The 55,265-nt window shown below is 71.7% G+C and carries 53 protein-coding genes, 1 tRNA gene and 1 riboswitch (1 of these 55 running past the window's edge); of the genes, 22 read left to right on the forward strand and 32 right to left on the reverse strand.

All coding sequences use genetic code 11. The annotated features are described in order from the left end of the window. Positions 1-1,093, forward strand: a 1,093-nt coding sequence (locus tag GQR16_RS16115; RefSeq protein ID WP_425482625.1) for a TM2 domain-containing protein, incomplete at its 5' end; no start/stop codon positions are given. After that, positions 1,093-1,464: a PH domain-containing protein gene (locus GQR16_RS16120; RefSeq protein ID WP_157416189.1), complete on the forward strand. Its 372-nt coding sequence runs from the start codon at positions 1,093-1,095 to the stop codon at positions 1,462-1,464. The genes GQR16_RS16115 and GQR16_RS16120, both read left to right, overlap by 1 nt. A gap of 132 nt (positions 1,465-1,596) precedes the next feature. Here the strand turns inward: GQR16_RS16120 and GQR16_RS16125 are convergent, their stop codons facing one another. The 3 genes from GQR16_RS16125 to GQR16_RS16135 form a co-directional block, all read right to left on the reverse strand. Next, on the reverse strand, positions 1,597-2,028 hold the full coding sequence (locus tag GQR16_RS16125) for a DUF1761 domain-containing protein (RefSeq protein WP_157416190.1): 432 nt from the start codon (positions 2,026-2,028) through the stop codon (positions 1,597-1,599). A gap of 153 nt (positions 2,029-2,181) precedes the next feature. Beyond that, positions 2,182-3,144, reverse strand: coding sequence for an alpha/beta hydrolase family protein (locus tag GQR16_RS16130; protein WP_157416191.1), 963 nt, complete (start codon positions 3,142-3,144; stop codon positions 2,182-2,184). A 122-nt stretch (positions 3,145-3,266) separates the two neighbouring features. After that, a complete protein-coding gene (locus GQR16_RS16135; protein ID WP_157416192.1) occupies positions 3,267-4,613 on the reverse strand; it encodes a hypothetical protein in 1,347 nt (448 codons plus the stop codon). Positions 4,614-4,817: 204 nt separating this feature from the next. On the opposite strand from GQR16_RS16135, the gene GQR16_RS16140 reads away from it, so the two are divergent. Further along, positions 4,818-5,195 (forward strand): hypothetical protein, encoded by a 378-nt coding sequence (locus GQR16_RS16140; RefSeq protein WP_157416193.1) that lies wholly within the window; start codon positions 4,818-4,820, stop codon positions 5,193-5,195. A gap of 153 nt (positions 5,196-5,348) precedes the next feature. After that, the gene (locus GQR16_RS16145) at positions 5,349-6,155 is read left to right on the forward strand and encodes a nuclease-related domain-containing protein (protein WP_157416194.1); all 807 of its coding nucleotides are present in this window, start codon (positions 5,349-5,351) and stop codon (positions 6,153-6,155) included. Between the two features lie 14 nt (positions 6,156-6,169). On the opposite strand, the gene GQR16_RS16150 is transcribed toward GQR16_RS16145, so the two are convergent. From GQR16_RS16150 to pnuC, 5 genes are all read right to left on the reverse strand, one after another. Further along, positions 6,170-7,495, reverse strand: a complete 1,326-nt coding sequence (locus tag GQR16_RS16150; RefSeq protein ID WP_157416195.1) for an RNA polymerase sigma factor — start codon at positions 7,493-7,495, stop codon at positions 6,170-6,172. Beyond that, the gene (locus GQR16_RS16155; protein WP_157416196.1) at positions 7,492-7,881 is read right to left on the reverse strand and encodes a YciI family protein; all 390 of its coding nucleotides are present in this window, start codon (positions 7,879-7,881) and stop codon (positions 7,492-7,494) included. Before GQR16_RS16155 ends, GQR16_RS16150 begins: the two co-directional genes overlap by 4 nt. Before the next feature lie 360 nt (positions 7,882-8,241). Further along, on the reverse strand, positions 8,242-9,222 hold the full coding sequence (locus GQR16_RS16160; RefSeq protein WP_157416197.1) for an ADP-ribosylglycohydrolase family protein: 981 nt from the start codon (positions 9,220-9,222) through the stop codon (positions 8,242-8,244). Continuing rightward, positions 9,219-10,430, reverse strand: coding sequence for an AAA family ATPase (locus GQR16_RS16165; protein WP_157416198.1), 1,212 nt, complete (start codon positions 10,428-10,430; stop codon positions 9,219-9,221). Before GQR16_RS16165 ends, GQR16_RS16160 begins: the two co-directional genes overlap by 4 nt. Continuing rightward, a complete protein-coding gene (gene pnuC, locus GQR16_RS16170) occupies positions 10,427-11,149 on the reverse strand; it encodes a nicotinamide riboside transporter PnuC (RefSeq protein WP_157416199.1) in 723 nt (240 codons plus the stop codon). Before pnuC ends, GQR16_RS16165 begins: the two co-directional genes overlap by 4 nt. Before the next feature lie 110 nt (positions 11,150-11,259). On the opposite strand from pnuC, the gene GQR16_RS16175 reads away from it, so the two are divergent. Further along, positions 11,260-11,898: an NUDIX hydrolase gene (locus GQR16_RS16175; protein ID WP_157416200.1), complete on the forward strand. Its 639-nt coding sequence runs from the start codon at positions 11,260-11,262 to the stop codon at positions 11,896-11,898. A gap of 55 nt (positions 11,899-11,953) precedes the next feature. Here the strand turns inward: GQR16_RS16175 and GQR16_RS16180 are convergent, their stop codons facing one another. The 3 genes from GQR16_RS16180 to GQR16_RS16190 all read right to left on the reverse strand — a co-directional run bounded on the left by GQR16_RS16180 (position 11,954) and on the right by GQR16_RS16190 (position 14,716). Further along, on the reverse strand, positions 11,954-12,433 hold the full coding sequence (locus GQR16_RS16180) for a VOC family protein (protein ID WP_157416201.1): 480 nt from the start codon (positions 12,431-12,433) through the stop codon (positions 11,954-11,956). 248 nt (positions 12,434-12,681) lie between these two features. Continuing rightward, complete coding sequence (locus GQR16_RS16185) at positions 12,682-13,848, reverse strand: RtcB family protein (RefSeq protein ID WP_157416202.1); 1,167 nt, start codon at positions 13,846-13,848, stop codon at positions 12,682-12,684. Between the two features lie 403 nt (positions 13,849-14,251). Further along, positions 14,252-14,716, reverse strand: a complete 465-nt coding sequence (locus GQR16_RS16190; protein WP_157416203.1) for a pyridoxamine 5'-phosphate oxidase family protein — start codon at positions 14,714-14,716, stop codon at positions 14,252-14,254. A gap of 102 nt (positions 14,717-14,818) precedes the next feature. On the opposite strand from GQR16_RS16190, the gene GQR16_RS16195 reads away from it, so the two are divergent. Together GQR16_RS16195 and GQR16_RS16200 are read left to right on the forward strand one after the other, a co-directional pair. Next, on the forward strand, positions 14,819-15,763 hold the full coding sequence (locus GQR16_RS16195) for a DUF1254 domain-containing protein (RefSeq protein WP_157416204.1): 945 nt from the start codon (positions 14,819-14,821) through the stop codon (positions 15,761-15,763). 51 nt (positions 15,764-15,814) lie between these two features. Further along, positions 15,815-17,440 (forward strand): glycosyltransferase family 39 protein, encoded by a 1,626-nt coding sequence (locus tag GQR16_RS16200; protein ID WP_157416205.1) that lies wholly within the window; start codon positions 15,815-15,817, stop codon positions 17,438-17,440. A gap of 188 nt (positions 17,441-17,628) precedes the next feature. On the opposite strand, the gene GQR16_RS16205 is transcribed toward GQR16_RS16200, so the two are convergent. After that, positions 17,629-18,804, reverse strand: a complete 1,176-nt coding sequence (locus GQR16_RS16205) for a DUF2207 domain-containing protein (protein ID WP_157416206.1) — start codon at positions 18,802-18,804, stop codon at positions 17,629-17,631. A 161-nt stretch (positions 18,805-18,965) separates the two neighbouring features. Between GQR16_RS16205 and ppk2 the strand changes: the two genes are divergently transcribed. Together ppk2 and GQR16_RS16215 are read left to right on the forward strand one after the other, a co-directional pair. Then, positions 18,966-19,790 carry a polyphosphate kinase 2 gene (ppk2, locus tag GQR16_RS16210; protein WP_246200889.1) on the forward strand — a complete coding sequence of 275 codons (825 nt, stop codon included), beginning with the start codon at positions 18,966-18,968 and terminating at the stop codon, positions 19,788-19,790. Between the two features lie 265 nt (positions 19,791-20,055). Next, positions 20,056-20,127, forward strand: a tRNA-Gly gene (locus tag GQR16_RS16215). 109 nt (positions 20,128-20,236) lie between these two features. On the opposite strand, the gene GQR16_RS16220 is transcribed toward GQR16_RS16215, so the two are convergent. Beyond that, positions 20,237-20,620: a winged helix-turn-helix transcriptional regulator gene (locus GQR16_RS16220; RefSeq protein WP_157416207.1), complete on the reverse strand. Its 384-nt coding sequence runs from the start codon at positions 20,618-20,620 to the stop codon at positions 20,237-20,239. Between the two features lie 99 nt (positions 20,621-20,719). Here GQR16_RS16220 and GQR16_RS16225 point away from each other — a divergent pair, with 99 nt between their 5' ends. Together GQR16_RS16225 and GQR16_RS16230 are read left to right on the forward strand one after the other, a co-directional pair. Next, positions 20,720-21,598, forward strand: coding sequence for an SDR family oxidoreductase (locus tag GQR16_RS16225; RefSeq protein ID WP_170298539.1), 879 nt, complete (start codon positions 20,720-20,722; stop codon positions 21,596-21,598). Positions 21,599-21,813: 215 nt separating this feature from the next. Further along, a complete protein-coding gene (locus GQR16_RS16230) occupies positions 21,814-23,580 on the forward strand; it encodes a S8 family peptidase (RefSeq protein ID WP_157416209.1) in 1,767 nt (588 codons plus the stop codon). Between the two features lie 121 nt (positions 23,581-23,701). On the opposite strand, the gene GQR16_RS16235 is transcribed toward GQR16_RS16230, so the two are convergent. Next, entirely contained in the window at positions 23,702-24,160 is a 459-nt protein-coding gene (locus GQR16_RS16235) for a hypothetical protein (protein ID WP_170298540.1), read from the reverse strand. Positions 24,161-24,334: 174 nt separating this feature from the next. Between GQR16_RS16235 and GQR16_RS20090 the strand changes: the two genes are divergently transcribed. Then, a complete protein-coding gene (locus GQR16_RS20090; protein ID WP_170298541.1) occupies positions 24,335-27,295 on the forward strand; it encodes a helix-turn-helix transcriptional regulator in 2,961 nt (986 codons plus the stop codon). 18 nt (positions 27,296-27,313) lie between these two features. Here GQR16_RS20090 and GQR16_RS16245 read toward each other — a convergent pair whose 3' ends face one another. Further along, the gene (locus GQR16_RS16245; protein ID WP_157416212.1) at positions 27,314-27,586 is read right to left on the reverse strand and encodes a DUF4242 domain-containing protein; all 273 of its coding nucleotides are present in this window, start codon (positions 27,584-27,586) and stop codon (positions 27,314-27,316) included. A gap of 100 nt (positions 27,587-27,686) precedes the next feature. On the opposite strand from GQR16_RS16245, the gene GQR16_RS16250 reads away from it, so the two are divergent. Further along, entirely contained in the window at positions 27,687-28,490 is an 804-nt protein-coding gene (locus GQR16_RS16250) for an MOSC domain-containing protein (RefSeq protein ID WP_157416213.1), read from the forward strand. 18 nt (positions 28,491-28,508) lie between these two features. Here the strand turns inward: GQR16_RS16250 and GQR16_RS16255 are convergent, their stop codons facing one another. The 7 genes from GQR16_RS16255 to GQR16_RS19980 form a co-directional block, all read right to left on the reverse strand. Next, positions 28,509-29,204 (reverse strand): hemerythrin domain-containing protein, encoded by a 696-nt coding sequence (locus GQR16_RS16255; protein ID WP_157416214.1) that lies wholly within the window; start codon positions 29,202-29,204, stop codon positions 28,509-28,511. A 99-nt stretch (positions 29,205-29,303) separates the two neighbouring features. After that, entirely contained in the window at positions 29,304-29,855 is a 552-nt protein-coding gene (locus tag GQR16_RS16260; RefSeq protein WP_157416215.1) for a dihydrofolate reductase family protein, read from the reverse strand. A 144-nt stretch (positions 29,856-29,999) separates the two neighbouring features. Next, positions 30,000-30,764: an ABC transporter permease gene (locus tag GQR16_RS16265; protein ID WP_157416216.1), complete on the reverse strand. Its 765-nt coding sequence runs from the start codon at positions 30,762-30,764 to the stop codon at positions 30,000-30,002. Further along, a complete protein-coding gene (locus GQR16_RS16270) occupies positions 30,761-31,594 on the reverse strand; it encodes an ABC transporter ATP-binding protein (protein WP_157416217.1) in 834 nt (277 codons plus the stop codon). The genes GQR16_RS16265 and GQR16_RS16270 overlap by 4 nt, the downstream gene beginning before the upstream one ends. Next, a complete protein-coding gene (locus GQR16_RS16275; protein WP_157416218.1) occupies positions 31,591-31,974 on the reverse strand; it encodes a DUF1048 domain-containing protein in 384 nt (127 codons plus the stop codon). The genes GQR16_RS16270 and GQR16_RS16275 overlap by 4 nt, the downstream gene beginning before the upstream one ends. Before the next feature lie 2 nt (positions 31,975-31,976). Beyond that, positions 31,977-32,348, reverse strand: coding sequence for a PadR family transcriptional regulator (locus GQR16_RS16280; protein ID WP_157416219.1), 372 nt, complete (start codon positions 32,346-32,348; stop codon positions 31,977-31,979). 331 nt (positions 32,349-32,679) lie between these two features. Next, positions 32,680-34,011, reverse strand: a complete 1,332-nt coding sequence (locus tag GQR16_RS19980; RefSeq protein ID WP_246200890.1) for a hypothetical protein — start codon at positions 34,009-34,011, stop codon at positions 32,680-32,682. Between the two features lie 204 nt (positions 34,012-34,215). Between GQR16_RS19980 and GQR16_RS16290 the strand changes: the two genes are divergently transcribed. Beyond that, on the forward strand, positions 34,216-34,899 hold the full coding sequence (locus GQR16_RS16290; protein ID WP_157416220.1) for a ClpP family protease: 684 nt from the start codon (positions 34,216-34,218) through the stop codon (positions 34,897-34,899). Beyond that, on the forward strand, positions 34,896-35,510 hold the full coding sequence (locus GQR16_RS16295; RefSeq protein WP_157416221.1) for a ClpP family protease: 615 nt from the start codon (positions 34,896-34,898) through the stop codon (positions 35,508-35,510). The genes GQR16_RS16290 and GQR16_RS16295 overlap by 4 nt, the downstream gene beginning before the upstream one ends. Here the strand turns inward: GQR16_RS16295 and GQR16_RS16300 are convergent. Then, entirely contained in the window at positions 35,507-35,926 is a 420-nt protein-coding gene (locus GQR16_RS16300; protein WP_157416222.1) for a helix-turn-helix domain-containing protein, read from the reverse strand. The genes GQR16_RS16295 and GQR16_RS16300 overlap by 4 nt on opposite strands. A gap of 89 nt (positions 35,927-36,015) precedes the next feature. Then, positions 36,016-36,110: riboswitch (TPP riboswitch) on the forward strand. On the opposite strand from GQR16_RS16300, the gene GQR16_RS16305 reads away from it, so the two are divergent. Beyond that, entirely contained in the window at positions 36,101-37,540 is a 1,440-nt protein-coding gene (locus tag GQR16_RS16305; RefSeq protein ID WP_157416223.1) for an MFS transporter, read from the forward strand. It overlaps the preceding riboswitch by 10 nt. Here GQR16_RS16305 and GQR16_RS16310 read toward each other — a convergent pair. The 3 genes from GQR16_RS16310 to GQR16_RS16320 form a co-directional block, all read right to left on the reverse strand. Next, complete coding sequence (locus GQR16_RS16310; protein ID WP_170298542.1) at positions 37,479-38,381, reverse strand: DMT family transporter; 903 nt, start codon at positions 38,379-38,381, stop codon at positions 37,479-37,481. The genes GQR16_RS16305 and GQR16_RS16310 overlap by 62 nt on opposite strands. A gap of 103 nt (positions 38,382-38,484) precedes the next feature. Continuing rightward, entirely contained in the window at positions 38,485-39,480 is a 996-nt protein-coding gene (gene gap / locus GQR16_RS16315; protein ID WP_157416224.1) for a type I glyceraldehyde-3-phosphate dehydrogenase, read from the reverse strand. 27 nt (positions 39,481-39,507) lie between these two features. After that, positions 39,508-40,845, reverse strand: coding sequence for an MFS transporter (locus GQR16_RS16320; protein WP_157416225.1), 1,338 nt, complete (start codon positions 40,843-40,845; stop codon positions 39,508-39,510). A 68-nt stretch (positions 40,846-40,913) separates the two neighbouring features. On the opposite strand from GQR16_RS16320, the gene GQR16_RS16325 reads away from it, so the two are divergent. Both GQR16_RS16325 and GQR16_RS16330 read left to right on the forward strand, forming a co-directional pair. After that, positions 40,914-41,321: a MerR family transcriptional regulator gene (locus GQR16_RS16325; protein WP_157416226.1), complete on the forward strand. Its 408-nt coding sequence runs from the start codon at positions 40,914-40,916 to the stop codon at positions 41,319-41,321. Between the two features lie 172 nt (positions 41,322-41,493). Then, positions 41,494-42,948 carry a hypothetical protein gene (locus tag GQR16_RS16330; RefSeq protein ID WP_157416227.1) on the forward strand — a complete coding sequence of 485 codons (1,455 nt, stop codon included), beginning with the start codon at positions 41,494-41,496 and terminating at the stop codon, positions 42,946-42,948. A gap of 94 nt (positions 42,949-43,042) precedes the next feature. Here GQR16_RS16330 and GQR16_RS16335 read toward each other — a convergent pair whose 3' ends face one another. The 4 genes from GQR16_RS16335 to GQR16_RS16350 form a co-directional block, all read right to left on the reverse strand. Then, positions 43,043-44,989 carry a glycoside hydrolase family 127 protein gene (locus GQR16_RS16335; protein WP_157416228.1) on the reverse strand — a complete coding sequence of 649 codons (1,947 nt, stop codon included), beginning with the start codon at positions 44,987-44,989 and terminating at the stop codon, positions 43,043-43,045. A gap of 2 nt (positions 44,990-44,991) precedes the next feature. Further along, a complete protein-coding gene (locus GQR16_RS16340) occupies positions 44,992-45,954 on the reverse strand; it encodes a carbohydrate ABC transporter permease (protein ID WP_246200891.1) in 963 nt (320 codons plus the stop codon). Then, positions 45,954-46,895, reverse strand: coding sequence for a carbohydrate ABC transporter permease (locus GQR16_RS16345; protein ID WP_157416229.1), 942 nt, complete (start codon positions 46,893-46,895; stop codon positions 45,954-45,956). Before GQR16_RS16345 ends, GQR16_RS16340 begins: the two co-directional genes overlap by 1 nt. 83 nt (positions 46,896-46,978) lie before the next feature. Next, on the reverse strand, positions 46,979-48,274 hold the full coding sequence (locus GQR16_RS16350; protein ID WP_157416230.1) for an ABC transporter substrate-binding protein: 1,296 nt from the start codon (positions 48,272-48,274) through the stop codon (positions 46,979-46,981). Positions 48,275-48,449: 175 nt separating this feature from the next. On the opposite strand from GQR16_RS16350, the gene GQR16_RS16355 reads away from it, so the two are divergent. After that, the gene (locus tag GQR16_RS16355) at positions 48,450-49,478 is read left to right on the forward strand and encodes a LacI family DNA-binding transcriptional regulator (protein ID WP_157416231.1); all 1,029 of its coding nucleotides are present in this window, start codon (positions 48,450-48,452) and stop codon (positions 49,476-49,478) included. Between the two features lie 162 nt (positions 49,479-49,640). Here the strand turns inward: GQR16_RS16355 and GQR16_RS16360 are convergent, their stop codons facing one another. Together GQR16_RS16360 and GQR16_RS16365 are read right to left on the reverse strand one after the other, a co-directional pair. Further along, entirely contained in the window at positions 49,641-50,657 is a 1,017-nt protein-coding gene (locus tag GQR16_RS16360; protein ID WP_211373558.1) for a LacI family DNA-binding transcriptional regulator, read from the reverse strand. A gap of 4 nt (positions 50,658-50,661) precedes the next feature. Next, positions 50,662-52,272: an alpha-N-arabinofuranosidase gene (locus tag GQR16_RS16365; RefSeq protein WP_246200892.1), complete on the reverse strand. Its 1,611-nt coding sequence runs from the start codon at positions 52,270-52,272 to the stop codon at positions 50,662-50,664. 217 nt (positions 52,273-52,489) lie between these two features. Here GQR16_RS16365 and GQR16_RS16370 point away from each other — a divergent pair, with 217 nt between their 5' ends. From GQR16_RS16370 to GQR16_RS16380, 3 genes are all read left to right on the forward strand, one after another. Then, positions 52,490-53,734, forward strand: a complete 1,245-nt coding sequence (locus tag GQR16_RS16370) for a sugar ABC transporter substrate-binding protein (protein ID WP_170298543.1) — start codon at positions 52,490-52,492, stop codon at positions 53,732-53,734. A 104-nt stretch (positions 53,735-53,838) separates the two neighbouring features. After that, positions 53,839-54,726: a carbohydrate ABC transporter permease gene (locus GQR16_RS16375; RefSeq protein WP_157416233.1), complete on the forward strand. Its 888-nt coding sequence runs from the start codon at positions 53,839-53,841 to the stop codon at positions 54,724-54,726. Further along, on the forward strand, positions 54,723-55,265 hold the 5' portion of the coding sequence (locus GQR16_RS16380) for a carbohydrate ABC transporter permease (protein WP_157416234.1). 327 nt of this gene lie beyond the right edge of the window; only the first 543 of its 870 coding nucleotides appear in the window; it begins with the start codon at positions 54,723-54,725; its stop codon lies beyond the right edge, outside the window. Before GQR16_RS16375 ends, GQR16_RS16380 begins: the two co-directional genes overlap by 4 nt.

The raw sequence follows: 55,265 nt of genomic DNA on the forward strand, positions 1-55,265 counted from the left end.
GCCGCCGACGCCCCCGCAGCCGTACGGCGCCGCGCCGACCCCGCCGCCCGCCGCGCCCGCCGCAGCGCCCGCGCCCTACGGCAGCGCGCCGTACGGCGCCGCACCTCAGGCATACGCGCCGCCCGCGGCATCCGTGGGTCAGAAGTCGTTCATCGCCACGTGGCTGTTCGCCTGGCTCCTCGGATTCTGGGGCGTCGACCGCTTCTACCTCGGCAAGGTCGGCACGGGTATCGCGAAGCTCCTCACGCTCGGCGGACTCGGCGTGTGGGTGCTGGTCGACCTGATCCTCGTGCTCACCGGTGCCCAGCGCGACATCCGCGGCCAGCGCCTCGAGGGCTACGACCAGCACAAGAAGGTCGCCTGGATCGTCACCGGCGCGGTCATCGCCCTCGGCCTCGTGATCAACATCATCAGCGGCGCGACGGCGGGGGCACGCCTGGCATCGGATGCCGCAGACGCGCCGACTGCGGTCGTCGCAGAGGCGGATGCCGCAGCCGACGCCGAGACGGCTGAAGCCGAGGCGCCGGCCGAGCCCGTCGAGACGGCGCAGACGTGGGCCGATGAGGCATTCGGCACCTTCGCTCCCGTCACGCAGACGGGCGCGGGCGACACGCTGATCACGCTGCCCGCCACGGCCGGCATCGTCACCGCCACCCACGACGGATCGGCGAACTTCGCGATCAGCGTGCTCGACTCCGCCAACGGCTCGACCGGCGAGCTGCCCGTCAACACGATCGGCGCGTACTCGGGCACGACGGCCTACGGGTTCACCTCCTACTCGGATCCCGCCACCCTGCAGGTCACGGCCGACGGCAACTGGTCGATCACGATCTCGCCCGTCTCGTCGGCGCCGATGCTCGCCTCGTCGGGCACCGGCGACGCGGTGTTCCTCTACGACGGTGGGGCCGCGGGCCTGACCGCGACCCATTCCGGTTCGGCGAACTTCGTCATCATCGAGGAGACCGCCGACGCCTTCAGCATGGGCCTGCTCGTCAACGAGATCGGTGCCTACTCGGGCACCGTGCCGCTGAGCGCCGGCCCGTCGGCGATCTCGGTGCAAGCCGACGGCTCGTGGACGCTGGCGGTGGGCTGATGGAGACCGCACCCATCCTCGCCTGGACCCTGCAGACCGAGATCCCCGTGCCCGCCGACGTGCAGAGCCTGCTCGTCGAGGGCGAGCAGGCCGTCGCGTCGTTCAAGACGTTCCGCGATTCCGCGACGTTCACCACGAAGCGCCTCATCGTGCGCGACGCGCAGGGCCTCACCGGCAAGAAGGTCGAGATCACCTCGCTGCCCTACAGCTCGATCCACATGTGGTCGAGCGAGAACGCCGGCGGCGTGCTCGACCGCGACGCCGAGATCGAGCTCTGGACGAAGGCCGGGCACATCAAGGTGAAGCTCAAGCGGGGCGCCGACATCCGCCGCATCGACAGCCTGCTCGCGTGGGCGGTGCTGCAGCACTGACGCTTCTCGCGGCACGATCACGGCCGTCGCGCGCGCTCGCGCGGCGGCCGTTCGTGCCGCCGCACCGAAAGCGGCGGGCGCCGCGCCTCAGGCAGTGCTGAAGAGCGGATGCCGCGGCATCCGCTCTCAGGCTCAGACCGTGCCGGCCGGGGGCCAGACGCCGATGATGATGCCCATGATCACGAGGGTCACGAGCTCGTGCGCGATGTTGAGCACGGTGAGCGACGACGGGCGGCCCTCGAAGGCGTCGTGGGTGATGAACCGCGCAGCCGTGAAGCCCGCCCACAGGATCACCGCCGTGAACAGCGCCGCCGCGAGGTATCCGCCGCCGTAGAAGTGCCAGGCGATTGTAGAGGCGCCCGCGAGCACCCACGCCGTGACGAAGCTCACGAGCACCGTCACGATGATCGCGCCCACGGCGCTCGCGCCCGGGCGGTCCATGTCGACGTTCGCGAGCTTCGCCCACCGGGTGCCGAACACCTTCGGGGTGTACCAGATCGATCCGACGACCATGCTCGACGCCGTCGCCAGCAGCACCGCCCAGTAGTTGATCTCGGGAACCATGTCCGCCTCCTCGCCGCGGCCGGGGCCGCGCATCGCCGCACTCCAGCGTGCGGTCGCTGCGCGCGAGCGTACTCCCGCAGCGATGCGGCCGGTATGCAGCGCGCCGGATGCCGCGGGCCAGACGGATGTAGCGGGGCGGCGTCGCCGGGCTGGTCAGGCCCACGACACGTCGCGAGGCCGCGATCGGGCGCGGGCCTGCGCTGTCCGGAGTGCGGCGAGATCGCGTCGGGCCAGGTCGAGGGATTCGCTCGCGAGCGCGGCGACGCGCCTGGCCATCGCGAGCACCCGGTCTCCGTTGCGCTGGTCTGACGCCGTCAGCGTGCTAGCCACCGAGGTGCCGAGGCAGTGGCCGAGATCGATACGAGTCCGCTCGGCCTCGGCCAGGCGCGTCAGGGCCTCGTCGCCGATGCATCCCGGGTGGGTGGTGACCATGTCTCGGGCGACACCGAGGGTGCGGTCCGCGTCCTGGACCGCGTGCTGCAGGAGGTTCGCGGGCGACCTCGTGCGCGTTGCGCGCGCGTGGCGGTCGCCGGCCGCGGTCGTCGCGGCATCCAGCGCCGATCGCGCTGCGCGCGGTCGGTTCAGGTGAGCTTGCGCATCAGCACGGGTTTTGGCGCTGGCGTCGGCACCGGCGTCGACCGGCGGCAGGATGGCGAGCAGGTCGACCGGGTCACGAGCGGTCAAGATGCCAGCGCGCTCGCGCGCGACATCCGCTCGGATCTCCACGACGACCACCCCGGCCCGCCGCGCCCGCGCGACCCGGTCGGCGAGGGTCGAGGTCAGCGCGCCGAGCACGTGCTCGGCCCATTCGCACAGCCGCAGGATGAGCTCGTAGCGCGCCCGCACCTCGCCGGGCGTGCCGGGCATCGCATCGTGGTTGAGCCGGTTCAGCCGGAACGCGTCGATCAGGTGCCTACGCACCGCGGCGATCACCGCGGCCGCTGCGTCGGTCGACTCGGCACCCAGCTCGGCCTCGGCGAAGTCGAGCTCTTCGGATGCTGCGCGGACGCCCTCGTCGGCGGCGAGCAGGGCGGAAGCAGCCCGCTTCGCCAGCTCGGCGTCATGGGCTTGGAGTTCTTGCGCATCGTGCTTGCGCCTGACCAAGAACCCGGCCATGCGTCGATCCTAGGTTCGTCGCCGCGCGGGCGCCAAGGATCCTTCTGCCGCCACGGGGCCTGTGAGCTTCCGAACGGCGCGCCCCAGCATCCGCTCGCTCAGGCAGGTCACGTCAGGTCGGCTCAGTCGAACATGCCGTCGAGCACGCTGCCGATGACGAGACCGCCGAGGATGCCGCCCATGAGGTCGCTGCCGCCGCCGCGGCGACCGCCGCCGTACCCGCCGCCCCACTGGTCGGGGCCCTGCTGCGGACGCGAGGAGTTGATGTCGCGTTGCGCGAGCTGCAGGGCTTCGCCCGCGAGGTAGGCGGCGCGGCGCGCCATGGTCATGGCCTGCTCACGGTGGTCTTCATCGATGACGCTGAGGGTGGCCGCGGGCGCGCCGAGGAAGTGGTCGAGGTCGATGCGCACGCGCTCGGCCTCGGCGAGGCGGGTGCGGGCGTCGGCGCCGATCCATCCGCGGTGGCCTGCGATCACGTCGCGGGCGACGGCGAACTGGCGGTCGGCGTCGTCGATGGCGTGGTGCACGTGCTCGAGCGGCGGGATCGGGCGGGCCGCGCGCTCACGGGCGGCGGCGATGGCGGCATCCAGCCCCGAGTTCGCCTCGCGCAGGCGATCGAGGTGCGAGAACGGGTCGGCGTTGACGCCGGCGGCGGGCAGCGCCGCGAGGGCCGCCTGCAGGTTCGTGAGCGCGGTCGCGACACCGGGCGAGCGCGGCTCCTTGAGCGCGACGACGACGTCGCCGCGGGAGTCCTCGATGATCGCCGCGAGCGTGGACTCCGCCCGCAGCGCCTCGACCTCGAACGTCTCGACCGCGTCGAGCAGGGTCGCAGCCCGTCGTACGGACTCCGTCGAGGCCTCGAGGGCGAGGTTCGCCTGCTCGCGCTGCCCGGCCTCGCGGCGGCGCTCGGCCACGCCGGCACCGTGCTCGGCGAATCCGAGCAGCTGGTCGGCCTCGGCCGGGTTCGACTCGACCTGGGTCAGCGCCTCGGGCGCGTATCGCGCAGCGAGTCGGGCGATGGTGTCGCGGGCGTGGGGGATGCGCGTGCGGAGGCGCGCGGCATCCGCTCGCACACCGGCGATGATCTCGGGGGCCCGACGCGCCTTCGCGATGCGGTCTGCGAGCGCGGCCGTCTGCTCGTCGAGCAGGTCTTCGGCCCACTCGCTCAGCTGCACGATGCGCGCGTTGCGGGTGCGCAACTCTTCGGCGGTGTCGGGGATCTCGTCGAAGTTCAACTGGTTCAGCCGGAACGCCTCGCCCAGGTGCTGCTTCACCGATTCGAGCGCCGCACCCAACTGGGCCGTCGCGTCGTGCCCGAGCTCGGCCTCGGCGAAGAGCAGCTCGTCGGTCGTGACGCGCACGCGCTCATCGGCCGCGACCAACGCCGTGCCCGCCCGCTGCGCCAGCACCGCGTCTTGGGCTTGCAGTTCGAGCGCGTCACGTTTGCGTTTGCCCCAGAATCCGGCCATAGGTTCGATCCTAGGGGCGGCGATGTGAGCGCGCTGAAGGGCGGGACCCAGGGCGGGCGGCCGCGTGCGCAGCCTCGGTGCCACGCACCGTTCCCACCCCCGTTCTGGGGACGGAATTCGGCGGCCCGCCGACGTCGGACACGAAAGACTTGCGAGGGTCGCTCAGCGCAGGCGAGGACCGCGGGCGAGTCGACGAGGAAGAACATGAACCAGGCACCGAATCACCACCAGCCGTTCACGAGCCCGCACGTGTCGCAGGCTCCGCAGACCACGCCCACGTTCACCGTCGCGCCCACGGCTGTGCCGACGCCCGCGCCGTCCCCCGCGAACACTCGCGTCTCGTCGAACACCCGCATTCCGACGCCTCCGGCACTGATCGCACTGTTCGTGCTCTCGGCCATTCCGGGTCTCGTCGGCGCGACCTTCGCCGTCGTCGGGCTGGTCAACGATCGCGACGTGCTCCTTCTCTCGATCGGCGCGAACCTCGTGCTCACCACGCTCGGGTTGTACTTCCTCCTCGTGCTTCCGCTCGTGGCGATCATCCAGGCGATCCACCAGACGATCACGTTCCGTCGGAACTGATCTCGGCACGGCTGCATTCGCCACGCAGCGTTCGCGAGCCCCGGCTTCGCCTGACTCGGCACACTCCAACTGGGGATGCCGCAGCGCGTCGCGGATTCGTAGCGTCGAAGTCATCCGGTCGACGTCGTCCGGGCTACCCGAAGCCGAGGAACCGTGACCGAACCCTCCCCCGCCGCAGCGGTCTCGCTGTCGGATCGCCCGGCCGCGGCATCCGTCATCGCCGAATGCCTGCGCGAACAGGCGACCGCACCGCCGCGCTCACCCCTGGCTCGTGTGTTCGGGCGCACTCCGCTCTCGAGCGAGTCGCAGGCGTGGTACCTCGGCGCGATCGGCGAGCTCGAAGTCGCCCGACGGCTCGAGCGGCTGGGCACGTCGTGGCGCGTGCTGCATGCCGTGCCGGTCGGGCGCGGCTCGAGCGACATCGACCACGTGGTCATCGGTCCGTCGGGCGTCTTCACGCTCAACACGAAGCACCATGAGGGCAAGCAGGTCTGGGTCGGATCGAAGCGCCTGCTCGTGAACGGGCAGCGCACCGATCACCTGCGCAACGCCGAGTACGAGGCGAACCGGGCCGCGCAGCGGCTGTCCCGGGCGACCGGAATGCCGGTGGCGGTCGCGCCCGTGATCGTGGTCGTGGCGGCCCGGCGCATCACCATCCGCGAGCAGCCGGCGAAGGTGCTCGTCGTCACGGAGTCGCAGCTCGTCGGCCGGTTGGTGAAGCGCCCGGTCGCCTTCGCCGAGTCCGACCTCGATGCGATCACGGATGCCGCGAGCCGCCCCGCGACCTGGCACGACGCCCCCGACCTCGAACCCGTCGACCTCGCCGCATTCGAGGCGTTGCGCGGCGAGGTCGCGCAGGCTCGACGTCGCCGCCGGATGTGGGCCGCGGCGCTGCTGCTCGGGCTCATCGCCGCTTCGTTCGTCCCGTTGGCGGTGCTGCTCGGCAGTCTCGGCAACTGAGCAGCCCGCGGCGCTCAGGCTTGCGTCCGCAACACGGAGGCGCGACGGGCGAACAAGTACTCGCGCACGGCGTCGTCATCGGCGAGCGCGGCGGCCCGCTCGAACGCGTCGGATGCCTCGGCCGCGCGCCCGGCGCGGGCGAGCAGGTCGGCGCGGGTCGCCCACCACGGCTGGAAGCGCTCGGTCTCGGGCGACGCGGCGGGCAGGGCAGCGAGGCCGGCGTCCGCACCGTCGAGGCGGCCGAGTACTGCGGCGAGCGCGACCTTCGCGCCGAGGCTCGGGGCGACGGCGTCGAGCGCGAGGTAGAGAGTGCGGAGCGCCGCCCAGTCCGTGACACCCGTGCGGCGGCGGCCGCAGTGCACGGCCTGGATCGCGGCCTCGAGCTGGAATCGGCCCGGCGGTCGCCCCGGTGCGGAGGCTCGGCGCAGGTACTCCTCGCCCTCGGCGATCAGCGCGGCATCCCACGCCGTCGGGTCCTGCTCGTCGAGCGGCACGTACTCCCGGGGCTCGGCTGCCGTGCCGTGGCGCGCGAGCGACAGCGTCACGAGCGATGCGAGCGCCCAGGCTTCGGTCTCGTTCTCGAGGAGCGAAGCGAGCGTCACCGCGAGGTACCGCGCCTCGCCGGCCATCGAGTCGGGCGAATCGGGCGAATCGACCGGGCCGCCGGGCGCCGCACGCCGCGCGATGGCGAGACATCCGTAGACCGCCTCGAGCACGGCGGGCAGGCGCTCGGGCATCGCTCGGCGATCGGGCACCTCGAAGGCGATGCGCGCGTCACGGATGCGGCGCTTCGCCCGCACGAGCCGCTGCGCCATGGTCGCCGGCGGCACCGCGAAGGCCGTCGCGATCTGCGCGGCCTCGAAGCCGAGCACGACCTGCAGCATGAGAGGCGTGCGCACGGCGGGGTCGATCGCCGGGTGCGCGCACACGAACAGCAGCTCGAGCCGCTTGTCGCCGATCGCGAACGGGTCGAGATCGGCCAGCGGGTCGACGGATGCCGCAGCCGGCGCATCAGCGAGCCCGTCGCCGTCGTCGGCGCCCGGCATCGCGCGCGGCGTCTCGAGCGGCGTCGTGAAGCGGCGCTCCCCCGACTTCCACGCGTCGCGCTGACGGTTGCGGGCCACGGTCAACAGCCACCCCTCCGGATTGTCGGGCACGCCGCCGCGCGGCCAGGCCCTGAGCGCCTGCTCGAACGCGCCCGCGAGCGCATCCTCTGCGAGCGCGAGATCCCCGGTCGACGACGCGAGCAACGCGATCAACCGGCCGTACGACGCACGAGCGGCCAGCTCGACGGATGCCGAAGCGGATGCCGCGGCCGCGCGTGCGTCGTCAGGGCTCACGCGTTGGCGTTCCACACGCCGTCGACCGTGTGGACGGCGCCCGGGCGCACCTCGACGCCGCCCGCGCCGTAGTCCATCGAGGGTGCCTGCTTGGCCCACTCGATCGCGGTATCGAGATCGGGCACGTCGATCACGAACGTGCCGCCGAGCTGGTCCTTGGTGTCGGCGAACGGGCCGTCCTGCACCCGCACCGGCGCGCCGCCGCCCTCGCTGCGCAACGTCGTCGTGTTCGACGACGGTTGCAGCACCTCGGCCGCGATCAGCACGCCCGCGGAATGCAGCGTCGCCGCGTAGCTCGTGAAGGCCTCCTGGCCCTGCTCGAGCGCCTCGGGGCCGAGCTCGTCAGCGCTCATCTCGGGATAGTGCAACAGCAGCGTGTACCGCATCTGTTCCTCCTTCGGCCCGATCCAGCGACAGGGTACTCGCGCACCGCTCGCGCCGCCCGGGCTCGTTCTCGTACTCCTCGATCGGAGTGGGTCGGATGTCGGCCCTCACCCTGATGACGACCGAACCCGGGGTCGATCGACAGCTCGATCGCGTCCGTTCCTGCTCTCACGGGCCTTTGCGTGATCCGCGCGGGATCGAACGGGTGCCGGTCGCGGCGAACGCACGTGGTGTGATGCGCGTCATGGCCTGTGCCAGTTGCGCCTCAACGATGAGGCGGAACTGGCATAGCCGCTTCGCAGCGGACTCAACCGCGCCCGAAGACACGCCCGCGGTCGAGACGCCCGCCTTCGGGCGCGCAGTCAGCGCTGCTGATCGGGGCTCCCCCGGCGCACGGCGAGCAGGGCGAGCTGCTCGAGGTCGTCGGCGCGGAGGCCCGGCCAGCCGTGCAGCTCGCGGCGCCAGGGCGCGGGCACGGCCGAGGCGCCGTGGGCCGCGCCGGCGAGGGAGCCCGCGATGGCCGCGACCGTGTCGGTGTCGTTGCCGCAGCGCACGGCGCGCTCGAGCGTCAGCTGGAGGCCCTCGCCTGCGAGCCGCGCATGGTGGATCGCCGACCAGGCGGCCTGAAGGGCGGCGACGACCCATCCGTTCGATCCGGGGATGTCGCGTGGAGCCGTGCGCTCGGCGACGTCGACGAAGGCGTGCCAGCGGTCGCGGCGCTCCGCGGGCAGGGCGCCGATCGGCGCGCGGAGGTCGAGCTCGCCCGTGCGGATCGCGTGGCGGATCGCGAGCGACCAGATGACGCAGCCGTCACCGGCATCCACCTCGTGATGGGTCAGCTCGCTGATGCGGCGGGCCGTGTCGGCGAGCGCGAGCTCCTGGCCGTCGGCGAGGAAGGCGAGCGCGACCGGCCCCGTTCGCATGAGCGAGCCGTTGCCGGCCGAGCGTCCGGTGCGCTCGTGGACGGCGAGGGCGGCGGCGCGGGCCGCGTGTTCGGACACCGAGTCGGAGAGCAGCGCCAGCACCTGGCGGGTCTGGATTCCGACGTCCTTCGCGTCGACCGCCCAGCCCTGCCACTCGGCGACGATCCGGCCGCGCGTCGCGGCATCCGTCAGCGCCTCGCCGCGGGCGACGGCCTGCAGGATCGGCACGGCCATGCTCGTGTCGTCGGTCCACTCGCCGAGGTTCCACGGGCCGCCGGCGGTGAAGCGCACGGGCACGTCGTCTGGCAGCGAGGGCTTGAACTCGTAGGGGGCACCGAGGGCGTCGCCAGCGGCCGAGCCGAGGATGGCGCCGACGGCGCGGTCGGTGAAGGAGGCGGACGGGTTCGGGGTGGGGGTCATTGCAGGGCTCCTTGGTCTCGAGACGCTTCGCTCCTCGACCGGCGGGTTGGGCTTCGCTCCTCGACCGGCGCGGCGGCGCCAACGGCGGCGGCGGCGGCGGCGAGCACCGTGCGGTCGGCCCACGGCGCCTGGCCGAAGGCGGTGTTGCGGCGCCAGAGCTCGTCGATCAGGCGCGTCGCGTAGCGCAGGCGCTCGTCGTGCGGTCCGCGCAGCAGCACCCACGAGTGGCCACGGCGCGTGAGCTCCTCGACGAACCACGAGGTCATCGCGGCGCGCACGTGCTCGCCGTCGCGCCAGCCGTCCTGCTCGAAGGGCACGCCGACGTGGTCGGTCACGAGGTACACGTCGCGGCTCGGCAGGTCATCGGCGCCGGCCCGGTGCGTCTCGGGCGACGTCGACCCGAGGTAGCGCCGCTCCCAGAGCTCGGTCGCCAGGGCATCGGTGTCGGCGATCACGAGTGGCGAGGCGAGCGCGGCCTCGTTCTCGAGGGCGGTCTGACGGGCGGCGATCTCGGCGAAGTGCTCGGGCAGCCAGACGAGGTCGTCCATCGGCACGTCGTGCCCGGCGGCCGCGACGGCGCAGGCGTGCAGGTCGTACGTGAACTGGCGCCCGAACTCCTCGACCTGCGGCATCCGCTCGAAACCCTGCGCCCGATAGTGCCCGACGAGCGCGCGCGACAGCGTGGTCGAGCCGGTCGACTCGGCGCCCACGACGATGACGCGCGTCGCCAGATCGAGCCGAGCGGATGCCGCGACCTGCCCCCACTGCCCGGCGAGATCGCCTCGGATCATCGTGCCGCTCACCGTCACCGCCTCGCGCGACGTGTCGAAGACCCGGTGACGGGCACCGAGCCGCGCGGCGAACTCGTCGCCGTAGTGCTCCGAGCTGAACACCGCGGTCACGGGCGGCGCGCCGGCCGCGGCGAGCGCGGCGACGGTCGACGCGACGTGCGCCTCCCATGCGATGGCGGTGTCGTACTCGACGGGCGCATCCGAGCGGATGCCGAGCACGGCGACGTTGCCGAGCCCCGCCGTCTCGGCGGCGACCCAGCGCTGCCGGTCGGCGAGCGACATCGTCTCGAACGTGCTGCCCATGACGAGCACCGTGATGCGATCCGCGTGCTGCGCGGCGTACCGGATGAGCGCCAGGTGCCCCGCGTGCAGCGGATAGAACTTGCCGATGATGAGGCCGTGCGGCTCGCGGGTCATGCGCGGGCCCCCGTTTCGGCGTGGGGAACGCTGGTCTCGAGACGCTCTGCTCCTCGATCGGTGGGGTCGGCCTCATCGAGACCGGCGCGGTACTCGCGCGTCCACCGCGCGAGCCCGTAGACGCAGAGCGCGAGGAACCCCGTGTAGAGGAGCGCCGTGAGCCAGAGCCCCTTGACCAGGTACAGCGGGATCGACACGAGGTCGACGGCGATCCAGACGTACCACTGCTCGAGCAGCTTCTTCGCCTGTCCCCACGTCGCGAACAGCGAGAACGCGAGGATGAACGCGTCGGGCCACGGCACCTGCGAGTTCGTCTCGGCGGCGAGCAGGTAGCCGACGCCGATGGTCGCGACCAGGGCGATGAGGCTGCCGACGACGAGCTCTCGCCGCGTTGCGCGCCTGATCGGCAGTGCGGATGCCGCGGCATCCGTCACCCCGTCGGCGACCCGGCGGCGCCGCGACCACTGCACCCACCCGTAGACGCCGAGCACGCCGAACGCGACCTGCAGCGCGGCATCGGCATAGAGCCCGACGCCGGCGAACAGCAGCAGGAACGCGAGGTTGTTCGCGAGGCCGAGCGGCCAGTTCAGGATGCTGCCGCGAGCGACGGCCCACACGCAGAGGGCGCCCGTGAGGAACCCGACGGCCTCGACGACCGACACCGGCTGACCGGCGATCGAGAAGAGCTGCGATTGCAGCAGTGCGGTGAGGGCATCCATGGCCGTCTCCTTCGGCTCGACGTGCTTCGATTCTGCATTCTCGAGAATTAGCGCAAATCTGCGCGAATCTCCCTTGTTGACAGTTTGCGCAGATCTGCTTGAATTGTCAAGTGGCGAAGCGCGACTCGCAGGGCAAGGCCCTCTCGGACTACCCGCGGCCCTCGGTCGCGGTCGACACGGCCGTGCTCACGGTACCCGCGGGCGGGCCGCTCAGCGTCGTCGCCGTCACGGGCGACGGCGACCTGCGGCTGCCCGGAACGTTCCTGCACGAGGGCGAGACCCTCGCCGACGCGGTCGGTCGCTCGCTCGTCGAGAAGGCCGGCATCACCGGCATCCACCCCGTGCAGCTGCACGTGTTCGACGCGCCCGATCGCGACGACCGCGGCTGGGTGCTCTCGGTCGCCCATCTCGCACCGGTGCGGATGTCGCAGCTCGCCGACCGCGCCCGCACCGAGCTCGTGCCGGTCGCCGAGCTGCCGCCGATGCCGTTCGACCACGCCGAGATCGTCGCCCTCGCCGTCGCGGAGCTGCGCGCGCGGCACGCCGAGCACCCCGACCCGTTCGGCCTGCTGCCCGAGCCGACCTTCACGATCCGCGAGCTGCACGAGCTGCACGAGGCCGTCGCGGGGCACGCGCTGCCGCGCGACACGTTCCGACGGCTCATGGAACCGCAGCTCGTGCCGACCGGATCGCTCGCCCGGGGCACAGTGGGCAAGCCCGCTCGCGAGTTCATCCGCGGCGGCGCGTGAGTACCTGCGAGCGTCGCCGCCGAGCGGTCAGCGCCACACGGTCAGCGCCGACCGGTCAGCGCCGAGCGGCAGCGATGGCCTCGAAGACGGGCATCTCGAGTTTCGTCATCTGCAGCATCGCGGCGAAGAGCTCCTGCGTCAACGCGGCATCGGAGGTCGCCATGAGCTCGGTGAATCCCCGCGGGATCAGCTGCCACGAGAGTCCGTAACGGTCGGTGAGCCAGCCGCACTGACTCGGTTCGCCGCCGTCGGCGAGGAGGGCGCTCCAGAGGCGGTCGACCTCGGCCTGGTCGTCGACCTCGAGCTTGATCGAGACGACGGGCGTGAGCGCGACCTCAGGACCACCAGAGATCAGCTGGAACCTCGCGCCAGCGACCGTGAAGTCGACGGCGAGCGGCTCGCCCGCCCGCTCGGAGTCGGCCGGCCAGCGGCCGACGTTCAGCACGGCGGAGTCGGGCACGAGGGAGGTGTAGAACTCGGCCATCTCGTCGAGCGGCCCCTCGACGAGCAGGCAGGTCATGACGGTCGTGGGCATGAGGGCTCCTTCGCTTGCGGTGCCTCGACCGTACTGCCGACCGATGACGCCCGAAAGGCGCTGCTCGACACCACTGGTGGCGCGCGGCGGCAATGCCAGTTCCGCCTCACTGATGAGGCGGAACTGGCATTGCGGAATCGTGCAGGTCGCGCGAGCGAGAGCGCTGCCGCGACCCGCACGTTCCCCCGAGCGCGCGAGCCGCGGCATCCGCCCCTGGACTGCCCTGACCGCAAGGCACCGCCGAAGCGCTAGTCGCCCTTCACGTTCACGATCTGGCGCAGCGTGTGCCGCACCGCGATCAGGGACGCGGCGTCGGCCATGACCCGGTCGATCGGCTTGTAGGCCTGCGGGATCTCGTCGAGGAACGCGTCGGTGTCCCTGAACTCGATGCCGACCATGGCCGCACGCAGCTGCTCGTGCGTGAAGGTCTTCCGCGCGGCAGTACGCGAGTACTCCCGCCCGGCGCCGTGCGGCGACGAGTTCAGCGACATCGGGTTGCCGAGGCCCTCGACGACGTACGACGCGGTGCCCATCGACCCGGGCACGAGGCCGAGCCGACCGACATCCGCCCGGATGGCGCCCTTGCGCGACACCCAGACGCGCTTGCCGAAGTGCTCCTCGCTCTCGGTGAAGTTGTGGTGGCAGTTGATGCGCGCCCGCTCCTCGACGGGCGCACCCACCCACTCCGACACCTGCCGGATCACGCGGTCCATCATCTCCTCGCGGTTCAGCAGGGCGAAGTGCTGCGCCCACCGCAGCTCGGCGATGTACCGCGTGAACTCCTTCGTGCCCTCGACGAGGTAGGCGAGGTCGGGGTCGGGCAGGTCGATCCACCACTGCTTCGCGAGCCGCCTGGCGACTCCGATGTGATGCTGGGCGATCTTGTTGCCCACGCCCCGGCTGCCCGAGTGCAGGAACAGCCACACCCGGTCGGCCTCGTCGAGCGACACCTCGATGAAGTGGTTGCCGCTGCCAAGCGTGCCGAGCTGCTCGCGCCAGTTGCCCGCGTAGCTCGCCGGGTCGAACCCCTTCGCCTCGGCGAGGGCCTCGAGCTCGGCGATCCGCGGCGCGGCGGTCGCGACGACCTTGCGGTTGTACCGCCCGGCCGAGAGCGGGACGGCGCGCTCGATCTGCTCCCGCACCTCCCGCCGGTAGGCGGGCAGGTCGGCTGCCGTGAACTGGGTCTGCACGGCGATCATGCCGCAGCCGATGTCGACGCCGACGGCCGCGGGAATGATCGCCCCGAGCGTCGGGATGACCGACCCGACGGTCGCGCCGAGGCCCAGGTGGGCGTCGGGCATGAGCGCGAGGTGCGGGTAGATGAACGGCATGGTCGACGACGTGCGGGCCTGCTCGACGGTCTTCTCGTCGATCAGGCTCGCCCACGAGACGAGCCGGTCGGAGTACTTCTCCATGGTCCTTTCCTTGTCTGTTGCGTTCTTGCGTCGATCCGAGGGCCCGAGGGCTCTCGTCGCGCGCGCAGACAAGAAGACACCCCGGGCCTCGAGCGGCACGGGGTGACGGAGAACGGCGGGTGCCGCGGCGTCAGGGTGCCGGCTCGAGAGCCTGGTCGAGTTCGCGATTCAGATCGCGCATGGTGCGCGGGTCGTACGCGGGCTCGACGAAGGCGGGCTCGCTCAGGCGCTGCAGCTGCGTGCTCATGGCCGACCTTCCTTCCAGGCTCCGGGGATGCCGCGCGGACTGCGCAGCCTTCAGACACTAGTGGGGTGGATGCCGCGGGGTCAACGGATTTCTCACGGACGGCGCCGCGTCGGGCCGACGCCGAGCCGCGGCATCCGCTCACCCCGCGGTATCCGGTCAGTAGACCTCGACGCGGTCCTCGCGCTCGTCGAGCACCCAGAGGTGCGACGCGACCGCGCGGTACAGCCGATGCGGGGCCGCACCGGTGACACTTCCCTCGGCCCACGGTCGCAGGCCGGATGCCTCGCAGCCGGCGTTGTAGACCGCGAGCGCGTCGTCGACCGCATCCTCGGGAACCGGCGCGGCGAGCGCCTCGGCGAAGACCGCCGTCGCCTCGCCGACGGGCGTGGTCGAGTCGAACACGGTGATCGCGACCTGGGCGCGCGCGGCGATGTTCTCGGAGTGCCGGCGCGCCGGGCGCGACACCCAGACGAACTCGCGCAGGTCGCGCACGGCGAACCAGACGGGCGTCGCCCACGGACGACCCGCGGCGTCGGCGGTCGCGAGGGTCAGGTAGGCGTTCGCGTCGAGGATCCGGCGGGCGGTGGTCGCCGCGGGCGACGACGTTGCATCGGTGGCCATGACTCATGGCTATCAGACGCGGTCGCGAGCGCCTCGGGCCCGACCGGCGCGGCGGCAATAGGCTGATCCTCGCTACCGTTCACGATCCGGGGGGAACCACCGATGGCAGAGCACGTCGACGTCGACAACTTCGCACACGCCGAGACGAGCCGCATGTTCGCAGCGCTCGCCGCGAGCGCCGGAGGCGTCGGCCGCTGGAAGCACTACCGCGAACCGACGCCGCTCGACCAGCAGCCCGTGATCCGGCAGAACCGCGACACGCTCTACAGCACGTACCTGCTCGACGCATCGGCCGGCGCGACGCTCACGATCCCCGATGCGGGAGACCGCTACCTGTCGGTCATGGTCGTCAACCAGGGCCACTTCATTCCGATCGTGCTGCACGAGGCGGGCGAGCACCGCCTGCACGCCGACGACCTCGGCTCGCGGTACGTCCTGCTCGCGGCGCGCGTGCTCGTCGATCCCGTCGACGAGGCGGATGTCGCCGCAGCCAACGCCGTGCAGGACGGATTCGCCGTCGAGACGGGCGCTTCCGAGCCGTTCGTGCTGCCCGACTACGACACCGCGAGCTTCGACGAGACGCGCACCGCGCTGCTCACGCTCGCACGCGGCATCGGCGGCTTCGCGCACGCCTTCGGCGCGGCCGACGAGGTCGAGCCCGTGCGCCATCTCCTCGGCACGGCCGCGGGCTGGGGCGGGCTGCCCGAGTCCGAGGCGTTCTACGCGAACGTCGAGCCCGGCCTGCCCGTCGGCGCCTACTCGCTCACGGTGGGCGACGTGCCGACCGACGCGTTCTGGTCGGTGTCGCTCTACAACGCCGACGGCTACTTCGAGGAGGTCGACGGCGGCCTGGTCAGCGTCAACAGCGTCACCGCCGACCGCAACGACGACGGCACCGTCACGATCAACTTCGGCGGACCCGACGACGGCCGCCCGAACCGACTCGGCCTCGCCGAGGGCTGGAACTACCTCGTGCGCTACTACCGCCCCCGGCCCGAGGTCGTCGACGGCAGCTGGACGTTCCCGGCGGTCGCGCCGATCGTGTAGGCCGCCTCGCCGGGATCGCGGGCGTGCGACCGCGCCGCTAGGGTGAGCCGCATGTCGGATGCCGCGGGCGGGCACGCACCGACGCGACCGTCGGGCGAGGCGCCGGTGCGCGGCATCCGACCTGCCCTGCCCGATGCTCCGGCCCGCATCGCGCGGCTCGCGCCCCTCGCGCGCGGACCCGTCTTCGGCGCCATGGCCGCGCTCGCGGTGCTGCTGGCGACGACGAGCCAGTGGTACGGGTTCCACCGCGACGAGCTGTACTTCCGCATGCTCGACCCGGCGTGGGGGTACGTCGACCAGCCGCCGTTCACGCCGTGGCTGGCACGCACGATCACGTCGGTCGTCGACGAACCGTGGGCGCTGCGGATCCCGGCGATCCTCGCGGCGGCCGCGGCGGTGCTCGTGCTCGCCCTCGTCGCGCGCGAGGCCGGCGGCGGCAGGCGGGCGCAGGCGGTCGCGGCGTGGGCGGCGGCATCCGCCTCGTTCCCGATGGTGTTCGGGCATGTGCTGCTCACCGCCTCGTTCGACCTGCTCGTGTGGCCGCTCGTCGCGCTGTTCGCGATGCGGGCGCTGCTGCGCGAGGGTCGCGATGGCGCGGGCGGCGGCACTGCGGGGCGCTGGTGGCTCGCCGTCGGGCTCGTCACCGGACTCGCGACGTACAACAAGCTGCTCGTGCTGCTGCTCGTCGCGGGCATCGCTCTCGGGCTGCTCGTGGTCGGGCCGTGGCGCGTGCTGCGCTCGGGGTGGCTCTGGGCGGGCGTCGGCATCGCCGTCGTGATCGCCCTGCCGAACCTCGTGTTCCAGGTCGCGAACGACCTGCCGCAGCTGCGCATGGGAGCTGCACTGGCCGAGGACACCGACGGTGCGGGGCGGCTGCTGACCCTGCCGTTCCTGCTGCTGCTCGCGGGCCCGCCGCTCGTGCCGATCTGGATCGCCGGGCTCGTCGGGCTGTTCCGCCGACCGGCGTGGCGTCCGATCCGAGTGTTCGCCGTGGCGTTCGCAGTCGTGGTGCTCGCGACGATCGTGGGCGGCGCGCAGCCGTACTATCCGCTGGGCATGATCGAGGTGCTGCTCGCCCTCGGTGCCGTGCCGACGGCCGAGTGGATGCGCACGCGCGGCCGCAGCGCGCTCGTCTGGGCGGGCATCGCCCTGAACGCCGTGGTCTCGGCGCTCATCGCCCTGCCGCTGCTGCCGCTCGCGCTCGTGGGGGCGAGCCCCTTCGCCGCGATGAACCAGACCGTCGGCGACACGATCGGCTGGCCGACGTACGTCGCGCAGGTCGCGGCGGTCGTCGACGACGTGCGCGACGGCGACGCAGCCGGGAGCGCAGGCGCCGCTGCGAACGCCGATGCGCCCGTCGTCATCACGTCGAACTACGGCGAGGCCGGCGCGCTCGCGCGATACGGCGCCGACCACGGGCTCGACCCCGACGCCGTGTACAGCGGGCACAACGCGCTCTGGTTCCAGGCGAGGCCCTCGGATGCCGCGACCGAGGTCGTCTTCGTCGGCGAACTGTACCGCCGCGTCACCGGTGACTTCGCGTCGTGCACGACCGAGGCGCACCTCGACAACGGACTCGACGTCGACAACGAGGAGCAGGGCGTGCCGATCACGCACTGCACCGGCCGCATCACCGGATGGGACGAGCTCTGGCCGAGGCTCGCACACCTCAGCTGACGCGAGCCGCGGCATCCGCACGGTCGTATGCCAGTTGCGCCTCATCGTTGAGGCGGAACTGGCAGAGCGTCTGCGAAAGCATCTCCACGACCAGGTCGAGCCGCAGCGGACCGCACGTCTGCGGCCCGAGCGGCCGAGGGACGCGAATCAGTGCGACCGAGGTTCGCGAACCGCGCGGCCGGCACGGCTCAGTTGCCGCCACCCCCGTCGCCGCCGCCGAAGCCGCCGCCGTCGAACCCGCCGCCACCGCCGTCGAAGCCCCCGTAGCCGCCGCCTCCGTCGAACCCGCCCCCGTCGGCTCCCCCGCCGCCGAACATGCCGGGTTCCCCGCCCGCGAGGTAGCCGCCGCCGAATCCCTTCGTGTCCTGCATGAGCGGCAGGCCGAAGCGCGAGTCCTCGCCACGTGCGAGGAATCCGCCGCCGATGCGGATCGGCTGCGACAGCTCGGCGACCACGATCGCGAGGCAGGCCGCGAACCGGTCGACCGAGAACGGCCTCGCCGTGCGATACCACTCGAGCTGGCGCCCACTGGCTTCGACCGTCCGGCCGAACGCGGTGATGACGGAGGTCTCGTCGAACAGCACCGCCCACGGCAGGAGCTCCTCGGCCGGCGTCCTCGCCTCGCCGAGATCGGCGCGCCAGGCGTTCGAGCGCTCCCGCAGCGCGAGCCCGGCGGCGTTCAGCGGAATGAACCTGGGCAGCGCGGCGCGCACCGCGAGCGCGAGCACCGCGATGCCGATCGCGCTCCAGGCGAGCGACCGGGACGGGTCGTCGGGCAGGGCGAGCGCGAGCAGGCCGAAGACCACCGCGGCGATGCCTGCGATGCTCGTCGTGCGGAACCGCAGACTCGGGCGCGGCTCGCGATAGGTCGCCGCCGCCGCGTCGAAGCGTGCCCGCGTCACCGAGCGGAGCAGTCCGTTGCGCGGCAGCACGTGATCGACGTCGACCACCGCACCCGGGTGCAACCGGGTCGTGCCGCCGACGCGGCTCTCGTCGAACACGGCGAGCAGCAGGCCGTCGGCGATGTCGGAGTCGCCCGCCGAGACCCCCGCGACCCGTGGATCGCCGGCGATGAGCCCGAGACGGATGCTGCGGGCGCCGTCGGCGTCGGTCTCGCGCTCGTCGCGGATCACGAGCATGCCGTCGGTGGCGAGCTGCACGACGGCCGCCGCGAACCACCGCTGCGCCGCCTCGCCTGAGACGAACGCGACGGCGCCGAGTCCGGCAGAGAGCGGATCGGTCGTCGCGAACACGTCGCCGTCGGGCCGGCGCAGCCACGCCACCGCGAGCGACCCCACGGCGATCGCGGCGGCCAGTGCGCACGTGATCGCCAGCAGCGGCAGCGCGATGGAGGCGAATCCCATGGCGGCAGGGTACTCCCGCGGCGGGCCGCGGCGACACCGGGAGAAGACGGAGTGCGCGCGGCCGGTTCCGAGACGGTGCTTGCGCACGTCCGCGATCGACCGGGCCGCAGTTCGGCGCGCCGCGGCATCCGCCCCTCTAGGCTCAGCGCAGGAGGTTCACGATGACCAAGCGGATGCCGAAGAAGCTGTACGAACGCGAGCTGAAGGACCTGCAGGCGAAGCTCGTCGACATGCAGGCATGGGTGCAGGAGTCAGGCGCCCGCATCGTCGTGATCTTCGAGGGGCGGGATGCCGCGGGCAAGGGCTCCACGATCAAGCGCGTCTCCGAGTACCTCAACCCGCGCGTCACGCGCATCGTCGCACTGCCGACGCCGAGCGTGCGCGACAAGACGCGCTGGTACTTCCAGCGCTACGTGCCGCACCTGCCTGCCGCGGGCGAGATCGTGCTCATGGACCGGTCCTGGTACAACCGGGCGGGCGTCGAGCGCGTCATGGGCTACTGCACCAACGAGGAGTACCACCGGTTCCTGCATCAGGCGCCGATCTTCGAGCGCATGCTCGTCGAAGACGGCATCATCCTGCTGAAGTACTGGTTCAGCGTCTCCGACGTCGTGCAGGAGGAGCGGTTCCGCTCGCGCCTCGAAGACCCCATGCGGCGCTGGAAGCTCAGCCCCAACGACGTGGTCTCGATCACGAAGTGGGAGGACTACTCCCGCGCGAAGGACGCGATGTTCGCGAACACGGACATCTCGGAGGCCCCCTGGTACGAGATCGAGAGCGACGACAAGCGGCGCTCGCGCGTCAACATGATCGCCCACCTGCTCTCGAAGATCCCGTACCAGCCGGTCGAGCGCGAGGAGATCGTGATCCCGCCGCGGCCGCCGGCCGGGGGCTACGAGCGCCCGCCCCGCGAGTGGGCCAACCTCGTGCCCGACCACGCGGCCGAGGTCATCGAGCGGGCGGCGGCGGCTTCGGCCGACGACTGACGCGCTGCGCCGGGCCGCACCGCACCGCGCCGAGCAGCACCGCACCGCACCGCATGCAGTGGGCGCCGGCGGCAGGGTTCGCACGTCGTATGCCAGTTCCGCCTCAACGTTGAGGCGGAACTGGCATTTGCGGGTCGGAGCAATCGGCCGCGTCCCGCACGATGCCGCCGTTGCGGAAGCCGACGCGACCGGGCGGGCATCCTAGCTGTCAACGACGCACCTCTCTCTGGGGTATGGTCGTACAGCACGCAGAAATGCAGGCAGTGCGGATGTGGCGCAGTGGTAGCGCATCACCTTGCCAAGGTGAGGGTCGCGAGTTCGAATCTCGTCATCCGCTCAGAACACGAGAAATTCAGAACACGAGAAGGCGGGCTCCCGGTCGGGGGCCCGCCTTCGTCGTTCCCGGCCTCGCCCGGCCCGCCCGCAGGCGTTCCCGACCCGCCCGGTCAACTCGCCGCGGCATCCGCCTCGACGGGCACGATGTCGCCTGCATGCACCGCCACCCACTGCACGAGCGGCAGCATGTGCTGCATGAGCTCGCGGCCGAGGTCGGTGAGCGCGTACTCGACGCGCGGCGGCACCTCGGGGTACGACGTGCGCGAGACGAGGCCGTCGGCCTCGAGCGTGCGCAGCGTCGAGGCGAGCATCTTCTCGCTGATGCCCTGCACCTCGCGGCGCAGCTCGCCCCAGCGTTGCGTGCCGTCGGTGAGCGCGAGCAGCACGAGCACGCCCCACTTGCTCATGATGTGATCGAGGACGACCCGGGTGGGGCAGCCCTCGGTGAAGACTTCTCCGGACGAACGCCGGATCTCCGCAAGACTTACCGTCATGTGGGTAGCTTACTTCAAAGTGGGTACCCTCCAGCGGGAATGCATCGGCCGCGACATCCGGTTGTCCCCCATGTACCCAATCGGAAGGAACCGCACCTCATGACCATCCTCGTCACCGCCGCCTCGGGCCAGCTCGGCCGCCTCACCGTCGACGCCCTCCTCGCCCGCGGCGCAGAGCCGTCGAGCATCGTCGCCGGTGCGCGCGACACCTCCAAGCTCGCGGATGTCGCGGCGCGCGGCGTGCGCACGGTCGAGCTCGACTACAGCAAGCCCGACACGATCACGGCCGCCCTCGAGGGCGTCGACACCGTGCTGCTCATCTCGGGCTCCGAGCTCGGCCAGCGCGTCGCGCAGCACCGCAACGTGGTCGACGCCGCGAAGGCCGCCGGCGTGGCCAAGCTCGTCTACACGAGCGCGCCCAAGGCCGCCACCGCCGACTACCCGCTCGCCCCCGAGCACGCCGGAACCGAGGCCGTCATCGCCGAGTCGGGCGTGCCCGCGGTGATCCTGCGCAACAACTGGTACATCGAGAACTACGCGGCGGATGTCGCGCGCGCCGCCGAGTCGGGCGTGGTCGCCTCCTCGTCGGGCGACGGCTCGATCGTCGGCGCGACGCGCGCCGACCTCGCCGATGCCGCAGCCGTCGTGCTGCTCGAGGACGGCCACCTGGGCGAGGTCTACGAGCTCTCCGGCGACCGGGCGTTCACCTACGCGGACCTCGCGGTCGCGGCATCCGAGATCCTGGGCCGCGAGGTGGCGTTCACGCCGCTGACGACCGCCGAGCACGTGGCCGCCCTCGAGGGCGCCGGGCTGCCCGCCGACATCGCCGGCTTCGTCGCGGGCATCGACGCCGGCATCGCGAGCGGCGTGCTCGACGTGCCCGCCGGCGGCATCTCGCGCCTCACCGGCCGCCCGACGACCTCGCTCGTCGACGGCCTGCGCGCCGCACTCGCCGAGCAGGCGCCGGCCGCCGCGTAAGGCCGTCGCACCGATCGGATGCCGCGGGCGCTCGTGCGCCCGCGGCATCCGTCGTCTGCGGGTCGAATGCGGCCGAGTGCGTGCGCGCGAACCGCCGATGAGCGGTGATTCGCTGCACGCGCCGCGCGTATCGTGCGAGGTCCGCACAACCCCTTGTTCCACCCCTTCGCCGAGTGGGAGGCTCTCGATCATCACGCTCGATGTGAAGGAGAACCATGCGTAGATTCCGCACCATCGCAGTAACATCCGCATTCGCGCTCGCCCTGACGGCCCTGGCCGCCGCACCGGCGAGCGCGTTCACGACCGCCGTCGGCGACGAGACGGGCGAACAGGAGTTCGTCGTGCTCTTCACCGCCGGCACCTCGTCGGCCGCCGCGAAGGCCGCCGTCGTCGCCGCAGGCGGCACGATCGTCACCGAGAACACCGACGTCGGGGTCGCAACGGTGCGCACCACCGACTCCGACTTCGAGGCGCAGGCCCTCGCGCAGGGCGCCATCGAGGGCACCGCGCAGAACCGCGTCATCGCCGACGTGCCCGACGACGCCGTCAGCGGCGAGCAGGCGAAGAAGCTCGACGCCGCCGAGGCCGAGGTGCGCCAGAACGGCGGCAAGACGCCCGCCGGCACCGCTGCGAAGAAGGGCAACGGCAAGACGCTCACCGCCGAGCCGCTCGCCTCGCTCCAGTGGGACATGCAGCAGATCGGCGCCACCGTCGACGGCTCGTACAAGGTCGAACCCGGCAACAAGAAGGTGCTCGTCGGCATCCTCGACACCGGCGTCGACGGCACCCACCCCGACATCGCCCCGAACTTCGACAACGCGAAGAGCCGCAACTTCACGGTCGACATCCCGTTCGACGCGAACGGCGACGTCATCGACGGCCCCTGCGAAGACGAGGCCGACGGCTCGTGCAACGACGCCGCGAACGTCGACGAAGACGGACACGGCACGCACGTCGCCTCGACGATCGGCTCGCCGATCAACGGCATCGGCATCGCCGGCGTCGCGCCGAACGTGACGCTCGTGAACCTGCGCGCCGGACAGGACTCGGGCTACTTCTTCCTGCAGCCCTCGATCGACGCCCTCACCTACGCGGGCAAGATCGGCGTCGACGTGGTCAACATGAGCTACTACGTCGACCCGTGGCTGTTCAACTGCGCGAGCCACCCGGCCGACTCCCCCGAAGACCAGCAGGAGCAGCAGACGATCGTGAAGGCCATGCAGCGTGCGCTCGACTTCGCGCGCAACCGCGGCGTGACGCTGGTCTCTGCGGCGGGCAACGGCGCGACCGACTACACGAAGGTCATCAGCGACGTGGGCAGCCCCGACTTCGCCGACGTGCCCGGTGAGGTCGCGTACACGCGCGACCTGCTCGACCCCGCGACCTGCACGTCGATGCCCAGCGAGGGCAAGGGCGTCATCTCGGTGAGCAGCACCGGCGTCTCGAAGCGCAAGGCGTACTACTCCGACTACGGCAACGGCTACATCGATGTCGCGGCCCCCGGCGGCGACGTCTACGACACCCCGACGAACACGCGCGACATCAGCAAGGCGATCCTCGCCGCCTACCCGAAGTCGCTCGCCCTCGAGTCCGGCGCGATCGACGAGGCCGGCAACGTGCTGGTGGCCGGCGTCGTGAAGAGCTGCGACGCGGCGGGCACCACCTGCGGGTACTACCAGTACCTCCAGGGCACGTCGATGGCCTCGCCGCACGCGACGGGCGTCGCCGCGCTCATCGTGAGCAAGTACGGCATCCCCGACGTGATCCGGGGCGGCAAGTACCTGCCCCCGGCCATCGTCGACGCGCGCCTGCGCCAGACGGCCGTCGACACGGCGTGCCCGACCCCGGCGGCGTTCACCTACACGCGCATCACGCCGGCCGGCGCGACGCTCACCGCGACCCACACCTGCGAGGGCAACCTGAAGCAGAACGGGTTCTACGGCAACGGCATCGTCAACGCGCTGAAGGCGGTGGGCAAGTAGCCGCGGGCGGTCGCTGACCGCGACACCTCAGCACGACTGCACGACAGCACGACAGCACCGGCGGGGCCGGCCTCTTGGGAGGTCGGCCCCGTCTCGTGTGCGGCGAGCCCTCGGCATCCGCTCACCAGTCCTTCACCTGCTGCGGCGGGATCTCGACCTCGGGCGCCGGCGTGGGCCGCTGGTCGGCGAGGCTGCCGTTGTCGTCGATCGGCGGCGTCGGGCGGACGTCGGCGAGCGTCTGCTTGTCGTCGAGCACGGCGGCGATGGAGGCCCCCGCCCCCAGGCCCGCGGATGTCTCGTCGGAGGTCTCCTCGACGGTCGCGTTCGCGCCACTCCCGCCGGTCGAGCCGCTGCCGTCGCCGCTGCCGTCGCCGTCGCCGTCGCCGTCGCCGTCGGAGCAGAGCCCCTCTGGCGCCCGGTCGCGAACGTAGGCCGGCATGTTGCAGATCTCCGTCGAGTGCATCGTCGCCTTCTGCCGATGCAGGTCGGACGGCAGGCTCGCCGTCATCGGTGCGCAGGCCGACAACGCCAACAGCGCCGCGGCGGCCGGAGCACCCCAGAACGTCTGGTGCGTGTTCATGATCCTCACTCCCTCGTGACGGTCGAGCGGCGGCCGTCGAACACTGCACACGGTAGGCATCGGGTCAAGTCGCGACATGACGAGGACCGCCCATCTTCGGCCGCCCGTGCGAGGACCCGGCATGGGCAATTCGGGTCATCGACCACCACCGGGGCCGGGGCTATCGTGGAGGGCATGCGGGACTGGTCCGCTCCGGCGTTGCCGCCGAGCTGGACGGCGGCCGGCGTCTCACCGTTCGTGGCGCGACGCGAGCAACGGAGCGCCCTCGACGCGGCCTACGCGGGCGTCGAGTCGGGCGAAGGTCGAACCGTGTTCATCAGCGGCGAACCCGGAACCGGCAAGTCGAGGCTGCTGAGCACGGCCTGCGCCGAGCTGCACGAGCGCGGCGCCGTGGTGCTCACGGGCGCGTGCATCCAGGAGCTCGGGCGCCCGCTCGAGCCCTTCGACCAGCCGCTGATGCAGCTGCTCGCCGCGATCGACGGCCACGAGCTCCTCAGGGAGGCCTTCGCCCCCGACGACGAGCGCCGCGACGCCCCGCCCATCGCCCAGGATCGACTGTTCGACGCCGTCGCCGAACTGCTCGCCGAGGCATCCGTCGACCGACCGATCGTGCTCGCGCTCGACGACGTGCACTGGGCCGGCGAGGACGCCGTGCGGCTGCTCGAGCTGCTCGTCGCCGCCATCGCGAGGGCCAGGGTGCTCGTGCTCGTGGCCCTTCGGCCGAGCCCGCCCGACCGGTCCGACGCCCTCTCGGGACTGATCATGCGGCTCACGCACCTCGCGCGCGTGGACCGCCTCGAGCTCGCGCCCTTCTCGCGCCGCGAACTCGTCGAGTACATCGGGGCGCGTGCGGACCTCGCGCCGTCGCGCGCCCAGGCGGTCGCCCACGCGCTGTTCGACCTCACCGGGGGCAACCCGTTCCTCGTGCGTGCCACGTGGCGGCAGGTCGTCGCCGCCATGGGCGACGAGCACGCGAGGGTCGAGATGCCCGAGTCCGCGTACGAGCTGCTGCAGCCGCGGCTCGCCCTGCTCGCCCCGCACGAACTCGACGTGCTGAAGGTCGCCGCACTGCTCGGCGTCGAGGTCGACCTGACCGAGCTGCTCGCGATGGGCGCATCCTCGCCCGACGACGCGCTCGTCGCGATCGACGGGATCCTCGGCGCAGGCCTCCTCGAACCGCCGCCGGGCGACACCGGCCCGTACCGGTTCCCGCACGCGATCGCCCGCCAGGCGATCCTCGACCTGATCCCGCCGTCGACCGCGATGCGGCTGCACGCCCACATCGCCGATACCCTCGAGAGCCGGTTCCCGTCGGCCCCGCGGCTCGTGCAGCGACTCGCGCACCACTACAGCGCCGCCCGGGCGCTCGGCTACGGCGACCGCGCGGCGACGTTCCTCATCCGGTCGGCCGAGTCCGCCGAGCGCAGGCTCGCCCACGATGAAGCGGGTCGACTCTACGACCGCGCAGCCGAGGTCACGCCGCTGGCCGACGAACGCGACCGGCTGCGCGGGCGCGCAGCCCGCAGCTGGGCGCTCGCCTCGGACTTCGCGATGGCGCGAGCCGAGCAGGAGAAGCGCATGGACACCGCCGATCCGCGCACCCGGGTGCGCGCCGCGATCGGGTTCGAGGACGCCTCGTGGCGCCCGGGCCGCGAGGGCGCGCGCGCCGCGGAGTTGCTGAACTCCGCGATCGGCGGCATCCCGGCCGACCCCCGCGACGCCCTGTACGTGCACGCGCTCGCGAGCCTCGGTCGTGCCAGGGCCTTCACGGGCGAGCTCGAGCGCGGCCGCGATCTCGTCGATCGGGCGGTCGCCCTCGCCCGCGAGCTCGACGACGACCTCACCCTGGCGGCCGCGCTCCGAGCGCAGATCTCGTTCTTCCAATGGCCGCAGGGCGCCCGCGACCGCATCGGGCAGGCGCGCGAGCTCGAACGCCTGACCGCGGGCATCGACGAGGACTGGGGCGGGCTCTGCAGCATCGTGCGGAGCCTCTCGTCGTACGTCATCGGCGACCGGCCGGGCATGCGCGACGCCGCGCACGGGCTCGCCGAGGCATCCGAACGGTGGGGCGCGTACTGGCGGTACTGGATCGTCTGCGCGCGGTTCGGCGAGGCGTTCGTCGACGGCCGCCTCTCGGACGCCGCCGCCCACCTGAACCGCATGGGCGCCCTCGAGAACTCGTTCCGCTCCGACTTCACGTCGGGAGCGGGCGCGACGCAGACCTTCCTGCTCCGGCGCGAGTCGGGCCGACTCGGCACCGTCGCGCGGCTCATCACGGGCGACGAGGACCCCGCGACGCACTGGGCCCCCGGCCTGCTCGCCCTGTACCTCGAGTTCGGCATGACCGAGCCCGCCCGTCGCACCCTGCACGGGCTGCTCGAGCACGACGGCCCTCGCCTGCACGTGTCGGGCGAGTGGCCGAGCCGTCTGGCCCTCATGGCCGAGGCCGCGGCCAAGCTGCGAGATGCGGATGCCGCGGCAGCACTCCGCCCCATGTTCGCCGAGTTCGCGGGCGGCAACCTCGTGAGCGGGTTCTACATCGCCATGTTCGGTGCGGCCGACCGGTACGTCGGGGAGCTCGACGCGGTCTGCGGGGACGCGGATCCGACCCCGGCCCTCGAGCGGGCGATCGAGTTGTGCGAGCAGACCGAGGCGCCGCTGCACCTCGTGTACGCCCTCGCCTCGGCGTCGGCGTCGCAGGGGGCCAGTGGCGACCTGCCCGCCGCGCGGGAATCCGCGGCGCGCGCCCGCGCGATCGCCGGGCCGCTCGGACTCCGGCGGGCGCTCGACGGCCTGCCCGAAGGCCTCGGCTCGGACGGGCTGCCGGGCGCGCCCGTGCGGACGGACGGGGCGGACGGGACGGGCGGGGTGAACGGGTCGACGCCGGAACCGTCAGACGCGTCGGCGACTCCGGGGCGCCCGGCCGCGGCATCCGAAGCCCCCGACGGGCTCACCGCGCGCGAACTCGAGGTGCTGCGCCTGCTCGCCGACGGGCTCAGCAACCGCGAGATCGCGACCGAGCTCGTGATCAGCGACCACACCGCCGCCAACCACGTGCGGAGCATCCTCATGAAGGTCGGCGCACCGAACCGCACGCGCGCGGCGCGCTACGCCCGCGACCACGGCATCGCGTGAAGCGGGCGCCGGCCGCGCTCATTCGACCGCGGCGAACGCCCCGCTCGGCAGCACGCGCCCGTCGACCTCGGTGATGACGTCGTGCGGCATGCCCGCACGATCGGCGGCGGCGATGATCGCCTCGATCGACGGCGCCTCGTAGACGCAGTAGCTCTTGCGGCGGTCGACCGAGAGGAACGAATAGAGCCAGCGCACGTCCTCGTCGTCGTTGATGAGGTTGATCTCGTCGGCCGACTCGAGCGGCACGAGCACGTCTTCGGCGTAGTTGCGTTCGATGATGTAGTACGGCATGACCCCTCCCCCGCGGGCTACGGCAGAGGGTACGCCTGTACGACGGATGCCGCCGCCTCCGTCGGCCTTCCGTCCACCTCCGGGCGGGTAGCGTGTTCGCATGCAGCTCACCCGCGTTCGTCTCTACCCCGTGAAGTCGCTCGGCGGCCTCGACGTGCGATCCGCACGCGTCGAGCCCTGGGGACTCGCGACCGACCGTCGCTGGGCCGTCGTCGACGACACGGGCCGCACGGTCACCGCACGCGAACGCAACCAGATGCTGGGCCTCACGGCCGAACCGCTGGCCGACGGCGGGGTGCTGCTCGGCGGTGCGACCTCCGACCCGCTCCGCATCGACGTGCCGACGCAGGCGGCGCCGGTCGCCGTGGGCGTCTCCCGTCAGGGCACGGCCCTCCCCGCCGGTGCCGAGGCAGATGACTGGCTGAGCGAGCGCATCGGGCAGTCGGTGCGACTCGTGTGGCAGCCCGACCCGACCGTGCGGCCCGTGAGCGCCGAGCACGGCGGACTCGAGGGCGATCACATGTCGCTCGCCGACGCCGCTCCCCTGCTGCTCACGACCGAGGCCTCGCTCGCTGCGCTCAACGCGTGGACCGACGAGGGCACGCCCGAACTCGACATGCTGCGGTTCCGGCCGAACCTCATCGTCGACGGCGACGCTGACGCGCCGTTCGCCGAAGACGACTGGGGCTTCGTCACCATCGGCGACGTTCGCTTCCGCAACGCCGGCGGATGCGACCGCTGCATGATGACCGGCATCGACCCGGTCACGCTGCAGCGCGGGTTCGAACCGATCCGCACGCTCTCGAAGCACCGCCGCCGTGACGGCAAGACCTGGTTCGGCGTGCTGCTCGTGCCGCAGAACCTCGGCGAGCTCGCCGTCGGCGACGCCGTGACGGTCGACTGACGCCGGCGCGGGTCGGGCTCAGCGCGTGCCGAGCAGCTCGGCGCGGTTCTTCTCGTAGGAGCGGCGACCGAACGCGCGCCAGATCACGCGCACGGGTGCGGGCAGGTTGCGCCGCATCCAGTCGTCGCCGCCGTCGGGCTGGGCCGCCAGGATCGAGCCGAGCATGACGAACGTCTTGCCCTTGGGCGTCGCGGCCCGGCCGTGCTCGCCGAACCACTCGATCTCCTTCTGGGTGAAGGTGTGCTCCATGACGGGCACGATGTTCGCCTCCTCGTCCGGCAGGTGCACGTCGAGCGCCTCGTTCACCCCCTCGATCGCGGACAGCACGGATGCCGCATCCGCACGTGACCCGCTCGCACGCCAGGCGGGCAGCGCGGCGTCGAGCGCCGTCAGGTGCACGAGCAACTGCGCGTGATGCTCCTTCATCCGGGAGACGTGCAGCGTGCATCCGGGGGCACGCTGCTCGAGGCGATCCCACAGCATCGCGTCTTCGCCCTCGTGGTGGGCGTGCAGGCTCGTCGACAGCATCGCGAGGTGGTCGCCGACGGCGTCGGCGTGCGCGGCGTCGGCCTCGGCGACGCCGGTCACGAGCGCAGCGCCCTCGCCGAACCCGACCTTGAACAGGCGGTGGATCTCGGCCATGCCGCGGGCGTCGCAGGTCTTGCCGCCTGGCGCCGGCGCATCACCGCTCGAGGGAAGGGCTGCAGCGGACACGTTCGCTCCGATCGACGATGAACAGGCGATCGGAGGCTACTCCGACCCGCCGCCGGGCGGCAAGGGAGCCGCGAGCGCCCGCCCGCGGCATCCGCCTGCTCAGTGCTCGACGTCGTAGACGGCCTTGATGATGCCGTTGTCGTAGACGGCCTGGTCGACGAGCTTCAGCGTGCCCGTCGCGTTGCCGTCGAAGAGGCGCTTGCCCGTGCCGAGCGTGACCGGGAAGATCAGCAGGTGGTAGCGGTCGACGAGGCCGGCCGCCGCGAGCGACTGCCCGAGCTTCGCACTGCCGTGCACGATGATCGGCCCGCCCTCGCCGTTGCGCAGCTCGGCGACCTCGTCGAGCGAGCGCAGCACATGCGAGTTGTTCCACTCGGGGTCGGCGAGCGTCGACGAGACGACGTACTTCGGCATCGCGTTGTACTCGGCGAACTCGTCCATGGTCGGCCAGATCGGCGCGAACTCGTCGTAGCTCTGCCGCCCCAGCAGCATCGCGGATGCCTCGAGCTGCTCGGTTCCCTTCAGCTCGTACGCCTCGACGACGAAGGGCACCTCCTTGAAGGTCCAGCCCGCGCGCGGGTGGTCGCCGCCGCCCGGGGAGTCCATGACGCCGTCGAGGCTGACGAACGCGGTGATGATGATGGGACGCATGGGCTGCTCGCTTCCGGTCGAGGGTCGTTCTGGGTGAGACGCGACATCCGCTCTCATTCAAGCGTCGAACGGGCGCGGGCGGAATCGACATCCGCTCGCGCCCGTTTCGGCGTTGCTGTGCTGTGCTGTGTGCGCGTCGACCGCTCAGCTGAACTTGCGACGGTAGATCGCGATCGCCCAGATGTAGGCCGCCACGAGGATGCCGACGAGCCAGGCGAGCGCGACCCAGAGGTCGCCGCCCACGGGCTGCCCCGCGAACAGCGCTCGCAGCGAGTCGACGATCGAGGTCACCGGCTGGTTCTCGGCGAACCACGCGACCGGCGCCGGCATGGAGTCGGTCGGCACGAACGCCGAGCTGATGAACGGCAGGAAGATGAGCGGGTAGCTGAACGCGCTCGCCCCGTCGACCGTCTTCGCCGAGAGTCCGGCGACCACGGCGAGCCACGTCAGGGCCAGCGTGAACAGGGCCAGGATGCCGGCCACCGCGAGCCAGGCTCCCACGCTCGCGCCGGTGCGGAAGCCCATGAGCAGCGCGACGCCGATGACGATCGCCACCGAGACGAGGTTCGCGATGACCGACGTGAACACATGCGCCCAGAGCACGCTCGACCTCGCGATCGGCATGGACTGGAAGCGCTCGAAGATGCCGCCCTGCAGGTCGAGGAACAGCCGGTACGAGGTGTACGCGATGCCCGACGCGATCGTGATCAGCAGGATGCCCGGGAGCATGTAGTTGATGTACGACTCGTCGGACCCGGTGTTGATGGCCCCGCCGAGCACGTAGACGAAGAGCAGCATGAGCGCGATCGGGGTGACCGCGGTCGTGATGATCGTGTCGGGGCTGCGGAGGATGTGCGTCAGCGAGCGGCCCGTGAGCACACGGGTGTCGCCGAGGACGTGGGTGGTCATGATGAGGCCTTTCCGGTGTCGGAGGTGGTGCCGGACGCGGAGGTGGTGCCGGACGCGGATGCCGCGCCGGCGCCGACCAGGGTGAGGAAGACGTCCTCGAGGGAGGGCTGCTTCTCGACGTACTCGACCTTCGCGGCCGGCAGGAGCTGCTTGAGCTCGGCGAGGGTGCCGTTCTGGATGATGCGGCCCTCGTGCAGGATCGCGATGCGGTCGGCCAACTGCTCGGCCTCGTCGAGGTACTGCGTGGTGAGCAGCACGGTCGTGCCGCCCTTCGCGAGCTGCTTGACGGTCTCCCAGACCTCGATGCGCGCCTGCGGGTCGAGACCCGTGGTCGGCTCGTCGAGGAAGATGATCGACGGCTCGCCGATGAGGCTCATCGCGATGTCGAGCCGGCGACGCATGCCGCCCGAGTAGGTCGCCGCCCTGCGGCCGCCCGCCTCGGTGAGCGAGAACCGCGCGAGCAGGTCGTCGGCGATGGCGCCCGGGTTCTTCAGGTGCCGGAGCTTGGCGACGAGCACGAGGTTCTCGCGCCCGCTCAGCACCTCGTCGACCGCGGCGAACTGCCCGGTGAGGCTGATCGACTCGCGCACGTCGCCCGGCTCGGCCGAGACGTCGAAGCCCTGCACCGTCGCGGAACCGGCGTCGGCCTTCAGCAGCGTCGACAGGATGCGCACGAGCGTCGTCTTGCCGGCTCCGTTCGAGCCGAGCAGCGCGAAGATGCTGCCCGCCTTCACGTCGAAGTCGACGCCCTTCAGCACCTGGAGGTCCTTGAAGGACTTCTCGATGCCCTGCACCCGGATCGCGGGTGCGGGCTGGGTTGCGGTGGTCATCGGTCTTCCTTCCCTTCGGCCTCTTCGAGGCCCTCGATCGTCTTGGTGAGGCGGTTGCGCTCCTTGTCGACCCAGCGCTTGCCCACGTAGGCCTCGCTGAAAGCCTCGGCGAACGCGACCGAGTCGTCGCCGACGATCGCGCTGACGGGCGTCTCGTCGACCGCGGCACGCTCCCACAGGTCGGCGAAGTCGCCGAGCATGGTCATCATGACCGCGGGGTCGCCGTCGGTGATGCCGCCCTGGTACATGAAGTACCGCTCGAACGCGTTCGCGGCCGTGCGATACGGCTCGGGCAGCGCCGCGATGCGGGCCTTGTACTGCCGGTACTGCTTCTTCTGCTCGAGCGAGCCGGTGAGGGCTTCGATCCACTTCGCGGTCATGGTCATGCTCCTTCTGCTTCGTCGGTGTCGTGCGTGTCGTGCGTCGGTCGGATATCGCGGTGGAGCTGTTCGATGCGTTCGGCGAGGAAGCTCCAGGTCCTCCAGAACTCGTCGAGGTACTCGCCGCCGGTCGCGTTCAACGCGTAGACCTTGCGCGGCGGGCCCTTCTCGGACGGGACCTTCTCGACGTCGACGAGGCCGCGCTGCTCGATGCGGACCAGCAGGGCGTAGATCGTGCCCTCGGCGATGTCGGAGAAGCCCTGGTCGCGGAGCCGGGCGGTGATCTCGTACCCGTATGCCGGCTGCCTGGCCAGGATCGCGAGGACGATGCCCTCGAGCGTGCCCTTCAGCATCTCGGTCGTCTGCTTGCCCATGGAATCCTCCTTCTTCTACTCGGTTGCTTCTGGTACTCGGTGTTGCTGACTACTGGTACATAGTAAGCATGAGTACCGGTACTTAGCAAGACCGAATACTGAAGAATTCTGGATGCCGATGGCAGGGCGCGCTCGTCGCGCGACGTCGTGCGAGCAGCGCGGTGCAGGCAGGCGGACAGCCGCCGGCCTCGTCACGGGTGTTCGACGGATCCGGCGCCCGCGCGAAGGGTCCCCGAAGCGCCGAACACCCGTGGCGCGCCTCAGCCGGGGCGCGGGAAGGGGAGGTTCGGGAGCGGGGAGAGGGGAGAGGTGAGGGAAGGAGGGGCGCGGGTCAGGCGAGGGCGGCGCGCGCCTTGGCGTACTTCTCGGCGAGGCGGGCCTGGGTCTCGTGGTCGAGCTTGCGCAGGCGCCAGGGCGCGGAGTTGTCGGCGATGTCGGCGAGCTTGACGTTGCGCGCCACCGCGTTGGTGCGGATGCGCGCGTAGTACTCGGCCGCGGAGACATCGGGCGTGCGCGTGAGCAGCTGCACGGCGTCGATGATCTCGTGCTCGACGCCCGCCTCGCGAAGCCGCTCAGCGGTGAGGTCGGTGTCCTCGAGCACGTCGTGCAGCCACGCCACGGCGACCTCGGCCGGCTGCGCGATCGGGTCGAAGGTCTCGGCCACGCGCGCGGGGTGGTCGATGTACTCGGCGCCGAGCTTGTCGGTCTGGCCGCGGTGCGCCACGAACGCGATGCCCTGCGCGAGCCCGATCTGCAGTGCGGCCGCGTTCGCGCCTGGTGCCACCGGGCGAGCGGATGCCGGCGTCGGTGCGGCGGCGCCTGCCGTCGGCGTGTGCGCCGGAGCGGCAGAGGCGGGCGCGATCGGCGTGACGGGCGCGATCGGCGCGGCCGGAACCGCACGCGCCGGGGCCGGAGCGGGAGCGGACCCCGCGACCACCGCCTCGAACTGCTCGAAGGTCCAGTCGGCGTCGGATTCCATCGTCATGTCCACGTCTTTCGTGCTGCGTGCAGGGAGGTCGGCGGCTGCCGGCTCGGGAGTGTCTCGGGGGTCGTCGGTGCCGAACCCGGCGACGAGCGCGATGCGCTCATCGGGCTCGGCCCGCTCATCGGGCTCGGCGGGCCCGGCCTCGACGCGCGCCGCCGGCGCGACCGGCGTGATCGGGGCCGTCGCGCGAAGCGGGAACACCGGGCCGGTGGAACGGAGGGGCGCCACGGGTCCGGTGGATCGGAGCGGCGCCACTGGCCCGGTCGCACCGACGGGTCCGGTCGCTCCCGCCGACTCGCGCTCGTCGAGCAGCTCGGTCCAGGCGGGGTCCTCGAGCGGATCGTGTCCGGCGACGGGCCGCACGAACCCGAGCTCGGCCTCGAGCTCGGCCATCTCGTCGGCGTCGAGTTCGTGCATCGACCGGATCTCGCTCGTGCGCCGCACAGCGACGTAGCGCTCGGAGACCTCGGTCATGAGCGCGCCCGTGTCGGTCGCGAAGAACCGCGGGCCGGCATCGCCGGCGACCTCGACGATGGTCTCCTCGTACTCGCCGCCGGGTTCGAGCGAGCACACGTGATAGCGGAATCGCCCGTCGTCGGACGCTCGCCGAGGGGTCGCCGCTGACGCGCGTGCGGCCGCACGACGACCGGGGGGCGGGTCGTCAACGGATGTCGTCACTCGGGCTCCTGGCCGTCGGGGGTCGGTTGGGGCGGCGCCGAAGCGCAGTCCGATTCTACGAGAGGGGCGCCGCCGCGGCATCCCCCGCGCCGATCGGACCGTGTTCAGCCCACGGCAGCACTGCCCAGGGCAGCACTGCTCACGGCAGCACTGCCCACGGCGGAAACGCCGGCACGCGACATCCGCTCGGCGCACTCTGGAGGCATGAGCGAAGACACCCAGGCCCCACTGCATCCGATCGATGCGGACCTCTCGACCCAGCTGTTCCGCCAGCGCGTCATCGTGCTCGGCAGCGAACTCGACCAGAACCTCGGCAATCGGCTCACGAGCCAGCTGCTGCTGCTCTCGGCCGAGGACCCCGACCGCGACATCGCGTTCTGGATCAACTCGCCCGGCGGCTCGGTGACCGCCATGCTCGCGATCATGGACGTCATGAAGGCGATCCCGAACGACGTCGCCACGGTCGCGATAGGCATGGCGGCGAGCGCCGGCCAGTTCCTGCTCTCGTCCGGGACGCCCGGCAAGCGCGTGGCCCTGCCGCACGCACGCATCCTCATGCACCAGGGGTCGGCCGGCATCGGCGGCACCGCGGTCGACGTCGAGCTGCAGGCCGACGACCTGCGGCAGACGCGCGACACCATGCTGGGCCTCCTCGCCGAGCACACCGGGCAGCCGCTCGAGCGCATCACCGAGGACTCGCTGCGCGACCGCTGGGTGAGCGCCGACGAGGCCGTCGCCTACGGGTTCATCGACCGGGTCGTGCACGACGCGATCGACATCTACCCCGGTGCGCGCGGGCGCCTGCACGGTCCCGGTTTCCGGTCGGATGCCACGAGCCACCCGCTCGCAGACCCCGCCGCCGCGGCCAGGCAGGGGGCGCTCGCATGAGCGGCTACACGATCCCGTACGTGACCGAACGGCGCGGCAACGTCGAGCGCACGGTCGACGTGTACAGCAGCCTGCTCGCCGAGCGGATCATCACCCTCGGCACCGAGATCGACGACGGCGTGGCCAACGTGCTCATCGCCCAGCTGCTGCACCTCGAGGCCGACAGCCAGGAGGCGCCCGTGCACCTCTACCTCAACTCCCCCGGCGGATCGCCGCAGGCCGCGCTCGCGGTGTACGACACCATGCAGCACATCCGGCCGGCGGTCGCGACGACGTGCGTGGGGCAGGTCGGCGGCCCCGTCGCCATGCTGCTCGCTGGCGGAGCGCCCGGCATGCGGGGCATCCTGCGCCACGGGCGCGCGGTGCTGCACCAGCCGTCGACGCAGGGGCGCGGCTCCATCCCCGACCTCATCATCCACGCCGACGAGGTGCTGCGCGTTCGCGGCGAGCTCGAGGCCGTGCTCGCGCACGACACCGGGCGCACGCGCGAACAGGTGCGCCACGACACCGATCGGGAGCTGATCCTGGATGCCGCGGCCGCCGTCGAGTACGGGCTCGCCGACCGGGTGGTCGCGGTGCAGCGGCCCGGCGCACCGGCGCTCGAGGGCTAGGCGACGAGGGCGACGTCGTGGATCGAGCCCGCGACCGGAGCCGACGTCTCGTGATGCGCCGGCCACCCACCACGCGCGGTGAGGTCGAGCACGACGAGCGGGCGCGGCGACGTCTGCGCCTCCCGGCCCGTGAGCTCGGCGGCGACCCCGGCGGCGACGTCGAGCAGGGTGAGCCCCAGCGCCTCGGTCACGGCGGCCAGGATCTCGCTCGAGGGCTCCTTGCGGCCGCGTTCGATCTCGGAGAGGTACTGCGTCGAGACGTCGGCGTCGCGTGCGACATCGGCCAGGATGCGTTCCTGGGCGAGGCGTTCTCGCCGGAGGAAGGCGCCGAGCGCCTCGCGCCAGAGCGGGGTGCGCTCGCGTTCGGCGCCGCGCCGCGGCATCCGCTCGGTCTCCTGCAGCCGGATCGCGTCCATGTCGCGAGGCTACCCAGCCGGTGGGCGGATGTCTCGCGCATCCGCTCAGGGCAGAATCCGGCGCGTGCCGGCGAACCGCTAGGCTCGCGGGCAGTGACACGGGGTGCCGCGATCCGCGGCTGAGATCACACCCGTCGAACCTGATCTAGTTCGGACTAGCGAAGGGATGTCGCGATGAGCGATCGCGCGTACGTCGACCCTGCCCACCCGCCGGCGCTGCCCGCCACTGACCATGAGGCGCTGGGCCGGAGCCTGCCGCCCGGACCGCCACCGGGCGACGGCTCGTCACCGCCCGGCCGCGCTCGCCGAGCCGTCGCCGCGGCCTCGATCGGCACGGCGCTCGAGTGGTACGACTTCTTCCTCTACGGCACGGCTGCGGCGCTCGTGTTCCCTGCGCTGTTCTTCCCCGACGAGGATCCGCTGACGGGCGTGCTGCTCTCGTTCGCGGTCTACGCGACCGGGTTCCTGGCGCGCCCGCTCGGCGGGCTCGTCGCCGGACATCTCGGCGACCGGTACGGCCGGCGCACCACGCTGCTCGGCACGCTGCTCGTCATGGGCATCGCCACGACCCTCATCGGACTGCTGCCCACCCACGCGCAGGTCGGCGCGCTCGCACCCGCGCTGCTGGTGCTGCTCCGCCTCGCGCAGGGCGCCGCGACCGGTGGCGAGTGGGGCGGCGCCGTGCTGCTCGCGATCGAGAGCTCACCCGCGCGCGCCGGTGCGCGCGGCGGCCTCGTGCAGAGCGCGCTGTACGTCGGCCTGATCCTCGGCAACCTCGCGTTCGTCGTGCTCGTGGGCGCCCTCGACGAGCAGCAGCTGCTCGCGTGGGGGTGGCGGATCCCGTTCCTCGCGAGCATCGTGCTCGTCGGGGTCGGCGTCCACCTGCGGCGCCGCGTCGACGAGTCGCCGGAGTTCACGGCGCTCCTCGAGCGGCGTCGTGCGTCGCGTCATCCGCTCCGGGAGGTGCTCCGTCGTCCGCGCAACGTGGTCGCCGTGTTCCTGGTGCGTGCCGGGCAGAACACGACCTTCTACCTCGTGTCGGTGTTCTGCCTCGGCTACGCCGCGAGCCTCGGCGTCGAGCGTTGGGTCACGCTCACGGCGCTGCTCGTGGGCGCCGGCATCGCGGTCGTCGCGTGCCCGATCTGGGGCCGCCTCGGCGAGCGCATCCTGCCGGCGCGACTGACGATCGCCGCACTCGGCGGCCTCGCCGTGATCGCCGTGCCCGTCTTCGTGGCCCTCGAGTCGGGTTCGGCCGCGCTCGTCATCGGCGTGGTCGCGCTGACGATCGGCGTGGTCAACGCGGCCGCCGACGGCGTGCAGCCGATGTGGTTCGCCTCGCTCTTCGACGCGAGGGTGCGCTACTCGGGTGTCACGATCGGACGCGAGGCGGGTGCGATCGTCGGCGGCGGGCTCTCGCCGCTGCTCGCCGCGTGGCTCGTCGCCACCGCGGGGCACTGGTGGCCGGTCGCCGCCATGATGGTCGTCGCGGCGGCACTCGGCATGGTCGGCGCAGTGCTCGCCCGCGACGAACCTGGAGCGACCGTGGACAGCGCTACTCGACCGGCGCCGGCTCGGGTGGACCCACGGCGACGGGATCGCGGCGACGGCGCGTGACGAGGTACGAGCCGGCGAGCACGAGCACGAAGCCGACGACGGTCCAGACGGTGATGCGCTCGCCGAGCACGAGCACCCCGGCGACGATCGCGACGGCCGGGTTCACGTAGGTGATCGTGGTCGCCTTCACGGGGCCGATCTCGCCGATGAGCGCGACCATGAGGATGAACGCGAGCGCGCTGCACACGACCGCGAGCACGATGATCGAGACCACCACGGGCGTCGAGGGCCAGGCGGTCGGCCAGGCCGAGGTCGCGAACACGACCGGCACGTAGATGACGGCCGCCACGGCCAGCGAGACGGCGACCACGCCGATGCCGGGCAGGTCGGGCATCCACCGGGAGAGGATCGCCGGGCCCAGGGCGTAGCCGACGACCACGACGGCCATCTCAGCGACGGCGCCGAGATCGGAGCCGGCGACGTCGAGCCCGACGAGGGCCGCGACGCCGAGCATGCCGACGGCGATGCCGAGCCAGTTCGAGCCGCTGAGACGCTCGGGGCGCCCCATGGCGAACGCGATCGCGACGCCCGCGAGCGGCACGGCGGCCAGCAGCAGGCCGGCGGTCGAGCTCGGCAGCTGCTGCTCGGCGGAGCTGAGGAAGTACCAGGGCAGCACGATCTCGACGATCGTGTACGCGAGCATCGGCTTCCAGCGGCGCACGACGGCGACGACCTCGCGACGGAAGAACGCGAGCGGCAGCAGCAGCACGGCGGCCAGCCCGGATCGGCCGAGCACCACCATGGCGGGCTCGAGCTCGCTCACCGCGATCTTGATGAAGAGATAGGGGATGCCCCACGCGATGCCGAGCGCGGCGAACAGCAGAACCCCTCGACGCGTCACCGCGCCAGTCTGGCGCATGCCGCCGACATCGTCACCCGGTGCCGACGACGCGGAAGGGCCCTCCACCGGCCATGCCGGTGAAGGGCCCCCCGATCCGCCGAGGTCAGGCGGCGAGCAGCTGCAGCGAGTCGATCACGCGGTTCGAGAAGCCCCACTCGTTGTCGTACCAGGCGACGACCTTGATGTGCTTGCCGTCGACGCGGGTGAGCTCCGAGTCGAAGATCGACGAGTGCGGGTTGCCGACGATGTCGCTCGACACGAGCGCCTCGTCGGAGTACTCGAGCACGCCGGCGAGGGGGCCGTCGGCCGCGGCCTTGTAGGCGGCGAGCACCTCGTCGCGGGTGACGTCCTTCGCGACGGTCGCGTTGAGCTCGACGATCGAGCCCACGGGGATCGGCACGCGCATGGCGTCGCCGCTGAGCTTGCCGTCGAGGTTCGGCAGCACGAGGCCGATGGCCTTCGCGGCACCGGTCGAGCTCGGCACGATGTTCTCGGCGGCGGCGCGGGCGCGACGCGGGTCGGAGTGCGGGGCGTCCTGCAGGTTCTGGTCCTGCGTGTACGCGTGCACGGTCGTCATGAAGCCGTGCTCGATGCCGGCGAGGTCGTCGAGGACCTTCGCGAGCGGGGCGAGCGCGTTCGTCGTGCACGACGCGTTCGAGACGATGACGTCGGTCTCGGGGTTGTACGCCTCGGTGTTCACGCCGTAGACGAGCGTGGCGTCGGCGCCGCTGGCCGGGGCCGAGACGAGCACCTTCTTGGCGCCCGCGGCGATGTGGGCCTTCGCGGCCTCGGCGTCGGTGAAGCGGCCGGTCGACTCGAGCACGAGCTCGACGCCGAGCTCGCCCCAGGGGAGCTTCGCGGGGTCGCGCTCGGCGAGCACCTTCACGCGGCGGCCGTCGATGACGAGCACGTCGCCGTCGACCTCGACGGTGCCGCGGAAGCGGCCGCCCGCCGTGTCGTACTTGAGCAGACGCGCGAGCTCGGCCGGGGAGGTGAGGTCGTTGACGGCGACGAGCTCGAGGTCGGCGTCGCGCTCGATGAGTGCGCGGACGACGTTGCGTCCGATGCGGCCGAATCCGTTGATCGCGATGCGGGTCATGCGTGGGGTCCTTTCGTGGGGTACCCCTCAACCATGCGCGCGATCACCCTCCGGCAACAGTGGCCCGAAAGACGCGTCCCGAAAGGATCTCGCCACGATGAGCAGTCCGATCACGGATGCCGCGACGACCGTCGCCCCGAAGGCGGGCAGGGGTGCGGTTCCCGCGCCGCCGACGATGCCCGCCGCGATCCCGGCGCCGACGGCGATGCCGAGGTTGAACACCACCGGGATCAGCGCGCCCGCCAGGTCGCGGTGGGCGGCGCCCGCGAGCTGCAGGATCATCGTCTGCGCGAGGGGCGGAACAGCCCCCGACGCGACGCCCCACACCACGACCACCACGATGCCGACCGCGGGGCTCGTGCCGACGAGCGCCAGCGCGCCGAGGGCGAGCCCCGTCGCGACGGCCGCCACGACGAGCGCCCGGGCGGTTCGGGCGCCGAACCGCCCCGCGAGCACGACGCCGCCGGCCGAGGCGAGGCCGAACACGAGCAGCATCGTGCCGACGCCGCCCGGCAGCGGGGCCGCGGCCTCCGCGAGCATCCGGGTGATGAACGTGTAGACGCCGTAGTGCCCCACCAGCAGCAGGCCCACGAGGGCGACCACGGCGAGCATCGGGCGGATGCCGCGCGCCCGGCCTGCCTGCGCGGTCGGCTGCGGCGCGGCATCCGTCGCCCCACCCGTGCCCGTGCTCGCGGGGTGCGTGACGGGCCGCGCGGATCGCCGCACGACGACCCGCACGGCGATCGCCGAGGCCAGTGCCGCGACCGCGAGCCCCGCGAACGTCGCCCGCCAGCCGACGCCCTGTGCGACGAGGCTCGCGATCGGGGTGCCGATGACCATGCCGAGCGTCGCACCGCCGAGCACGATCGCGACGCCGCGCGCCAGGTCGCGTTCGTCGACGAGGTCGGCCGTGAGCGCGTTCGTCGTCGCCCAGAGCAGGCCGACGGCGAGCGCCCCGGCGACGCGACCGGCCACGACGAGCTCGTAGGTCGGCGCGAACGCGGTCGAGGCCGCCGCGAGCGCGAGGCCGACGAGGCTCCAGATCACGACCGTCCGCCGGTCGATGCGGCGCACGAGCCGCACGAGCGGCAGGCTCCCGACGACGACCACGCCCGCCCAGATGGAGACGAGCAGGCCCGTCTGCGCCTCGGAGACCCCCAGTCCTGCGGACATCTGCGGCAGCACCGCCGTCGGCAGCATCTCGGCGGTGACCATGACGAAGGTCGCGGCCCCGAGCACGATCAGCGCCGGCCAGGGCAGGGCGGATGTCGGTGCGCGGCCGGTGCCGGAGCGGGTCGACGCGGTCGTGGCGGTCGTGGCGGTGGTCGTTCCCGAGGTGCTTCGGGCGGTCGTGGCGTCGTCCATGCTTCGACGCTAAACTTTGACATCAATGTCAAGGTCAAGGGGCCCGACAGACGAATCCGGAGGACCGCATGCGCATCGGCGAAGTCGCCCGACAGGCCGGCGTCTCGACGCGGCTCGTACGGTACTACGAGCAGCAGGACCTGCTCGCCGCGACCCGGGGCTCGAACGGATACCGCGAGTACGACGAGGACGACGTGGCGCGCGTGCAGCACATCGCGAGCCTCGTGCAGTCCGGCATCGCGACCAAGCTCGTGAAGGAGCTGCTCGAACTCGAGGACGCCGCCGCCGAAGCCCGACCGAGCTGCCCCCGGGCGGTCGCCGACATGCTCGCGACCGAGCTCGTCGGCATCGAGGAGCGCATCGCCTGCCTCAGCCGCAGTCGCGACACGATCCGCGACTACCTCGCCCGCACCGAGCACGCGGCGGTGCTGTCGGAGCATGCTCACGACCTCGGGGCACGCTCGCCGGTCGAGTAGTCGCGACGCGCGCGGGTCGGGAGGCGGAGCGCGCGGAACCTGAGGTGCCCCCAATGCGGGGGCCATCCTCCGTTTCGTCGACCGTTCAGCCGCTGCCTCTCCGTAGGCTCACGGGATACCCGCGCCGAGACTGGCGTCTCTGCGCGCCCGAACCCTACGTGTAAGGAACCCGATGAAGCGCACCATTCCCGCGCTGGTCGTCGCCGTGCTCGGCGCAGGCCTCGCCCTCGCCGGCACCGTCGCCCCGGCATCCGCCGCGACGCCGACCACCGCGAACTCCGTCGTCGCCAGCTGCGACGCACTGACCGTCGACCTCTCCGGCTACGCCGTCGAGCCCGGCGCCGACGCCGTGTACCAGACCGTCGAGGTCTCCCCCGCCGTCGCCGAGGTCAGCCACACCGACTACGTCTACAAGCCGCTGTTCGGCAAGGTCGAGCACGTCTCGCACAAGGACGCCGGCAAGGTGCTGGTCTACGACTGGACGCTCTACTACTTCACGGGCGAGACCCGCACGCACGTCGAGGTCGCTGCACAGGACGCGGTCACCAAGGAGGAACTGGTCTCGGCCGCGATCCCCGCCGACGCGGAGCCGAACACCGTCACCGTCACGGTCGACGGCGAGCCCGTCGCCGTGGAGACGTTCGGCGCGGCCTACACGCTCACCGACTTCCCGCTCCTCAAGGGCGAGGCGGGCACCGAGGCCTACGGCACGCACACCTACTCGGTGAGCGTCACCGCCTACCAGGGCTTCGGCACCGAGCCCGTCACGAGCGTCGTCGACTCGGGGTCGACCGAGTGCGCGACCGGTGACTTCGCCGCCGTCGCCACGATCGACACCGTCACGACCTGCGGCACCGCAGTCGTCACGCTCACCAACGCCGAGCTCCTCGCCTCGAAGATCAACGGCACGTACTCGGCCATCGTCTCGGTCGACGGCAAGCCGACCGACTTCCTCGCGGTCTTCGAGAACTCGCCCGTCAAGGTCGAGCACGCCTTCGCCAAGGACTCCGGCGCCCACGTCATCGGGGTCCGTACGGGCCCCGCGCACGGCGACACGCTGCTCGCGCAGACCACCGTCCTGACCGACTGCATCGTGAAGCCGACCGACCCGGTCGACCCGGTCGACCCGGCACTCGACCCCAAGGTCGCGATCACCGGCTCGCTGACCCCCGGCGGCTCCATCACCGTCACCGGCACCGGCTTCGCCGCCGACACAGAGTACGAGGTCGAACTGCACTCGACCCCGCAGTCGATCGCCTCGGTCACGTCGGGTTCCGACGGTTCGTTCTCGGGCACGGGCTCGATCGACTCCGACACCCCGACCGGCGACCACGAGATCGTCGTGACCGACGGCGAGGGAAGCTACCGGTTCCCGGTGACCATCACCGCTGCGTCGACCGAGACGCCGACCGACGACGGTGACGACGACGGCACCGACTCGGGCACCGACAACGGCACCGGCACGAGCACCCCGGCAGGCACCGGCACGACCGCGGCGACCGGCACGAAGGCCGGCCTCGCCTCGACCGGCTTCGACACCATGCCGCTCGCGGCACTCGCCGCCGCACTGCTCACGCTCGCGGGCATCGCGTTCGGCGCCCGCCGCGCGATCCGCGTCAAGGGCTGACGCCTGAACGCCGACGCATAGCGCACGCACGAACGGGCGCCCGGTGGATTCCACCGGGCGCCCGTTCCGTTCGTGGTGGTCCGTGGCGCCGCGCCTAGAGCGCCGGGATCCAGACGCGCATGGTCGACGGACCTCGCTCGGCCCACGCGTGGTACGGCACGAGCGGCACGTCGGCCGCGGCATCCGTTCGCGCATCGACGAGGCGCACGAGCACGCGGGCGTCATCCGCCGACGCCACGTCGATCGGCTCGACTGCCGGGTCGACCCGCAGATCGGCGAAGTCGGATGCCGCGAGCGGCGTCCCGGCGAGGTCGACCGACTCGAGCGCGAACACCTCGGGGCCGCGCTCGACCACGAGGCATCCGCGAACCGCATCGACCCGGGAGTCGGGCGCGACGAACCGCGGAGCCATCGGCAGCGCGAGCTCGACCTCGTCGCCCGCCGCGAACGCCCGCGCGATCGAGACCGTGCCGGGCGCGGCCGCCCGCTCTTCGGAGGGTGACCCGTCGGCGGGGCGCAGGGTCAGGGTCGCGCCCTCGGCCCACGCCGGCACGCGGAGCGACAGCTGCCACGGTTCGGCCGAGTCCGCCAGCAGGCGCACCACGATCGACCCCGATCGCGGGTACGACGTCTCGACCTCGAAGGCGACCTCGCGGCCATCGGCCAGCACGGTGCGCACGACCGACGGCGCGTACTGGTGCAGCTGCACGCCCGCGGCATCCGCCGTCGCGAGGTAGCCGGCGAGGCTCGCGAACGTGCGCGCCGTGTTCGGCGGGCAGCACGACACGTCGAACCAGGGCGCCCGCAGCGACGAGTGCGCGCGTGGCGACACGACATCGGGATCGGCGGGCGCGCCCGGCACCCGCTGGTGCAGCGTGTTCGCGTAGTAGAAGGCCGTGCCCGCGGCATCCGGAGACGTCTCGATCACGTTGAAGAGCGTGCGCTCGATGAGGTCGGCGTGGCGCGCCCCGCCGTTCGCGAGCAGCAGCCGCCAGCTGAACATGACCGAGGCCACGCCCGCGCACGTCTCGGAGTAGGCGCGATCGCTCGGCAGCTCCCAGTCCTCGCCGAACGCCTCGTCCTGGTGGTGCGAGCCCTGCCCGCCCGTGACGTAGGTGCGGCGCTCGCGCGTGCGCTCCCACTGCCGGTCGAGCGCCCCGAACAGCTCGCGGTCGCCCGACTCGACGGCGACGTCGGTCGCGCCGGCCGCCAGGTAGTTCGCGCGCACCGAGTGCCCGCGCAGGGCCTCGGCGTCGCGCACGGCCACGTCGTCCTGGTAGTACGACCGGCCCCACTCGATGTCGGCGAGCGTTCCGCGCCCGTGCCGCTCGACGAAGAGGCGCGCCTGCTCGAGGTAGCGCGGCTCCCCCAGCGCGCGACCCAGCTCGGCCAGGCCGACCTCGATCTCGGCATGCCCGCAGATGCGCTCGTCGCCGCCCTCGCCGAAGACCTCGCACACGAGGTCGGCCGCGCGACGCGCGACCTCGACGAGTCCGTCGTCGGCATCGGGACGCGTGCGCACTCGGGCGACCGCCGCCTGGAACAGGTGGCCGAGGCAGTACAGCTCGTGGCCCCACTCGAGGTCGGTCCACCGCGGCTCCTGGCCCGGTCGGCCGAACCGCGTGTTGAGGTAGCCGTCGGGCTCCTGCGCGGCGGCGACCCTGGCGACGATCGCGTGCAGGCGGGCCTCGAGGCGGGCGACGGATGCCGCGGCATCCGCCACCGCCTGGAGGCGACCGATCTCCCACGAGACCGCCTCGAGGTACTTGTACACCTCGGAGTCGCTGAACTCGCGCCCGCGGCGCCCATCGGGCAGCCCGCCCGAGACCGCGAGGTCGAAGTTGCCGAGCCATCCCTCGCGCTCGAGCCAGCGCTCGATGTGGTCGAGCGTCGCCGAGCCGTTCACGCGCTGGCGTTCGGCCCAGAGTCCGCCCGTGATGCGCACCTCGTCGAGGCCGAGCGGGCGCAGTGCACCCGTCGTCGGCGAGACGGGCACGGCGTGGGTCGTGGTCGCGGTGGTGGTCGTGGGCGCTGAAGTCATGGTCATCCCTTGAAGGCGCCCGACATGAAGCCGCGCACGTAGTGACGTTGGAGAATGAGGAAGAGCAGGATGCACGGCAGTGCGAGCACGACCACGCCGGCCTCGGTGGCGCCGTAGTCGACGACGCCCTGCACCTGGCCGCGAAGGTTCGAGATCGCGAGCGGCAGCGTCATGCGGTTCGAGTCGTTGATGAGGATCAGCGGGGCCATGAAGTCGTTCCACGCCGCGAGGAACGCGAACAGGCCGACCGTGATGAGCCCGGGCTTCACCGCGGGAACGAGCACCTTCCAGAGCACGGTCCAGGCGGAGCATCCGTCGACCATGGCGGCCTCGTCGAGCTCGCGCGGAACCGACTCGAACGAGATGCGCATCATGAACATCGAGAACGGCAGCTGGAACATCGTGAGCACGAGCGCGACGCCGACGAGCGAGTTCGACAGGCCCACCGAGTTCAGCAGCACGTACAGCGGGATGAGCAGGGTCGCGTACGGCACCATCAGGATCGCGAGCGTCGAGAGGAAGAGCAGGTCCTTGCCCGGAAAGCTGAAGCGCGCGAACGCGTAGCCGCCGAGGAGCGACACCGTGAGCGTCAGCAGCACGGTCAGCAGCGACACGAACGTCGAGTTCAGCAGGTAGACCCAGATGCCCGCCTGGTAGTTCGCGAGCGTGACGTAGTTGCCGAAGCCCCAGCCGTCGGTCTGGTTCGTGCCCGCGAGCGGGGAGACCGACGAGATCGCGGTCCAGATGAGCGGGTAGAGGAAGAGCAGCGCGAGTCCGGCGGTGAGCACCCAGTAGGGGGTGCGCAGGGCGATGCCGGCGAACGTGGTCGGCGGTCGGCGGCGGCCCGTCGCGCCAGATGCCCCCTTCGCCACGCGGTGGTTCGGCGCGGTCAGCGCGATCGTCGAGTCGGTGGGCGGCACGCCCGCGAGCGGATCGCGCGAATGGCGCGGCATGGTCGTCGACATCAGTCTTCCGCCTTCTTCCCGAATGCGCGGATCTGCGCGATGTTGATCACGACGAGCGCGAGGAGCACGATCACCGACAGGGCGCCGGCGACGCCGAGGTCGTTCTGGCCCTGGAACGCGATGCCGTAGATGAGCTGCACGACCGTGATGGTCGAGTTGTCGGGCCCGCCCTTGGTGAGGATGTAGAACTGCTCGAACGCGAGCAGCGAACCCGTGACGCAGAGCACGGTCGTGAGCGCGAGCGTGGGCCGGAGCAGTGGGATCGTCACGCTGCGGAAGGTCTGCCAGCGCGACGCGCCGTCGATGCGCGCGGCCTCGTAGACGTCGTCGGGGATGCCCTGGAGGCCCACGAGCATGAGCAGCATGTAGAAGCCCGCGTACCGCCACACGATGAGGAAGATCGTCGACCACAGCGCTCCGTCGGGCGTGCCGAGGAACGTGAACCCCCACGCCTTCATGAGGCCGGCGAACGGGCCGGCGATCGGCGAGTAGATCACGTAGAAGAGCAGCGACGCGGATGCCAGGCCCAGGGCGCTCGGCACCAGGAAGGAGGTGCGCAGCAGCCCCTTCCAGCGCGTCGACTCCTGCACGAGCATGGCGAGTCCGAGGCTCAGCGCGAGCAGGATCACCGTCGTGAGCACGGTGTACTTCAGCGTGAACCAGACCGAGTCGAGGAAGAACCGGTTGTCGATCGCGTCGACGTAGTTCTGCGGCAGGTTGAAGCCCTGGTTGCCGCCGAGCAGCGGCCAGTCGCTCGCCGACATCTGCAGCACGAGCGCGAGCGGCAGGCCGAACAGCAGCAGCACGAACAGCGCGGTCGGCAGCGCGAACAGCCAGCCGGTGAGGGCGTTGCGCCGGCCGCGGCGGGTGCGCGCGGGTCGCGACGGTCTCGACCCCGATCGCTGCGGGGCGGATGCCGCGGCGGGAAGCGTTGCGGTCATGGTGAGCCTTTCGGGGTGGCAGGCCGGCGCGCGTCGTGGTGGCGCGCGCCGGCCTGCGGAGGGAGCCGGTGCCGTCCGGGCGCCTACTGGCTGAGGACGGCGGTGATCTCGTCGTTGTCGGCGTCGATGGAGTCGGCGTCGCCGAGCACGGCGTTGCGGACCATCGTCAGCCACGGGCTGTTCGGCGCGTTGAACGCCTGCTGGAAGTTGATCGCGACCGGGGTGTCGCCCTGGCCGGCGACCTCGTTGATCGTGATCAGGCGCGGGTCCTTCTGCGAGTACTCGTTGTCGGCGAGGTCGGAGCGGGAGACCACGTCGTTGTCCTTCGCGAGCACGCCGACCTGGGCGTCTTCACTCATCATCCAGCTGAGGAAGTTCCACGCCTGCGCGGCCTTCTTCGAGTCCTTCGAGACGCCGATGCCGTCACCGCCGACGAACGTCGACGCGCCGCCCTCGGGGCCGACGAGGCCCGAGACGCCGACGTCGAACGGGGTCGAGCTGAGCAGCGTGGCCGGGTACGGCATGATGCCGACCTTGCCCTCGGTGAACGCGGCGGTCCAGGTGGGGCCGGCCTCGTCCTTCGAGGAGGGCAGGACGGCACCCGAGTCCCAGAGGTCCTTCCATGTGGAGTAGATCTCCTTCGACGTGTCGCTCGCGAGCAGCGACTCGGTGCCGTCGTCGGAGAGCACCTCCTGGCCGTCGGCCCAGCTGCTCGGGAACCACGTGAAGACGAGGCATCCGCCGCAGTTGAGGCCCGTGGCCGTGCCGTACGTGTCGGGCTTGTTCAGGCCCTGGATGGCCTTGGCCCACTCGGCGAACTCCTCGAGGTTCGCCGGACCGGCTTCGGCGTCGAGGCCGGCCTCGGTCGCGAGGTCCTTGTTCCAGAAGAGCATCGACAGGTCGAGCACGAACGGCAGCACGTACTCCTTGTCGTCGAGCGTGCCGGCCGAGAGGTGGCCCTTGTTGATGTCGTCCTTGAAGTCGAAGCCGTCGATGTTCGCCGTGATGTCCTGGAAGAGGCCCTGCTTCACCCAGTTCGGCACGTAGACGATGTCGGCCGCGAACAGGTCGGGCAGGCCGTTCGAGCCGGCTGCTGCGCCGACCTTCGCGACGTAGTCGTCGTTCGGCACCACCGTGAGCTCGACCTGGTTCTCGTGGCTCTCGTTGTACGCGTCGACGAGCAGGTTGGCCTGCTTCTCGAGCGGCGCGCGCGTCCAGAGGGTCAGGGTCGTGCCGTCGTCGACGCCTTCGACGCCTGCGTCGGCGAGGCTCGACTCCGGGTCGCTGCTGCCCGTGGAGCAGGCGGCCAGCCCGATCGTGAGGGCGCCGGCGGCGAGCAGGGCCGCAGCCCGCGTCATCCGGCGATTGCGTGATGTCATCCGTGTTCTCCTTGCTCGTCCTTGAGCGGGCGCGATGCGCCCGGAATGTCAGGTGCTGGTGCTGGCTTTCCGAAACTTCCGAAAGGCCTTTCGGCACGCTACAGTGTGAATCTCCCGGCCGTCAAGAGCGATGACCGGTAGCGTTTCAGTCGAAGTCGAGCGCATGGAGGCGGACATGGCGAGAAGCGGCACGGGCGGGTCGAAGGCGGCGACGCTGAACGACGTCGCGCGCATGGCCGGCGTCTCGCTCGCCACGGCCTCGAAGGCCATCAACGGCCGCGACCAGGTCGCCCCGGCCACACGCCAACGCGTCATCGAGGCCGCCGAACAGCTCTCGTTCACGCCCAACTCGCTCGCCCGCAGCCTCATCGCCGGGCGCACCGGCACCGTGGGCCTGCTCACGAGCGACCTCGAGGGCCGCTTCGTGATCCCGATCCTCATGGGGGCGGAAGACGCGTTCGGCGCCGGGCAGATCAACGTGTTCCTCTGCGACGCGCGCGGCGACACGATCCGCGAGCAGCACCACCTCAAGGCCCTGCTCAACCGCCGCGTCGACGGCATCATCGTCGTCGGCCGGCAGACCGACCCGCGTCCCTCGCTCGGCCAGGGGCTGCCGGTTCCCGTGGTCTACGCCTACGCCCCGTCGGACGACCCGAGCGACGTCTCGGTCACGCCCGACAACGTCGCGGGCGGGCGCCTCGCGGTCGAGCACCTGCTCAGCACCGGCCGCCGCCGCATCGCCCACATCACGGGCGACCCCGAGTACGCCGCCGCTCAGGATCGCACGATCGGCGTGCGCGCCGCCCTCGCCGAAGCCGGGCTCGACCTCGTCGGCGACGTCATGATGTCGAGCTGGAGCGAGCACTGGGGGCGGGCCGCCGCGGGCATGCTGCTCGACCAGCACCCCGACGTCGACGGCATCGTCGCCGGCTCCGACCAGATCGCCCGGGGCGTCATCGACACCCTCCGCGACCTCGGCAAGCGCGTGCCCGAAGACGTGGCCGTCATCGGCTACGACAACTGGGAGGTGCTGGCGCTCAACTCGCGCCCCGAGCTCACGAGCATCGACGCCAACCTGCAGCAGCTCGGCCGCACGGCCGCCATGCGCATCTTCGACGCCATCGACGACGGCGAGCCCGACCCCGGCGTGCACCACCTGCCCGTGCGGCTCGTCATCCGCGGGTCGACGATCGAGCGTCGCTGAGCGAGAGACGCCATGCCCGCCCGACCGCGCTCGCGCCTTCGCCGCGGCCCGCGCCACGGGTGTTCGGCGTATCGGGCACGGATTCTTCGAGCCCCGGATGCGGCGAACACCCGTGATGCGACGCAGGCGGCACCCCGCGCGGCGTCTCGCAGCGCGTCGACCTCAGGCCGAGCGTCGCACGACGAGCGAGCTGTCGGTGAAGATCTCGCGCGGCGGATCGGTGCGTCCGTTGACGCGGGCGGCGAGCAGGTCGACCGCCATCTTCGCGATCTGCTCGGTGCCGGGCTCGATCGTCGTGAGCGGCGGGAACGCGTACTGCGCCGCCGGCACGTTGTCGAAGCCGACGACCGCGATCTCGTCGGGCACGCGCACGCCGTTCATGGCCGCGGCGTGCAGGGCGCCGATGGCGAGCGTGTCATTGAAGCAGAACACCGCATCGGGTCGCTCGTCGAGCCGCAGCAGGTGCGTCATCGCCACGGCGCCGTCGCGCAGGTGCCATTCCTCGGCGACCACGATGCGCTCGGGCGGCGTCGGCAGGCCCGCCTCCTGCATCGCCTGCAGGTAGCCCTGCAGACGGAGCGACGCGGCGCTGATCGTGCTGACGCCGGGGTTCGAGCCGATCGCCGCGATGCGGGTGCGGCCGCGACCGATCAGGTACTGCGTCGCCAGGCGCGCGGCATCCGTGTTCGCCATTGCGACGTGGTCGACCGGACCGTTGAAGATGCGATCGCCCAGGATCACGAGGCGGTCGTTGCCCGTGAGGTGCTTCTCGTCGCCCGGGCCGAGCGCGTGCGGCTGGAAGATGAGCCCGTCGGAGTGCTGGCGGCGGGCACCCGAGAGGATGTCGAGCTCGGTCTCGCGGCGGGCGCCCGTCTGCTGGATCACGACCGACCACCCGTGCCGCTCGGACTCGACGATCACGCGTCGCGCGAGCTCGTTGAAGTAGTCGATGCCGAGGTCGGGGATCGCGAGGGTGATCGACCCGGTGCGGCCGGTCTTCAGGCCCCGGGCCGAGGTGTTCATGCGGTAGCCGAGTTGGTCGACCGCGCGCAGCACCCGGTCGCGCGTCTCGGGGCGCACCGACGGATGGTTCGAGAGCACGTTCGAGACCGTGCGCGCCGTGACGCCGGCGAGCGCCCCGACATCCGCCATGGTCACGTTCGCGGACTTGCCGGTCACTCGCCTACCCCCGCGCCGATCGCCGGACCATCCGGATACTGGCCCATGATACGGAAGGCAGCTCGACCACGAGGCGGTCGCCCACGAGTCGCGCCGGCAGCGTTCGGGGCACGACGCGCAGCGGGTCGGCCGCGGTGTTCGTCGCGAGCGGGTCGGGGTGCCAGATGAGCTCCGAGCGCGTGATCTCCGCGGCGTCGAGGCCAGCGAGGTCGACCTCGACGTGCACCGACCCCTCGGTGCCCCGATGACCGAGGTAGACCGCGATCGCGTGGCCGTCGGGGCTCAGCGTCACGGTGGTCACGACGGCCTGAGCGGATGCCGCGTGGCCGGCGTCCGCGACGGCGCTCGAGCGCAGCACGGTGTGACCTGCGCTCCGTGCGACCGCCGCGAAGGGGTGGAACGTCGTCTGCCGCCAGGCGCCGTCGGGCTCGGCGCGGATCGGCCCGATGACGTTCACGAGCTGCGCCATGGCCGCGATGGAGACGACGTCGGCGTGGTTCAGGATGCTCTGGAGCAGGGTTCCGACCACCACGGCGTCGGCCAGCGTGTACTCCTCCTCGAGGATGCGCGGGGCGATCTCGAAGCGGCGATCGGGCTTCTGCTCGTCGTAGGCGGTGTAGTTCCACACGTTCCACTCGTCGAGGCTGATGCGCACGTCGCGCTCGCTGCGGGTGACGGCCTTGACGTGCTGGATGGTCGCGGCGATCTGCTCGAGGAACCGGTCGAGCACGAGCGAGGAGTCGAGGAACGTCGCGAGGTCGCCGTCGTTGTAGAAGTAGATGTGGCACGAGAGGTAGTCCACGAGGTCGATGGTGCGTTCGAGCACCGTCGCCTCCCACGTGCCGAACGTGGACATCTGGGCGTTCGAGCTGCCGACTGCCACGAGCTCGAGGTCGTCGTCGAACATGCGCATGGCCGACGCCGTGACCGCGGCGAGCTCGCCGTACGCTTCGGCCGATCGGGCGCCGAGCTGCCACGGTCCGTCGAGTTCGTTGCCGAGGCACCAGAGACGCACGTCGTGCGGATCGGGCGACCCGTTGCGCACGCGCTCGTCGGAGAGCGCGGTGCCCGAGGGGTGGTTCGCGTACTCGAGCAGCTGCAGGGCGTCGCGCACGGTGCCGAGTCCGAGGTTGAGGGCCAGCATGGGCTCGACGTCGGCGGCCCGGCACCACGCGATGAACTCGTCGGTGCCGAACGCGTTCGTCTCGACGCTCTTCCAGGCGAGGTCGAGGCGGCGCGGGCGTTCGGCGGCCGGCCCGATGCCGTCGCGCCAGTCGTAGCCCGACACGAAGTTGCCGCCCGGGTAGCGCACGACGGTCACGCCGAGTTCGCGCACGAGGTCGAGCACGTCGTCGCGGAACCCCTCGGGGGTCGCGGTCGGATGCCCCGGGTCGAAGACGCCGCCGTAGACACCGCGACCGAGGTGCTCGACGAACGAGCCGAACAGGCGCGGATCGGCGCGGCCGATCTCCGCCCCGACCGAGACGGTCACAGCAGCGGGAGCTTCGGGGCCCGGGTTCGCGCGGCTCGCGCCGGCCACCGCACCGGCACCCTCGCCCTGGCTCTGGCCCTCGCTCGGGAGCGCCGTCTGGCGCTGACGTCGTCGGTCTTGCACGTGATCTCCATTTCATCGGTGAAATTACCGGCACGCTATGCCTTCGGTGCAGGGTTCGTCAACCCAAGGGGCCTGGAGCCGGTATCGGCGCAATTGCCTGTTGACGCGAGGCCGACCCTTTGCCATGATCCATTCTGGGCACCGCGGTCATCTTTGTTTCATCGATGAAATGCCACGAACCCAACACATCCCTGAATCCCCAGAGAGGCGAACCGCAATGAAGCTGAATCGTCGACGGGCGGGCCTCGGCCTGGCCGCCACCGTGGGGGCCGCAGCCCTCCTCCTCACCGCATGCTCGACCGGCGAAGCCGACTCGGGCAAGACCACCCTCACCGTCTGGCACTACTACAACGTCGACGGCCAGGTCGAAGGGCTCGAGAAGCTCGCCGACTCCTTCGAGGCCGACCACCCCGACGTGGACGTCGAGTTCGCCTACGTGCCGGTCGACCAGTTCACGACCAAGGCGGTGACCGCGGCGGGCGCCGGCACCGGGCCCGACGTGCTCATCTTCGGGGCATCCGGAACCTACTCGCTCGCCGAAGCCGGCGCGATCGAGCCGATGACCGACTGGTGGGACGGCTACGCCGACAAGGACCAGTTCCCCGAGGGCGTGATGCAGCGCGTCGACGGCGAGCTCTACGGCGTACAGGGCTACGTCAACCTGCTCGGCCTCTGGTACAACCAGGACATGCTCGACGAGCTCGGCGCCGAGGTGCCGACCACGACCGAGGAGATGGAGGCGGTCATGGCCAAGGCCGCCGCGGCCGGCCATCAGGGCGTCACGCTCACCGGCAAGCCCGGTCTCGAGAGCCAGTGGCAGGGCTTCCCGTGGTTCACCTCGCACGGCTTCTCGTACGGCGACCCGCAGGCCGCCCCGATGGCCGACACCTACACGATGCTGCAGGACTGGGTCGACCAGGGGTACCTCTCGCGCGAGGCCTCGACGTGGGATCAGACCATCCCGTTCCAGCAGTTCGCGGCCGGTGCCTCAGCGTTCGCGGTCAACGGCAACTGGCAGATCGCGGCCGCGAAGGAGGCCGCCTTCGAGTACGGCGTCGCCCCGCTGCCCATCACCGACGAGGGCGGCGTGCTGCTCGGCGGCGAGGTGCAGAACATCGGCGCGTTCTCGAAGCACCCCGACCTCGCGAAGGAGTTCCTCGAGCAGACCTTCTTCTCGGTCGACGGCGAGCTCTCGCTGCTCGACACGTTCGGCTCGATCCCGGCACGAGCGGATGCCGCGGGCGACGACGCCATCGGCAGCGACCCGATCCTCAGCGTGTTCGCCGACATCGTGCAGCAGCAGGGACGTCCGTCGCCGAGCCCCGAGGTGCCGTCGAAGAACGTCAACGCGGTCGAGACGCTCGTCGGCGACTACTGGAGCAAGGCCGTGGCCGGTGACGGCGAACCCGACCCGCTGGCCGACGACCTCATCTCGCAGCTCGACCCCCTCCTGAAGGGCTGATCGAGCGGATGACGCAGGTGAGCCCGCTCCGAACCACCTCGAGTGGATCTCGCCCCGGCACCGCCGGGTCCCCGTCGGCCGCACCGCGGCCGGCGGGGACGCCCGTGCGCCGGCGGCCCGCGCGCCTCGGCGACCGACGAATCGCACTCGCGACCCCCGCCGTGGCCGTGCTGCTCGCCCTGGCCGTGTGGCCGCTCGTGCAGCTCGGCTCGATGAGCGTGCACGAGGTCACCTCGGCCACGCTCAACGGCGACTGGGCGTTCATCGGCGGCGCGAACTTCGCCGCGGTCTTCGCCCAGCCCGACTTCGGGCGGGTGGCGCTCAACACGCTCGCGTTCGTGACCGTCGTCACCGTGCTCGGCGTCGTCGGCGGCTTCGCCGCCGCGCTCTCGGTCGCCTCCTCGACCCGGGGCGGGTCGTTCCTGCTCGGCATGATGGTCTTCGTCTGGGCGCTGCCGCCCGTCGTCAACGGCTCGATCTGGAAGTTCCTCCTCGGCGATCGGGGCCTGCTCAACGAGATCGCGCGGGCCACCGGCCTCGCGCCCGACGGCGTCGGGTTCCTCTTCGACCCGCAGCTCGCGCTGTGGTCGGTCGCCCTCGTGAACGCCTGGGCCGTGATCCCGTTCAACGCGCTCATCTTCCGGGCTGCACTGCTCAGCGTCGACGAGCAGGTGCTCGAGGCCGCCGAGGTCGACGGAGCGGGCCCGTGGCAGAAGGTCCGCCACCTGCTCATCCCCCACTCGCGCCCGACGGCGACCGTGCTCACGGTCCTCACGATCGTGTACGCCTTCCGCAGCTTCGACTTCATCTACGTGATGACGGCCGGCGGCCCGGGCACGGCGTCGACCACCATCCCCTACCTCGCCTACGTGGAGGCCTTCGTGAAACTCGACTACGGCTCCGGTGCGGCGACCGCGCTCATCGCCCTCGCCATCGTCATCGTGCTCGCGCTCGTCTACGCGCGCGACGTGCGTCGGAACGAGGCGGAATGACCGCCACCGCCGCCCTCACGACGACCGGCGCCCGACGCCGGCACCCTCGCCGCCGCCGACGCGAGCCCGTCGCCTTCGGGTTCCGGCTCGTGCTGTACGTGCTCTACGCCGTGCCGCTGATCTGGATCGTGCTGACCTCGCTGAAGAGCCAGGGCGAGGTGCTCAGCTCGCAGGCGTCGATCCTCTTCACCCCGACGCTCGAGGCGTACGCCGAGGCGCTCGCCGACCCGGCGCTCGGGTCGTCGCTCCGCCAGTCCGTGATCATCAGCGGGGGCACGACGCTGCTCTGCCTCGCGCTCGCGGTGCCCGCCGCGTACGCGATCGCCCGCGTGCGCGCCGGCATCGCCATCGCCGCGCTCTCCGCGCTCGTGATCCTGCAGATGATCCCGCAGACCGCGAACCTCATCCCGCTGTTCTGGCTGCTCGGCCGGTTCGGGCTGCTCGACACCGACCTCGGCCTGATCCTGGCGGATGCCGCGCTGCTGCTGCCGTGGGCCATCCTGCTGCTCCGCCCGTTCTTCGCGGCCGTGCCCGTGTCG

Source organism: Agromyces allii (genome assembly GCF_009749385.1).
Lineage (GTDB): Bacteria > Actinomycetota > Actinomycetes > Actinomycetales > Microbacteriaceae > Agromyces > Agromyces allii.

Excerpts from the sequence above, each read along its gene's own strand:
- GQR16_RS16180 (WP_157416201.1), bottom strand. The coding sequence starts at position 12,433 with ATGCCCACGACCGTCATGACCTGCCTGCTCGTCGAGGGGCCGCTCGAC.
- GQR16_RS16265 (WP_157416216.1), bottom strand. The coding sequence starts at position 30,764 with ATGACCACCCACGTCCTCGGCGACACCCGTGTGCTCACGGGCCGCTCG.
- GQR16_RS16290 (WP_157416220.1), top strand. The coding sequence starts at position 34,216 with ATGAGCGAAGACACCCAGGCCCCACTGCATCCGATCGATGCGGACCTC.
- ppk2 (WP_246200889.1), top strand. The coding sequence starts at position 18,966 with ATGACCAAGCGGATGCCGAAGAAGCTGTACGAACGCGAGCTGAAGGAC.
- GQR16_RS16350 (WP_157416230.1), bottom strand. The coding sequence starts at position 48,274 with ATGACATCACGCAATCGCCGGATGACGCGGGCTGCGGCCCTGCTCGCC.
- GQR16_RS16370 (WP_170298543.1), top strand. The coding sequence starts at position 52,490 with ATGAAGCTGAATCGTCGACGGGCGGGCCTCGGCCTGGCCGCCACCGTG.
- GQR16_RS16155 (WP_157416196.1), bottom strand. The coding sequence starts at position 7,881 with ATGCGGTACACGCTGCTGTTGCACTATCCCGAGATGAGCGCTGACGAG.
- GQR16_RS16165 (WP_157416198.1), bottom strand. The coding sequence starts at position 10,430 with ATGACCCGCGAGCCGCACGGCCTCATCATCGGCAAGTTCTATCCGCTG.
- GQR16_RS16140 (WP_157416193.1), top strand. The coding sequence starts at position 4,818 with ATGAACCAGGCACCGAATCACCACCAGCCGTTCACGAGCCCGCACGTG.
- GQR16_RS16225 (WP_170298539.1), top strand. The coding sequence starts at position 20,720 with ATGACCATCCTCGTCACCGCCGCCTCGGGCCAGCTCGGCCGCCTCACC.
- GQR16_RS16340 (WP_246200891.1), bottom strand. The coding sequence starts at position 45,954 with ATGTCGACGACCATGCCGCGCCATTCGCGCGATCCGCTCGCGGGCGTG.
- GQR16_RS16120 (WP_157416189.1), top strand. The coding sequence starts at position 1,093 with ATGGAGACCGCACCCATCCTCGCCTGGACCCTGCAGACCGAGATCCCC.
- GQR16_RS16320 (WP_157416225.1), bottom strand. The coding sequence starts at position 40,845 with ATGGACGACGCCACGACCGCCCGAAGCACCTCGGGAACGACCACCGCC.
- GQR16_RS16280 (WP_157416219.1), bottom strand. The coding sequence starts at position 32,348 with ATGGGCAAGCAGACGACCGAGATGCTGAAGGGCACGCTCGAGGGCATC.
- gap (WP_157416224.1), bottom strand. The coding sequence starts at position 39,480 with ATGACCCGCATCGCGATCAACGGATTCGGCCGCATCGGACGCAACGTC.
- GQR16_RS16305 (WP_157416223.1), top strand. The coding sequence starts at position 36,101 with ATGAGCGATCGCGCGTACGTCGACCCTGCCCACCCGCCGGCGCTGCCC.
- GQR16_RS16190 (WP_157416203.1), bottom strand. The coding sequence starts at position 14,716 with ATGGCCACCGATGCAACGTCGTCGCCCGCGGCGACCACCGCCCGCCGG.
- GQR16_RS16300 (WP_157416222.1), bottom strand. The coding sequence starts at position 35,926 with ATGGACGCGATCCGGCTGCAGGAGACCGAGCGGATGCCGCGGCGCGGC.
- GQR16_RS16250 (WP_157416213.1), top strand. The coding sequence starts at position 27,687 with ATGCAGCTCACCCGCGTTCGTCTCTACCCCGTGAAGTCGCTCGGCGGC.
- GQR16_RS16220 (WP_157416207.1), bottom strand. The coding sequence starts at position 20,620 with ATGACGGTAAGTCTTGCGGAGATCCGGCGTTCGTCCGGAGAAGTCTTC.
- GQR16_RS16325 (WP_157416226.1), top strand. The coding sequence starts at position 40,914 with ATGCGCATCGGCGAAGTCGCCCGACAGGCCGGCGTCTCGACGCGGCTC.
- pnuC (WP_157416199.1), bottom strand. The coding sequence starts at position 11,149 with ATGGATGCCCTCACCGCACTGCTGCAATCGCAGCTCTTCTCGATCGCC.
- GQR16_RS16330 (WP_157416227.1), top strand. The coding sequence starts at position 41,494 with ATGAAGCGCACCATTCCCGCGCTGGTCGTCGCCGTGCTCGGCGCAGGC.
- GQR16_RS16235 (WP_170298540.1), bottom strand. The coding sequence starts at position 24,160 with ATGAACACGCACCAGACGTTCTGGGGTGCTCCGGCCGCCGCGGCGCTG.
- GQR16_RS16295 (WP_157416221.1), top strand. The coding sequence starts at position 34,896 with ATGAGCGGCTACACGATCCCGTACGTGACCGAACGGCGCGGCAACGTC.
- GQR16_RS16160 (WP_157416197.1), bottom strand. The coding sequence starts at position 9,222 with ATGACCCCCACCCCGAACCCGTCCGCCTCCTTCACCGACCGCGCCGTC.
- GQR16_RS16335 (WP_157416228.1), bottom strand. The coding sequence starts at position 44,989 with ATGACTTCAGCGCCCACGACCACCACCGCGACCACGACCCACGCCGTG.
- GQR16_RS16130 (WP_157416191.1), bottom strand. The coding sequence starts at position 3,144 with ATGGCCGGGTTCTTGGTCAGGCGCAAGCACGATGCGCAAGAACTCCAA.
- GQR16_RS16135 (WP_157416192.1), bottom strand. The coding sequence starts at position 4,613 with ATGGCCGGATTCTGGGGCAAACGCAAACGTGACGCGCTCGAACTGCAA.
- GQR16_RS20090 (WP_170298541.1), top strand. The coding sequence starts at position 24,335 with ATGCGGGACTGGTCCGCTCCGGCGTTGCCGCCGAGCTGGACGGCGGCC.
- GQR16_RS16185 (WP_157416202.1), bottom strand. The coding sequence starts at position 13,848 with ATGGAGAAGTACTCCGACCGGCTCGTCTCGTGGGCGAGCCTGATCGAC.
- GQR16_RS16275 (WP_157416218.1), bottom strand. The coding sequence starts at position 31,974 with ATGACCGCGAAGTGGATCGAAGCCCTCACCGGCTCGCTCGAGCAGAAG.
- GQR16_RS16230 (WP_157416209.1), top strand. The coding sequence starts at position 21,814 with ATGCGTAGATTCCGCACCATCGCAGTAACATCCGCATTCGCGCTCGCC.
- GQR16_RS16195 (WP_157416204.1), top strand. The coding sequence starts at position 14,819 with ATGGCAGAGCACGTCGACGTCGACAACTTCGCACACGCCGAGACGAGC.
- GQR16_RS16355 (WP_157416231.1), top strand. The coding sequence starts at position 48,450 with ATGGCGAGAAGCGGCACGGGCGGGTCGAAGGCGGCGACGCTGAACGAC.
- GQR16_RS16205 (WP_157416206.1), bottom strand. The coding sequence starts at position 18,804 with ATGGGATTCGCCTCCATCGCGCTGCCGCTGCTGGCGATCACGTGCGCA.
- GQR16_RS16345 (WP_157416229.1), bottom strand. The coding sequence starts at position 46,895 with ATGACCGCAACGCTTCCCGCCGCGGCATCCGCCCCGCAGCGATCGGGG.
- GQR16_RS16245 (WP_157416212.1), bottom strand. The coding sequence starts at position 27,586 with ATGCCGTACTACATCATCGAACGCAACTACGCCGAAGACGTGCTCGTG.
- GQR16_RS16200 (WP_157416205.1), top strand. The coding sequence starts at position 15,815 with ATGTCGGATGCCGCGGGCGGGCACGCACCGACGCGACCGTCGGGCGAG.
- GQR16_RS16270 (WP_157416217.1), bottom strand. The coding sequence starts at position 31,594 with ATGACCACCGCAACCCAGCCCGCACCCGCGATCCGGGTGCAGGGCATC.
- GQR16_RS16125 (WP_157416190.1), bottom strand. The coding sequence starts at position 2,028 with ATGGTTCCCGAGATCAACTACTGGGCGGTGCTGCTGGCGACGGCGTCG.
- GQR16_RS16260 (WP_157416215.1), bottom strand. The coding sequence starts at position 29,855 with ATGCGTCCCATCATCATCACCGCGTTCGTCAGCCTCGACGGCGTCATG.